Origin of the sequence: Streptomyces macrolidinus, assembly GCF_023887685.1 — a bacterium.
GTDB classification, from domain to species: domain Bacteria; phylum Actinomycetota; class Actinomycetes; order Streptomycetales; family Streptomycetaceae; genus Streptomyces; species Streptomyces macrolidinus.
In genome coordinates, this window is sequence record NZ_JAMWMR010000037.1 from 1 (window position 1) to 48151 (window position 48151).

Consider the following 48151-nt stretch of genomic DNA (forward strand, 5'->3'; position numbering starts at 1 on the left):
AGCGTTGGCGGCGAGTTCACCGACGACCAGGGCGACCGCGCACGACACATCCGAATCCGCCGGGAACCCCCACTCCTCCATACGCCGCACGGCGAGACGCCGAGCGAGACTCGCGCCGCGCGGCGACGAGCTGAACTGCGCGGTGAGCAGCGCCGGTTCAGCGACTTCTGCCCTACGGGCATCCCAGTCCCCTCGGGGTTCCTCACCCGAGGTGGTCGTACCAGTCAGCACAGCGCGCCCGTCCTTGCCTGTCGAATCCGAAGACGTCCCACGATGTACGTAAGCCGTCACGTTCCGCACTCAAGAGTCGTCGTGCGCCCCTAGTCTCGGAAGGTGACGCAGTCTTACGTTCCGGTGCGTAAGGGACGGAAGTGACCCCGTGGCCCAGGCAATTGATCCCAGTACGTCAATGGCGGCGCTGTTCGGTTCGCGGGTACGCAAGCTCCGCATCGCAGCAGGACTGACCCAGACGGAACTCGCCCAGATGGTTCACGTGGTGAACAGCCGGATCACCCAGATCGAGCGGGCCTCCGGAGCGAAACCGTCACTGGAACTGGCACGGGCGCTGGACGTCGCACTCGTCGCGGACAACCTGCTCATCGACTTGTGGCCGTATGTGTACCGGGAGGCGTTCCCGGATTGGTCGCGGGCGTTCATGGCGCATTCGGAGCGGGCGGTTTCGATCAGGCAGTATGCGGCACACGTAGTGCCCGGCTTGCTCCAGACCGAGAGATACGCGCGAGGCGTTCTGAGCCTGGATGCACTGCTCGACGACGAGGAGCAGATTGACGAGCGCGTCACAGCACGAATGGGACGGCAGGAACGACTGAGTTCACCTGACCGACCAGAGCTTTGCGTGGTCCTCGACGAAGCCGTACTGAGAAGACCGATCGACGGTCACGCGGTGATGCGGGAGCAGTTGGAACGGTTGCTCCACGAAGCCGCAGAACGTCGCACCACCCTGCAAGTGCTGCCGTTCGACCAGGGCGGACACGAAGCGATGGGTGGGTCCCTGACGATCCTGAAGCTCCCAGACGGCTCGGAAACCGCCTACACGGAGGGCTCGGACTACGGACGCCTCATCGAGGAACCGGACAACGTCAGCCGGTACAAGGTGATTTACGATCGGCTACGGGCAGCAGCCCTGCCCCCGCTCATGTCGCTCGACATGATTCCGTCCACGATGGAGGGCAACTACCGTGGCGCGAGCATCCCTTCCCGATCTGCACGGCGCCGCGTGGCGCAAGAGCAGCTACAGCAATCAAGCGGGGGGCGACTGCGTGGAGGTAGCGGACGGATTCCCCGACGTCGTCCCCGTCCGTGACAGCAAGACCCCACACGGCCACGCACTGACCTTCCAGACCGCCTCATGGACAGCCTTCGTAGGCGAGCTGAAGACCACGCACCACCACACCTGAGTACAACCTGCTCTCTGAGCGCGCGCCGATCTCCCGGTGGCGGTCGGCGTAGCAGACCGAGCGGACCTCAACCACCCAAAGCGACCCATCGCCGAGACGGGGAACACCTGGGGGGAGCTGCTGAGCATGGCAAGGGAGATCCTCGTCGGCTCTTCGGCCCCCCGAAGGTCCAGGCTGTCCCCGAGGCCTGCCCCCGGAGCCCGCCCGCACAGCAAGCCGATCCCGTCACCCCGCCTGACCAGCACAGACACCCGACCACCCGCAACCAACCTGCCCCCACCAGCCCACCCGCTACACTGTCCGCGGTGGCGCAGTCCTCGCGGACTGCATCACCACCACCCTGTCGGGAATCACGTGCTTCTCGACAGATCCTCCGCCTTCGTGGGGCTTGCACGAAATTCCTCCGCCGCAGATCAGAGCCGGTGCGCGCACCGCGGCCGAAACGCGCCGAGGGTGATCTGGGAACGCCCAACGCATCTGCGCAGGCCAGGGCCTGTTGCACCGTCAGGGGTTCGGGTATGGAGACGGCTGGAGGCCTCCCCTTCTCCTGAAGGTGCAGCCCCCCTCGCACAGAGACTGCTCACCCGAGCCAACAGGCATGATGCATGGCCAAGAGCGATGCACTGCGAGTCTCTCCTTGTCGCCTCGCTTCAGTGAATCGGCTTCTTGCTGTCGACTTCCTTCGCTTGCTACTCAGCGGAGGCGTGCATGTCGGTTCTGGCGGAAGCTCAACACATGAGATGCGCCTCCCAAAGAAAATCGTCATCTACCGTGCTGGCCGTGATTGACCGCCAGGAACGCGTACTACTATGCCGAATTCACGGCGAATCTTCTTGGCGGCCCATCAAGGCAAGAGTGATCCCTGGCTGGCCTTCCAGGTTCTCCGTCATTCACGTTCTGGACCCACTCTTCTCCCACTGGCTCCTCGCTGCCACTCCGGTAGTCGGCAAGTTCGATCCTTTTTCGAATCGAGGCGATCAGGCCGGATCGACGCGCATCTTCGTCGTCCGTCACGGCAAAATGAGTCGGATCAGTCTTCGTGGGCGCTCCCATCCCATTCCAGATGCCGACTACGCCTGGCATCCGCTGCCCGACGTCGAAGGCGAGGATTTTGGTGTGTACCCACGCGAGCTCGGCTCATTTCTACGTGGATACCTGGAGGGTTGGATTCCCGACGGTGTCATCACTCTCGCCGAGTAACCATGCCTTCCACACGTCGAGAACGCATCGAAACCCTGATATGCGCGTTGCGGCACCTTCAAGCCGCTGATCCACACCCGAGAGAGGCACAACGCGCCCGAGACCTGATAACACAACACGACCGGACCCCATCCCCTACAGTGGTGTGTACTTGCACCAGTAGAGGCGCGCGCCGCCTCGCACGGCAGGGAGGGACGGGACCCATGGGGACGTGGGATCATCTCGGCATGCCCCGGAGCAACAACGATCAACTGCCGGCGACTTATGTCGCGTCCGGCAATTGGCCGCATGCCCGGCTCACCGAGGATGCTCCTGTCAGCGCGCACTACGGCCAAGCGTTCGCGCGGAATCTAGCTCAGGCGATGGCGTCCGCTGACATCGGGTTGAGAGCTCTGGGCGACAAAGCCGGGGTCTCGCACGCGACCATCAGCAGACTGCTGCGCGGGATGGTTCTGCCCGACATGGGAACTCTTGCCCGCCTCGAAGTAGCACTGAGTACCGGTTTGTGGCCCGGCTTGGCGGCCTGGACCGAGCGCGGCAACGACTGAGGACTGACACGGGCCATCCCTCTTGGTGTCACCACCGGACGGACCTCGGCGCCGTCGATGGCGCGCCGATCACTGACTTCGCAACTCGTCTGCGAGCACCGTGCTGTGCATCTGCCACGTCGCATACGCCGTCATACGAGACCAGAACCTGAGAGAAGTAGAGATCTTCACCCTCTGCTCCAGTACCATCACCATCGGGCGGGGGTTACGCACTATCGATCCACTGGACCAGCAGGCGAGTACTCCCGAACTCAGGGTGTACGCCTGCTCGGTGCCTCTGACTCCGGGACAGCCGCGCGCATCTGACGCGTCCGGAACGGGGAAGCAGGGCTGATACCAGGCATGACCTACGACATCGCTCCGCCCGCGCCGGTCGGGATGGTGGCGTCCCTCAGTGCACTGGGGTACTCGCTCCCGGACGCCTTGGCAGATCTGGTCGACAACAGCGTCTCGGCCAGGGCCGAGAACATCGACATCGAGTTCACGTGGGCCGGTCCGGAGTCCTGGGTGGCGGTCGTGGACGACGGGTGCGGCATGCCCGAGAAGTCCCTCGTCACAGCAATGACAGTCGCAGCGCGCGGACCTGCGACCGACAGATCCTCCACAGACCTCGGACGCTACGGGGTCGGGCTCAAGTCCGCATCCTTCTCCCAGTGCCGTCTGCTCACAGTGTGCACGGCGACTGACGGTGTCTGGCTCACTAGAACCTGGGACCTCGACGTCGTCGAAAGGACCGGCGAATGGCGCCTGCTGCACACGCCAGCTCCTGGCACGTCGGAGATCCTCGACCAGATCACCAAGGGGCGGAGCCGCGGCACCGTGGTCCTGTGGCAGAGACTCTCCGGCTACCAGGAAGCGGCTGCGGGCGACAAGCGGATGCAACAGCAGTTCTACGACGAGACCGAGAAGGTGAAGACCCACCTCGGGCTCGTCTTCGCTCGCTTCCTCACTGGCGCATCCACCTTGGCGCTTCGGGTGTCCAGCTGCCAAGTCACTCCCTGGGACCCTTTCCTCACGTCGCACCCGTCAGTACGGCGCCTGCCGCCCGAGCCCCTGCCTCTGGACGGCCGAACAGTCCTGGTCGAGCCGTTCGTACTGCCAAGCCCTCAGCGCCTGACGGAATCCACGTTCGCGGCTGCGGGCGGCCCTCAGGGCTGGCTGAGACATCAGGGCTTCTACGTCTACCGGCGAAACCGCCTCATCCTCGCCGGGAGTTGGCTCGGACTGCGCGGCCTGCGCCGTGAAGAGCGCTACAACCTCGCCCGCATCGCCATCGACATCCCTACCGAGATGGACGCCGAGTGGCGCGTCGACGTACGGAAAGCCACCGTCGTCGCCCCGGTGGCCCTGCGCCGGCACCTCACCCGGGTCGCTCAGATGACCCGAAGGGAGGCCGCCGAGACGGTACGGCATCGCGGACGGATCGCCGCACGCCAGCACAGCGGACCGCTGTCCTTCCCCTGGAACGTGCGCAGAGACGGCGGAAAAGTCAGCTGCAAGATCAACCGGCGTCACCCACTCGTACAGGCGGTTCTCCAAGACGACGGCGCAGACCCGGCCCGTGTCCGGGCCCTTCTTCGCCTTCTGGAGGAGACCGTGCCCGTGCCCGCCCTGCGTGTCCTGCATGAGTCGGACACGGCAGACGATCCCGAGCCCTTCGGCGGCCCGGGCCCCGCCGACCAGCACGCGATCGAAGTGGCACAGCAGATGTTCAAGGTCTTCCTGTCCCAGGGAAAAGCCGCCGAGGAGGCGCGATCTCTGATCAGAACGACCCAGCCGTTCGACCAGCTAGACGGATTCTGGAGCAGCTAACCCCTGGCAGCGCCACCATCCGCCCCCCTCGCCACACTGACAGACCAGAAAGCCTGGAGGTTCCCGTGAGTTCCACCGCCGATGAGGCACTCGCCCATGCCGTGACGGCGGCGCTCATGTTCCTGCCTGACGATCGTCAGGCCACACCCCAAGAGGTCGAGCAGGCAGTGGCCATGGCCATGACCGTGGTCAGCCTGAAGGGGATGACCGTCGACCGCGTACGGCTCACCAAGGCTCTCGAAGCCAAAACGAGCATCTACCAGGAGGAGTCGTCGGCCCTGCACAACCTCGATGGTCACATCCCCTGGCTCGCGGACGCCAAGAACGACCGCACGTGGGCCTTCTGGGAACGCTACTACCGGTACCTGAAGACCGTCCGGGACCTGCCTCCGCAGGTGGCACGGGGTATCGACCGCAGCACCGAGGAAATCCTCGGCGAGCTCGAGGACCCACGTCGTCCCGGCGCGTGGCAACGCACCGGTCTCGTGATCGGTCAGGTGCAGTCGGGCAAGACCGGGCAGTACATCGGGCTCGCGACGAAGGCCGCAGACGCCGGCTACCGACTGATCGTCGTTTTCGCGGGCATCCACAACGACCTCCGGAGCCAGACGCAGCTCCGCATCGACGAGGGTCTCCTTGGATTCGACACCCAGTACCAGGTGAGGTCCGACCAGGAAGGCGCCAACTGGAAGATCGGTGTGGGCGCCATGTCCCACGTGGAACAGCTGCCGGTCGCGTCACTGACCAACAGTGCGGAGAAGGGCGACTTCGACCGCCGCACAGCCGCCAAGGCCAACCTGCCCATCGCCAGCTTCCCCGTCGTCCTCGTGGTGAAGAAACACCGTCGGATCATCGACTACCTGCGCACCTGGGTAACCGAGGTACACGGTGAGGAGGACCCGGCGACGGGCCGAAAGACCGTCCGGGACATCCCCCTCTTCGTGATCGACGACGAGGCCGACAACGCATCCATCAACACCTCGGACCCCGACAACGAGCCCTCGAAGATCAACGAAGCGATCCGTCTACTGGTCAGGAGCTTCGCCAAAGCTTCGTACGTCGGATACACGGCGACACCGTTCGCGAATATCTACGTCGATCCCGACGCCGACCACGACACCCTCGGCGGCGATCTCTTCCCCGACAGCTTCATCCGCACGCTGCGCGCCCCGTCCAACTACCTTGGTCCGGAGCGTCTGTTCGGCCTGCGAGTGGACAACGAGGAAGAAGACGACATCGAGCCGCTGCCCCTGATCCGGCCCGTGGACGACACCTCCGCGTGGATCCCTGAGAAGCACAAGTCAGGTCACATCCCAGCCGGCGACCTGCCTCCCTCGCTCCAGCGGGCGATCCACTCCTTCGTCCTCACCTGTGCCGCTCGCCGTGCTCGGGGGCAGGTACACAAGCACAACTCCATGCTGGTGCATGTCACCCGGTTCACCGCGGTTCAGGGACGTGTACGTGATCAGGTAGACGACTTTGTACGACTCCTCACAGACAGTCTCCGTGACCGCTACGGCAGCGCTTCAGCAACCTGCCTGACCGAGCTCCGAAACATCTGGGAGAAGGACTTCGTCTCCACCACGGGCTTCTTTCCGGCAGACGAGGCCGAGCGTCTTACCTGGGACGAGGTGGCCGAGGAGATCCTCCCCGCCATCCTGAAGTTCAGGGTCAAGGCCGTGAACGGTGCCGCGAAGGATGTCCTCGACTACTACGACAACCGCGACAAGGGCCTCTCAGTCATCGCGATCGGCGGCGAGAAACTCTCCCGGGGCCTCACACTCGAGGGACTCTCGGTCAGTTACTACCTGCGCTTCTCGAAGACGTACGACACACTCCTCCAGATGGGCCGCTGGTTCGGTTACCGACCTGGCTACGAGGACCTGTGTCGCCTGTACACGACACGTGCGCTCAAGTCGGCGTACGCGGAGATCACCGCGGCGACCGACGAACTGCGCCGCGACGTGGAGGAGATGGCAGTTCTGGGCCTCACCCCTCGGGAGTTCGGCCTCAAAGTCAGGACCTCGTCGCTCGGTCTGGCCATCACCGCCGCGAACAAGATGCGTCAGGGGACACGCGTGCGGCTCAGCTACTCCGGCGAGCTGGCGGAGACCACCATCTTCAACCTCAGTGACGGTGTGCCAGAGAAGAATCTCGACACGCTCCGCACCTTCACCAAGAGGTTGACCGAGCTCTCCGCCCCGGTGGTCGACGAGGCCAGTGGCAGCCTCGTCTGGCAGGGTGTCTCACCCGAGACAGTGGCTGGTAACTTCTTCGACACGTACCAGACCGCGAAGGAAGCCCATCGGGTACGCCCCCAGTTCATCGCCGGTTACATCCGCCAGTGTGCGAAGTACGGGGAGCTGAGCAACTGGACGGTGCGTGTCGTCGGCAAGAAGCCCTTCACTCGATCCGTGGATGTCCCCGGGCACTCCGTGGGTCTGGTCACCCGGGCCGCCTCCGGCAAGACCTCGGAGAGTCGCTACACGATCAAGCGGGTACTGAGTCCCAGAGATGAGAGCACCGATCTTGACGAGACGCAGTACGACAGAGCCCTGGCCGCGACGAAGAAGGCTGCCGAAGGCAAGCTCAAGCGCGACGGCAAGCCCCGGAACCCAACCACTCCCACCGGCACGCCGCTCCGCGCCCAGCGCCGTCCCGACCAGCCACTGCTGCTGATCTACCCAATCGAATCGCCAGTCTCGGACAGCCCGGACTCCTCGACCCCCCTGATCGGCTTCGCGGTGAGCTTTCCGTTCTCGAAGCACCAGAGCAAGACCGAGTACGTGGTCAACGGGGTCTGGTGGAAGCAGGGTTCGGACATTGACGACTTCGACGGCGAGGACGAAAGCGAGGGTGCCGAGTGATCGACGAGAGTCTCTGGCGGGAGTTGGAATCCCCGCAGCCCGGAACGGGGCGCTCCACTCGACGGCTGTTCCCCGAGTCCCCTCATGACATTCACCTCTCGGTGTCGCATCCCGGTCACCGAAGGATGCTGCTGTTGCGCACCGATGCCCGGGCTGCCGACAAGATGCGACGCCTCCTTGTGGACCTGCCACAGACCAACGGGCTGTCCCTGTCGTTCAGCTCGGTCTCCCCTCGCGAGTTCGAGCTCCAGGTCTCCCTGACCGCCGACGAACTGCGTGAGGTCTTCTCGCCGTTGGTGGAGGACATAGCGAGCGTGGTGAAGGACACCGAAACAGGCGAGACCGCTCTGGAGGCTGCTGTGCGCCGCTTCCTCCACTGGCAGCAGCTGATGCGGAGCATTGGTACCGAGGGCCTCCGGGGCGAAGCCCGACGCGGCCTCTTCGGCGAGCTCTACGTCCTGCGGGAGTTCGTGCTGCCTGCGCAGTCGCAGAGCACCACTCTGTCATCGTGGACTGGCCCGGAGGGCACGAACCAGGACTTCCAGCTCCCGAACTCAGCGGTCGAGGTCAAGACGACCACGGTCAAGAGCCCTCGTTTCGTGCGGATATCGAACGAGCGCCAGCTCGACGACACCGGCGTCGAGACCATCCTGCTTGTCCAACTCGCCGTGGACGAACGTCGAGGCGGGTCAGGTGAGAGTCTGAACTCGCTCGTCGAGAGCATCCGGACCAGTCTGAGCAACCCGTCCGCACGTGCGCGTCTCGAGATCCAACTGGTCCGCGCAGGGTACTTCTCCAATCACCGCGACCTCTACGACGAGCCCAGGTTCACCCTCCGTCGTACGGACTTGTGGAAGGTCGACGAGAGTTTCCCCCGTCTCGTGGAGTCGAGCCTTCCCCCTGGTGTCGGGAACTGCACCTACGACATCAGCGTCTCTGCGCTCGAGCAGCACCGTGTCACGACCGACGAGGTCACCGACCTGATCAGAGGTACCGATGGCTGAGCTGGCCCTGCACGACTACGCCCGCACGCTCATGAACGACATCCAGTCGCTCGCCGAGAACGAGGCCGCCTCCATCCCGACGACGTTCACTCGCCGGGTTCTGGACCAGCTCGAAGAGGCCGGCGTCGTCACGAACACCACCGTCGCCTACCACCAGGAGCACGGCCTCGTGGTCTACGGGTTCGGGGTGAGCGAGGACCGCTCCACTCTCGACCTGTACACCACCGAGTACGACCTCGCCCAAGGTCAGCCCGGTGCTGACAAGCTCACCAAGGGTGACTCCTCGAAGGCGTTCCGCAGGCTTCTGGCGTTCCTGCGGAAGTGCGGAACCATCCGCCACAACCACCCCGAGGCGAGTGAGGTCCACCAGCTGTGCGAGGGCGTCGAGAAGGCTCTCGCGGATGCGGTGAAGATCCGGTTGTTCTTGTTCAGCAACCAAGTGAGCACCGCGGGTGCTCTTCCGGAGACGACCGAGTTCAACGGGCTGCCTGTCAGCCACGAGCTCTGGGACCTGACCCGACTGCACCGGCACGAGACCTCGGGCTCGATCAGCGAGCCCATCGTGGTCGAGTTCGATCCGCCTCTGGCCTGCCTCTCGGCCGAGAGCACCGAGCCGAACCACTCGGTGACCCTCGCGGTCCTGCCTGGTGAGCGGCTTGCCCAGTTGTACGACGAGCACCGGACACGTCTGCTGGAGCTGAACGTCCGCGCCTTCCTCCAGACCCGTAGCGCGGTCAACCGCGGGATCCGGGACACCTTGCTGAACAGGCCAGCGCGCTTCCTCGCGTACAACAACGGGATCACGGCCACGGCGTCGGAGGCCGACTTCGTCACGGACGCGGATGGCCACCCGGTGGCCATCCGTAAGCTGACTGGCCTTCAGATCGTGAACGGCGGGCAGACCACCGCCACACTGCACCACGTCATGAAGCGTGACAAGAAGGACCTCACGCAGGTCCGGGTGCAGATGAAGCTGTCACTGGTCGCCCCAGACCACCTTGAGGACATCGTCCCTCTGATCTCCCGCTACTCGAACACCCAGAACAAGGTGACGCTGGTCGACTTCAGCTCGAACCACAAGTTCCACGTGGACTTCGAGCGGGTCAGCAGATCGCTGTGGGCCCCTGCAGTGGACGGAAGCGGGCAGGGGGAGACCCGCTGGTTCTACGAACGGGCACGCGGCCAGTACGCGGAGGAAGAGGCCAAGACTCCGTCCGCGGCCGCCAGACGGAAGTTCCGGGTACAGCATCCCACCAGGCAGCGGTTCAACAAGTCCGACCTCGCGAAATACGTGAACTCCTGGGACCAGCTGCCGCACCTCGTGAGCCGCGGCGCCCAGAAGAACTTCAACGAGTTCATGATCCTCATGAAGGGCGCCCCGCCGGCCGTCAACGTCGCCTACTGCCAGCGGGTCATCGCCATGGGCCTTCTCTTCAAGGCCGTGGACGCAGTGGCGAAGGAGCACGAGGCCGGAAGCCACAAGGCGCTCGTGACCACCTACACCATGGCTCGGTTGTGTGCCGCCACGGCCCAGAAGATAGACCTCGACCGCATCTGGCGCCGGCAGGGGGTCACTCCGGCGCTGCTTTCCGCTGTGGACGACCTCTGCCCGCTCGTGATGGAGAAAGTCATCGTGCAAGGCAAGCACGTCACGGAGTGGGCGAAGAGCAGCACCTGTTGGGACGAAGTCTCCCGACTGGAATGGGAGGTGCCGGATGCGCTCGCAGCCGAGCTCCTGGAGCGGCCTGTCGAGTTCGCGGTGGACACCTCGGAGACAGAGGGGGAGAACCTGGCCGAGGTACGGGGAATCGGCTCCGCCGAGTGGGAGTCGCTCGGCGAGTGGGCGCTCCAGACCCGGAATCTGGCACCCTCCGAGCGGCAACTGGCCACGGTCATCGCCACCAAGCTGCGAACCGAGGGCGATATCTCCCCCACCCAGGCCACCCAGGCACTACTGGTACACGAGAAGGCGATCGGCATCGGGTTCAGCCCGGCGGTCGTCTAGCCACGACGGCCACGCGGCGGGGGCCGGGCAGCACCGTCTGCCCGGCCCTGTCACAGGGTTCCGTTCCTCAGGAGGTCACGGACTGCGTCCTCAGCGCGCCGCAGGACGATGCGGCCGTCGCCGTCGCTGAAAGCGAGCAGTTCGGCGCCCGGCGACAGGCCCGCCTCCGCGAGCAGGCTCAGAGGAAGTTCGACCTGGCCGTGGTCGCCGATGCGAATTTCAGCGGGTTCTCGCAGCATGGGATGAGTGTGGCACGCTCTCTTCCCCGAGCAGCCGGAGAACTGGACCACTGATCATGGACCTCACCGTCGAGCAGCCGGACAGCGGCTGGGTACGAACCGGAAAAGGCGATCATCTGCGCGGGCGCCGGTCCCGTGACACCGACCCAGAGGTGAAACTCCGTCGAGCAGTCCACCGTCTCGGGCTCCGCTACCGGCTCCAGCGCATGGTCGCTCCGCGCTGCACTGCGGACTTCATCCTGCCTCGTCATCGGGTCGCCGTGTTCGTCGACGGATGTTTCTGGCACGGCTGCCCTGTCCACGGGGCAGTCCGAGTCCAGGGGCCGAACGCCAAACGGTGGGCAGACAAGATCGAGGCGAACAGGAGGCGCGACAGACGCAACACCCAGGCATCCGAGGCCGCCGGCTGGACCGTGATTCGCGTCTGGGAGTGCGAGGTCCGTTCGGACGCGGAGCAGGCCGCACTCAGGATTGCCGAGGCGTGCGGCCATCGCCCCGGTTGATCGGCCCCGAGCGGTGCTGCCCGCTACTTCGGCGACTGCTTTCTGTTCCGCTGCCCCTTGCCCTTCGGTTTGCTGTTCGCCTCCACCGCCGAAACGTCCGACGCATCGGACTTCCGAGGGCAGTGTTTGCTCAGCGGGCAATCGGAGCACAGCGGCCGTTGCGCACTGCAGACCGAGTTGCCGAGGAGGCGCAGCGCGGCCATACGGAGCGGCGCGCTTTCATCCCCTGCACCCACGAGTCTCACGAGGTTGACGCGGCCGTCGCTGAGCCTGTTCGTGCGGTCCGCATCGCTGTCGTTGAGGCGTGCGGCAACTCGCAAAGCACCCTGCCCTACCCAGAGAAGATCCTCGCCCACCAGCAGGCGGTAGAGCGACGCTTCGGCCGGCTTGAACGCGAGGCGTTCGGGAATCTCGAGACGCCTGCTCTTCTGCCAGGCCGCTTTGTCATCGACGAGGGGGGCGAGACGTTCCAGTCGGGTTCTGGCCCTCTCTGTGGGAGCGGTTTCCAGAAGGTTCTCGAAGGCCTTGGTGGTGAGGTACTTACGCGATCTCACGCCCGCCAGGACCTCGTCCGTCTGAGCCGCCGGCAGTTTAGTGCCGGAGAGAACCGCGACCACCGCCGCTGAAAGTGGCGACATCTGCTCTCCTGGGAGGTGCCACCAGTCGTCACCGTCCCGCCGCTTCTCGGCCCAGGCCGCCAGTTCCTCCCGGACCTGTCGCCAGTGCGGCTGCAGCCCTCCGAGTCGCGCCTGTACGTCCCCCACCGGCGCGAGGGCCTCGGCCGCTGCCTTGCCCAGCAGCGGTGGCACCGCGTTCCCGATCTGCCGGAAGGCGTCGCTGCGGGTACCGGCGAACCGGAACCAGTCAGGGAAGGTCTGCACCCGGGCCGCCTCACGCACAGTGAGCGTGCGCGGCTGGACCGGGTGGATGTACCAGTAGCCATCCTTGGCGATGTGCGCCGTAATCGACCGGCTGAGCTCGTTCCAGGCCAGCTTCTTGTACTTGTCCGTGAAGTGCTCGGCGCTGTAGCGACGGAGCTTCTCTGGGATTTCCGAGTACAGGGTCGTGGAGTCCATGTGCTTGGAGAAGATCTCATGGTCGTCTGCACGGACCCGTCGCGTCATGTGGTCCCAGATAAGTCCCTCTGGTGCGTCCTTGCGCATCATGCTCACGAAGGGGGAGGGGTCCTCCGGGGCGCGGTACGGCAGCTCTCGATCACCGACGGGCTTCCTCGGCTTCGGGTCGAGATTGGGAAGGTCGCCGATCGCGTCTTGGAGGCTGGTGAATCCCTCCTGCTTCGGCTGCCAGTCGAAGCGCTCGACATCGTTCCTGGCGAGCAGGATCAGCCGCTTCCGATGCTGAGGAACGCCGTAATGCCAAGCATCGACGAGGCGGACCTGCGTGGCGTACCCGAGATCCTCCAAGCGCTGCTCGATCGTACGCACGACAAAGAAGTCATCGCCAAGCCCCATGTCGGGCACGTTTTCCATGAGTACCGCGCGGGGCCGGACTTCCTCGACCACGTGCAGGTAGGAACGCCACAACTCCTTACGGAGGTCCTCTGGATCCCGATTGTGGTTGGCCACGAGATCCCGGATCTTGCTGCGTCCGGCACGACTGAAGGGCTGGCAGGGAGGGCCGCCGGCGATCAGGTCGATATCGACACCCTTCAGGAGTCCTATCAGACGGTCACGCTCGTCGGAGTTCCCGAGGTCCATCTTGAGGCTCATACCCGGAAAGTTCGCCGCGTGGGTCTCCAGCGCACGCTCGTCGAAGTCGACAGCGGCTGCGACTGTCCACCCCGCCTGTTTCACGCCGAAGCTCAGACCGCCAGCTCCGGAGAAGAGGTCGACCGCCAGTCGCTTACTCTTACCGTAGGTCTTCAGCCATTTCCGGAAGTTCTCCGGAGAGCAGCTCTCCTTGTGGGGTTCCAGCGGAAGGTAGTCGCTCCGCTCCAGGGGGTAGTCGTACTTCCCCTTCTCCACAGCACAGCCCTCCGTACACACGACATGAATGAGCACCAGGAGATCACGGACCCGCCTGCGGAGGCAATCATTCCGGCTCCCCTGAACCTCTGGATCACCTGGCGTTCACCTGACCTGACCCACCTGACGCCATATGGTCGGGGCGGCGCGCGACCCGGCATTCGAGGCGGTCTCCTGGTGCGTCCTGAGGCGATCGATGGTACGGGACGCCACCGACAGCCCTAGCAGTGGGCCGCACACACAGCCACCACACCCCACCCCTGCGTATCCGCCCCAACGAGGGCGCCTCCCAGAAGGCGCGTTCGGAACGGTTCTCCTTCACAAGCACGGCCGCTTGGGGCGACTTTCAGCCAATCTGACGTCGAGGCACCCGAGGTGTCACTACAGGCACTGTTCGCCGCTCGTGGCGCCTATAGGATTCTGCCCCGCCTACCACGCGAACTGGCAGGGCACATGGTGACTGGAAGCGGGGCTCAGGTGGACTCGGAGGACACAGAGGCGTACCTCCGGCCGCGCGCGCGACTGATGAGCACCCTGGGTGAGGAGCTGATCAGCAACGAGCGGGTCGCCCTCACCGAACTGGTGAAGAACGCATACGACGCCGACGCGAGCCTCGTCGTCATTCGGTTCAACGCTCCCCTCGAAGAGGGCGTCGGCTCCATCGAGGTCTGGGATGACGGGCACGGCATGTCGCCGGAAACCGTCCGCGGCAGCTGGATGGAAATCGCGACCCCTCATCGACACCGTCGCCCTCGCAGCGAAAAGCGCGGACGCCGAGTGCTCGGGGCCAAGGGCATTGGAAGGTTCTCCGCCGCCCGCCTGGGACTTGTGACCTCACTGGCGACGTGTCGTGGTGACGGCGAAGAGGTGACTCTGCGGCTCGACTGGGGCAGGTTCTCTGACGAGAACGCCTATCTGGACCAGGTTCCGGTCAACTGGTCTGTTCGGTCTCCGAAGGTCTTCTCCATCGGCGGCGAGGCGGAGCAGCTGTTCGACGACCTGACCGGAGAGTTCCGGACTGGCGTGGCCGCAGAACCGGGGCGGAGCCCGCACGGAACGGTCGTACGCCTCGAAGGTCTTCGCCAGCGGTGGAGTGCGGAGTCCATCGAGACCCTGAAACGGTCTCTCTCACGGCTGCTGCCACCCCCGCCCCCCGCGGAGCTGGCAGTACCGGACCAGCCAGAGTTCTCGATTTACATCGAGACTCCGCCCGGCGAGTTGCGGCACTACTCGGGTTTCGTGAGCGCAAGCGAGGCGCTGGCACACCCTCACTACCGACTTGTCGGCACCGTGGACGCCGATGGACAGGCACACCTCACCCTGACCGCCATGGGTGTCGAGGAGGAAGTCGTCATACACGACGACCTCCGGCAGGGCACAAATCTCCCCAGCTGCGGCCCCGTGAAGCTGGACATCCGAACCTGGGACCTGGACAGCGGTTCACTGCGTCAGCTCCTCAAGATCGATCTCGGCGCTCAGAACATCAGCGAGGTGAGAAGGCTCATCCGGGGCAACAGCGGCGTCGCCCTGTATCGCGATGGGTTCCGTATCCAGCCTTTCGGAGAAACCGGATACGACTGGCTGGAGTTCGACCAGCGCCGCGTGAACAACCCCACCATGCGATTCTCGAACAATCAGGTGGCGGGCTTCGTCTACGTCTCAGCCGACGGGAACCCTGGACTGCGGGACCGTTCGCACCGCGAAGGGCTGATCGACTCCCCGGAGTACGAGGAACTCAAGAGAGTCATGGTCCAAGCCGTGAGCAGGCTGGAGACGTGGCGATACAGACTCCGCCGGCCCGAGCCTCCTCGGCCTCTGGACAGCGAGCCTCTGCTGCCCGCAACGGAGGGCGGCGGCCACGGGGTCTTCCAGAACTTCACCCTCGACCCGCTCCGCGATGTGGTCAACCAGCGCTATCCGGACGACGCCGTACTCGGACGTGCTCTGGACGAGGCCACCGAGGCCATCAATGACAGCGTGCAGAAGGTCCAGGAGATCATCTCCCAGTTCTCCCGGCTAGCCACGCTCGGAACTTTGGTGGACGTGGTGCTACACGACGGCCGGGCCGCCCTGACACGTATCGCCTACGTGCTACGGAGGCTGAACAGGCTGACAAAGGGAACGAGCGAGCAGGATCCCGGCCTCTGCGAGGCTCTCGGCAAGGTCCACACCGACTTCGTCGCTCAGGAGAAAGCCCTCGACCGGTTGTTCACCCGTGTCGAGCCCCTCAGCGGGCGGCAACGAGGTCGTCCCAAGAAAATCTCACTGCATGAAGCCATCGACGAGGCGGTGTCCGTACACGAGGCGGACCTTGTCAAGCAGGGCATCACCGTCACCGTCGGTGGGGACGACGTGACCGTGACGGCAGAGCCGAGTGACATCGCCCAGGTGATCCTCAATCTCGTCGGCAACGCGATCTACTGGCTGTCCACTCTTCCAGAGGGCGCTGACCGCTCCATCCTCATCACGACCGAGCGAACCCCCGACGGTGAGGTCGACATTGATGTCAGCGACAACGGTCCAGGAGTGAGGGAGGAGATCAAGGACATGATCTTCGACACCTACTTCAGCGACAAGCCCGACGGGATCGGGCTGGGGCTGAGCATCGTCGGAAGCGTGGTCAAGGACTTCTACGACGGTGACTTGTACCTGGTCTCTCCAGGACCGCTCACCGGGGCATGTTTCAGAGCACGTCTTCGAAGGAGAGTTGGGTGACAGAGGGGGATGCGGTGTTCCGGGTACTCGTCGTCGACGACGAGGAGGACATCGCAGGGGAGCTCAAGAACATGTTGGAGGAGGAGCTCAACGACGTGGGCTCCATCTCCATCGAGACGGAGCAGGACTTCGGCGAGGCCGAACTGATTCTCGCGAGAGAACAGATCGACTTGGTCGTGCTCGACGTCAGGGATTCGTCTCAGGGACAGGGAATAGTCCCTGGTCTCGAACGGCGCGGTCGGGACCTGTACGACAGGATCGCGAAGACCCGCTGGGTTCCGGTGATCTTCTGTACCAACGTCCCTGGACAGGTGCAGGACTTGGAGGCGCCGCCGCTCGTCCAGGTCGTGACGAAGCACAGGCTGGACGAGGTGCTGGAGGCTGTGCGCATCGGACTGCAGTCCGGAGTCCCGTCACTGACCCGTCGGCTCGGCGATCTCGTGGACCGGGAGATCCGGGACTTCCTGCGGGACGTCATTGCTCCGAACTGGCCGGACATGGCCGAGGCCGACCAGCAGCAGATCGCTCCGCTCCTCGTACACCGTCTGGCTGCCTGGCTCAAGGAGAACGCGATCCGGGAGTTGGACGGTGCCCTCGTCGGCGCGGACGGCGCTGTGGTCGGCCACTCGTCAGCTGCCCGGACCTATCTCAAGCCGCCGGTGACCTTGCACCTCACTGCGGCCGACCTTCTTCGTGATCCGGAGGGATCCTGGTGGCTGGTCCTCACCCCGGCCTGCGACCTGTATGAGGACCCTCCAGTGCCCCAACCGGTTCGTCCGTTGCGGAAGGCGAAGGCCGAGTACGTTCGCGTCGCCAAGGCAGGCCCGCTGTTCGAGTCGGCACTCGTGGCCAAGTGGCGAGAGGACGGGACGAACAGGAACCGCGACGCTCTCCTGAGGGTGTTCCGGACGGACGACAACCGGTTCCAGCTTCTGCCGCAGTACCTGGACATCCCGCATCTGTTGTTGGACAGGGAGAACGTGAAGTCTGTTCCTCTGGCCGAGGCCAGAAGTTGGGACCGCGTCGCCACCCTCGACAGCCCGTTCGCCGAAGCCGCGCTGACTGCACACAGCCACGCCGTGGGGCGCATCGGAACTCCGGACCTGGTCTTCGAGCAGCTCAAAGTGGAGCTGGGCCTCGTCAAGGCAAAGAAGCAGGTGCCGCCTGCCCGCGCCGCAGGACGGGAGGACGTTCTACAGGAGTGACGCATGCCGTCACGCTCCGTGCCGCAGAAGCCCACCCTCGCGTCATCTTGTCCGGTACCGCACCAGCGGCGTTGGAGCAACGCATCCGGGTTCGTCCATCTGGTCACCCCGAGTTCCACGATCTGGCGCCGGGGAGCCATCACGCTATCCGCGTTGTTCACGGTGCCGACCCCCTGGGCCGTCACCGTGAGCCGGTCTGCGACGAGGCGGACCGTGCGTTCACGGAGGACTTCGAGGGTGACTGCTTGGGCGGCAGCCAGAGGCAAGGGCCGCCAAAGAGACCGCGCGGCTAGATTCTCGCCTGACGTCATCCCGTCAACGAGGCCTGGCACTCCTCGCACCGCCGAATCGCCCGCCGGGCGGTGTTGCCCTCCGTGGCCGCCGCCGGAGAACTGCTGCTCAAGCGGTCCCAGAGGCCGGGCGCGGGATCCCGAATCCACCCCCAGCGCGGTGGCTTCACCAGCTCTTCGGTGAGGTGTGTGCATGCCCCCGGTAGGTGCGCGTACTGCGTGGGCGAGATCAGGATTGTGTCCGCAGGGAAACGCCGCCATTCCTGTCGTAGCTGGGACGTAGAAGCCGGCTTCCGTACGAAGCCGCCAGGTGGGCAGCCACACCCCAGCCCGATGATGCACTCACACCGTTCGCAGCGTTCTTCCTTCACAGCGCCGCCGTCCGACGTACCTTCTCGTGCCTTCTCATGTCTTACTGATCTCGACTCTGTAGACGATCTTCCCGTCGAATTCTGCGAACCCGAGTGACTTGTAGAACGCACGCGCACCAGGATTGACACGGTCAGTCATCCACTCGACCCGGCTGCACCCAGGGCGCGCGGCAGCGATGGCGCGCAGCTCGTTCATGAGACGTTCGCCGACTCCCTGCCGACGGAGGGTGTCACGGACGTACAGCTCCTTGAGGAAGAGAGAGTGGGTGGACCCCGCCGACGGCCAGAGGAACGAGTACGCGGCGAGGCCGACGACGTCCCCGGCCTCGTCCTCGACCAGCAGGGCGGAGGCGAGCGGCGGTGAGCCGAAGAGGGCTCCCTCAATCTGGTCCTGGCGCTCATCGAAAGGCTGGATATCGGCGTCGGCCGTGCCGTAGAACCGCTCGATCTCCTCAATCAGTTCAGCCATTCCCCGGACGTCACTCTTCTCTGCGGGCCGGATCCTCACGGTCATCGGCGTACAACTCCTGTCGTTCGTACGGTCGTTCTTTTGCTACGAGGCCCCGGTGGGGGCATCCCCCAGGGCCCAGCCGTGCTGCTGCAAAGAACCCTGGACATGCCGGATGAGATACGCCAGGTCCGCACAGTAGACGGACGGGTTCCGATAGCCGCGTGCCGCGCTGAAACGGTGCGGCAGGTAGCCGCCCCCACATACGGCCACCAGCGGACAGCGTTGGCACTCCTCAGAGAGCGCGGCCGCCCCGTCCTCCTGCCGGTGCGAGAACTTGGGGTGACGGATGGCCGCGTCAAGGGAGTCGCTGAAGACGTCGAGCCCCAGCCAGGAGGCTCCCTCCTCCACAGAGCGCAGGGTGTCCACGCCCTCCACGGAGCCGTCGGACTCGATCACGACGCTGGCGGGAGGGGCCAGCCCGAGAGTCTCCACCGCGCCACGCGCGCCGGAGCTGAGCGCCACGATGTCCTCCAGCATGCGCACACTGTGTTGGTACTCGGGCCGGGCAAGCCATGCGTCGTAGACGCGGCTCATCCACACCCCGTACTCGGGAGCAGCCGGATCATTCCGATCTGGCGGCGCATCGTGGGTCCCGTGCGGCAGCCCGAAGTCGATCACCGGAGGCTCGAACGACGCAAGGTAGTCGTGCACCTCTGTGGGGTCGTTCGCCAGGTCCACCACGGCGAGCAGCCCCGCGAACAGCCCGGGCCGGGACCGCAGCAGTTCGATGCCCCGTACTGCCGAGGCCGCGCTCGACCTGGCCGCGTGTGAAAGCCGGTGCCGGTCGTTGGCGGCAGGCGGCCCATCAAGGCTGACGCCTACCGCCACTGCATACTGCTCGAAGAGGTCGAGCCATGCCTCCGACACAAGTGTCCCGTTGGTCTGCAGCTCAAAGCGCACCTCAACCTCGGACGGAATGCCGTCCTTGAGCACACGGAGAACTTCCCCCAGATGCCGGGGCCCGGCGAGCAGTGGCTCACCACCGTGCAGCACGACGTGGACGGTCCGCAGCCGGTACGTCGCCACATGCTCGGCGATCCTCCGAGCCGCTGCCCGGGCCACGTCCACGCTCATCCGCGCCGGCAGACTCCGCCACGCCTGGTCCTTGGAGTTGAAGACGTAGCAGTAGTCGCAATCAATGTTGCATCGGTTTGCGACTTTGAGGATGAAGGTGTGGAACGGCTTATGCGGAGGAGTCGGTGTCATCAAGCAGCAGCGCGACTACAGCGGCCACGGCCAGATCAGCGAGGCGGCATGGACGCCGTCCCCGATGCTGTTCGAGGCCGCCCGCTCAGCAGCCAGACGGCGCTGCACGCGGGCGGCTACACGGTCCAGGACTTCGAGGCTGGGCACGGGCTCCTTGGCGTCCAGGCCGGAAGCCGAAGGGCAGGGAACAGTCATGCTGGGCGGCATTCAACGCTCCTCAAGACGGTGCGCCGAGAGACTGGAACGCGGCGATGGCGGTTGAAGCTATAGATCGGCTCGCAACGTAGCAGCGTCGCCACTCACTGCGACATACAGAAACTCGTCACGTATTCCGCTCAGGCTCATCCCATCTGCGACGCCAAGAGCCGCTCGACGTCGTCGGCCGACGCGCCCACGCCCAGCTGCCGGTAGACGGCGAGCGCTTCACGCAGCATCGCCTCAGCCTGGTCGGGCCCGTCGATCACCCAATCGCAGCGGCCGATCCCCTCCAGCGCCCGTGCCTCCTCCAACGGACAGTGGATGTCCCGAGCCAGAACCAGCGCCTGTTCGAAGCGCCTGCGCCCGGCAATCGGTTCACCGAGCGTCCGCAGCAGCAGCTCTCCCCAGTGGTTGAGCACCTCCGTCTCACCACAGCGATCACCGAGATCGCGCAGGATCTCCAGGCTCTGCCGGAACGCCTCAACAGCACCGTCCTGCTCACCGACGATCCCGCGGGCAACCCCCATCTCGCTCAACGAAGCGGCTTCGCCCCCACGGCTACCGAGATCGCGATACACCCCCAGAGCCTCCTCGAGCGCCAGGATCGCCGTCGGCATGTCGCCAGACAGGCGGTCCAGCACCCCAAGGTGGCGGATGCTGTTCGCGCGGCCGAAGCGTTCACCAAGCTCCGTGTAGTGCTCCAAGGCCTGAACATGAGCACCACGAGCACCATCGAGATCACCGGTGAGCCGCTGCACCACACCCAACTCGTTCAGGGCGTAGGCCTGGTGGACCCGGTCGTCCAGCGCCTTGTAGATGTCGAACGCCTCGCGCTGGCACTGGGTGGCCAGGCCGTATTCGCCCATGAGGGAGTGCACGATGCCCAGGTCCCGCAGGGAGTTGGCCTCCCCGTACCGGTCGCCGAGCTCACGGTAGATCGCCAGTGCTTCGGACTGGGCCTCGACAGCCGCATCGAACTTACTGGTCTGTCGCCGCACCATGCCGAGGTCGGCCAGCGCGTTGGCCTGACCGAGCCGGTCCCCCAGCTCGCGGTAAAGGGCGAGTGCCTCAGTCTGGGCGCGGGCCGAAGCATCGTTGTCCGCGGTCAGGTACCAGACGATGCCCACCTGGTTCAGGGCGTCCGCCTTGCCACGCCGATCCCCAACCGCGTCGTAATGCGTCACCGCCTCGTTCAGGGCCTCGGTCGCTTCGGAATAGGACGCCATGAAGCGCCGCACGACGCCGAGTTCGGCCAGTGCGCCGGCCAGTGCCCGCTGGTCACCAGTGTGGCGGGCAGCCCCGGCAGCCGTCCGGTGGAGCCCGACGGCCTGGTCCCACGGACCGGCCTGCCGCAGGAAGGGCGCCATTGCCGCGGCCAGACGGATCACGAGGTCATACAGAGCGAACTCGTTGGCCTGCCGGATACAGGCCAGAATGTTCGGCCGCTCGTTCTCCAGCCAGCCCAGTGCCGCCGTACGCGACTCCATGACCGGAGTCTCAACGTACTCCAGGTCGTCCGCTGGAGGTGGAACCACGGAACCACCGCGAACAATGTGCTCATTCGCAACAGCCAGAGCGGCCAGGTAATAGGTGCACACACGCTGAACGGCCTGTACGTGGGCCATACTGTCCCCTCCGTCAGCGAGACCGCGGGCGTAGTCGCGCAGGAGATCGTGAAGCCGGTAACGGCTCCCTGGGTGCTCGTCGATCAGATGGGCGTCATAGAGCGCGTCCAGTTGCTGGCGGGCTACCGCCACCGAAACCGATCCGAGCGCGGCCCCCACGTACACGTCGAGTTCCGTGCCAGGGTGGAAGCCGAGGCGCTGGAAGAAGTACTGGCGTTCCGGTGTGAGGTCCCGATAGGACAGATCGAACGTCGCGGCGACCGCGCGCTCGCCGGCGCGCAGTTCTCCCAGCCGGTCCCGGGCCGCCACCAACCGTTCGTGCAGATCCCCGGCGCTCCAGGATGGATGGTGCCGTAGCCGCGCGGCGAGCAGTGACACACCCAACGGGAGGTATCCGCATAGGCGCACCAAGTCCTCGACCGTGTCCCTGTCGAGTGAGTCCGCTGCCCTCCCGCTGAGCCGTACGAACAGGTCCACCGCATGATCGGACGGCAGCGCCTCGACTGGCAGCACCACTTCCTCGTGGGCCGCCAGCCGCTTGCGGCTGGTCACCAGCACGAGGCAGCCCCTGCCGCCGGGAAGCAAAGGCTCCAACTGCTGATAGCTGGCCGCGTTGTCGAGGATGAGCAGCGCCTTCTTGCCCGCGAGCCTGCTCCGCCACATGGCGGCTCGCGCCTCCGTGATCGCGCCGACATCGTCACCAACGGGGATCTGCTGCGTCGGCACACCGGAGGCAGCAAGGAGCGACGCGAGAGCTTCGGCTGCCTGTACCGGGCTGCGCCCCGTTGTGTGCCCGTTCAGGTTGACGAAGAGCTGCCCGTCGGGGAACCGTTCGGAGAGCAGGTGTCCGGCATGCACCGCGAAGGTCGTCTTCCCTACTCCGGGCATCCCGTCGATGACATGGACCAGCAGGGCCTCTCCAGTCTCCTGCGCAGCACGTACCGAGCGGATCAGCGACTCCAGCTCCGCCGACCGATCGGTGAACGCCGTGGTATCGCGTGGCAACGACCGCAGAACCAAGGCGGCCCCTGGCGGATCTGAACCGTCATCCGGGCGCGCTGCCGGCCCAGGGCTCTGCCCCGGCTCCCGCTGATCACCTAACGCAGTAAGTAACGTCGTCAGCCCGGCCGTGACCACCCCCAAAATGACGAAAGACGACCAGGGATGCTTCTGCAACCAGCCAAACCATGAAGGCCAATGCGACTGCGCGGAGACGGCGTTCGTGACCAGACCCACGAGCATGGTGGTGATCGCACCCACGCCGGCGACGACGGCGATCATGGCGCCGCGTCTAACCCTCACGAGCGCGTCACGAGGTCGGCTGAGCAATACCCAATGAGTCCCACACCCCAGCCATCGGACTGGAAAAGCGGATGCAGAGCCGACTTGAACACGTGGGCAACCCCCAGAAAGACATCCCAACTAACCAAGCGGACCAGTCTCATAGAGCTTGGTCAAGGTCGTCTCTGCGCCATCGACCCTTTGACCTTTCAGAGGGCGAACGCTACTCGCCTGGACGGCAACACGGCTGTAAACCTGCGACCCCCCGGAAGCATGACCGCACCACCCACCTGCTGTTGTTCACGGTTCCGCTTCTGCTCCGGCGGGGAACCACAAGGGCGAGACCACGAAGTTTCTCTTGCGCTCGCAACCGGCAGGCAGCCCTGCACCACTTCACTGGCACGCTGCGAGATCCTCGACAGCACCTCCCTGGTGCACTCTGCGCGCGTCACACCCGGCAGCACATGGTGCATTCAGGCATGTGCGCACGCATCGTCGCTGCTCAAGACGTGTGCGCACACACCACCAAGAACACGGTGCACCCTCCGGTGAGCACTCATCCAACAGACTTGCGTACAGGGCGAGTTGTTGTTGTCTATGCTGTCGCCGGAGATCATGAACAGCGCAGCTTCACCCTGGAAGGGAAGGGGAGGTAGTGACCGACATTGACGCCTCCACGCTCGACTTCCTTGCGCAACTACGTGCTCAGACAGTGTCGTTGCGGCAAGGCGCCGAGGCAGCGCGCCGCGAGCGCGATGAAGCAGCGGTCCGGCTGGCCGACTTGGAGGCGAAGCTGGCGGACAGTTCCACAGCATTGCGTGCCCTGGAGGTCTACACAGGTGAAGCCACCGGGGACAGTGCAGCCACCGACAGTCCGACCGGCCCCCACGGCACGCAGGCCCAGTCGATCGAGGAAGCCATCTTCCAGGCACTGCGCGAGAAAGAAGCGCTGACTCCCCTGGAGATCGCACGGGCCGTCGAGGCGCTCGGCGTGAGCAGCTCCGCATCCAGCGTCCGCGCCCGACTGAGCAAGCTCGTCAAGTTGGGGACGCTCCAGCGTGACGGCAACGCCAGGTACTCCGTCAACAAGAAGGGATCGGGAGCCACCAAGGACTGACGCAGACTCACAGAACATAAGATCGGCCGCCGCAAGTCGCGAGCCCACGGCGGCCGTTGGCGCATGCCTTCCGATAAGGGCTCACGCACCGACGGCCAGCCTAGGCCATTCGGTCGGTTCACCGTGAGCCCTTTCCGAAACAGTCGCGATCTTCACGGCGACTCATTGGAGCAAGGATCAACGACGTGAACTCCCACTCCCCCGGCCCAACTCGACGTGCATCCAGTCGAGACGCGCTGCGTGACCGGCCCGCAAAGGCTGCCCCCTCCGCCAAGAGAACCTCCTACACCATGCCGCCCGTCGGCATCCAGGCCGACCGGCAGATGGATGTCCTGGCTGCCACCGTCACGACGTGCGCGACCGGGCGCTCGGCCGCCAAGGTCAATGACATCGTTCGGGAGACCGGCCTGGAACGCCACGGCATCCAGCCCACCCTGCGGTTCCTGACCGGGACGGGACTGCTGACATCGGGACCGGCCGGGTGGACACCCACTGTTCCCGGTGTGCGTGTCGGGCAGGCGTGGGCCACCAATCGCGATGCGGCCAGGACGATTTTCGGTGAGGTCTGGCGCGACTCCTGGGTGTACCACCTGCTGATCCGTTCCTCCGTACGCGCCGGAGTCGCACTCAGCGCAGAGGAAATAGCCAAGGCCATGAGGCCCTACCAGACGTCCAAGCTGACCCCTTGGATGCACCTGGTGGACTGGCTCGTGCTGGCACGGTACGTCGAGCGCGACAGTGACGGGGCTCTACGCCTGTCGAGGGCTCTCAACGACGACGGCGACGCGGCCGCCCCCGACTCGGAGCAGAGCGTACCGCCGGCGTCGGCGCCCGATCCGGTCGGACCACCCCTCGGGCTTGTCCTGCCGGTGAACATGGATCAACTCACGCACCTGAGTGCCGAGGACTACGGCGCGGTCATGCGATCTCTCGCAACAATCTACGAGGTGCTCTCCCGCCAGCGAGCCTGACACCTCGCCCCTGGCCTGCGACCGGCCTTTCCCCGCATCACCCTTTCGCGCGCGAGCGTTTGCGTGCTGGAAGCCACCCTTCAAGGCTGGTGTGAACTTGCACCAGCCTAGGAGGTCGCTGTTCCATGCCCGTCCCGCGTGCGCCCAGACCTGACCAAGTCTCGCCCGACAGCCCCAGCGCGCCCGCGACCGACTCCGCGGACGTGACGCTGGCGCGCGCCGTCGAGCAAACCGTCACCCTTTGGACCACCATGACTTCCCAGGGACAGATGTCCCCACAGACCAACCGCTCCTTCGGGCAGCTGTTGGAGCGCTGGCAGCGCTACACCCAGGCCCGTGGCGCCGTTCTCCTCAACGACGTCACCGTCGATTTCATCGAGGACTTCGTATTTGCCCATGGGCGCACCCGCCATGGACGGATTGGTGAATCAGCCACCGCGACCCAGCACCAACGCCGCGCCGTGCTGCGCTCGTTCTACCGCACACTGCGCGAGCTCGGCCTCACCGACACCGACCCCACCCGGGACGTCCTCCTGCCCGAGCGCACCAGAAGCCTGATCCGACCGCTGGACGAGGACGAGGCTGTCGCCCTCCGTCACGCTGCCGAGTACGTGACGCGGCCCAGCCGGCATGCAGCAGCAGCGGCCCTGGCCTTGTCAGGCGGACACACCGGCGAGATCGGCCACATCCGCATCAGCGACCTCGACCAGAGCGCCTCGGCCGTGTGGATGCACGGCTCCACTCGCACCGACGCACGGTGGTGCCCACTCGACCCGTGGGCCCTTCGCGTCCTTCTTGCCAGAGCCGCCTTCGTCACTCGTCAGCAAGGCAGCCCCGAAGCCGTGCCCAAGGCCCGGCTCGCCGTCTCCTCGGCCCCCGCGCCGGACGAACAGCTGCAGGCCCGGGCCTGCGTCGCCCTGTCCGACCTGATCCGCCGCATTGGCCTGGGCACAGACCCGCGAGTCAAACCAGCATCCCTGACCGCGTACGCCGCGGTGCGGATCTTCAGTGAATCCGGAAAGATCGAAGATGTCGCCCGCGGGCTCGGGCTGCGCTCCTTGGATCGGGCCGCCGACCTCATTGGCTACGACTGGACCCGCCCCGCGGCCGAAAGGCAGGCCGCCAGTGCCTGAGGACATCTTCGGAGACGCCGTCCCGCCGGCGCAGCGCACCCCGCGTAAGCGGACCTTCAGCGACAAGGACCGCCGCACCCTCCACGAGCGCCTCACTGACTGCGCGCACAACCCCGACCTCTACGAGTTGGCCGAGACACTCCCGCCACCAGGCAGGGTCGGAAGGCCCCGTCACTATCCTGACGTCGCGTTCCTCTTCTTCCTCGCTGCTCGTAGCGCGCTGGCCTCGGCACGCCGCACCGCAGCACACCTCGAAGACCCAGAGGTGTGGACCATCCTGAAGGCAGGGGCACGAGCGGAGCTCGGCGCAGCGGAAGCGGCCCGGCTCCCCGATGCCGGGCCGACGCGCGCGCAATGGCTCCGCGCCCAGCGACGGCTGCGCGATCATTCCCATGAGCTCTGGGAGTCATACCGCGTTCTCGCCCTTGAGCAGGCACTCGAGCAAGGAATCTTCCCCGAGCACGAGACCCGGTCATGGAGTAGTCCGCAACGGCACCAGCTGATAACCGCAGACGGCACAGTACTCAAATCCCCCACCCTGGCCCGAGCCAGCCAAAGCGTGGACCTGACGACCGGCGAGATCCGCTACCACCGAGTCGACCCCGCCTCCGTCTCCCAGATGGAAGGGGGCGGCACTGAGGTCTTCGGTCCGAAATATGTCTTCTTCTCTGCCAGGAAAGACGAGAACTACCTGTCCCGTGTTTTCCTCGACTCGCGATACGTACCCCACCTGCGCCCCGGCGGAGAAGCAGCCGTGGCCGTCGAGGGCGTCATCGACATCATGTCCGCGGCCCCCGGCTGCATGGGAATCCTGTACGACGGCGCTCTCCGGGGCGTGCACCGGGACGCCATCGCGCGCCACGGCGGCCTCGTCGTCAACAAACAGCACAAAGGTAACGAACCACAATTCTACGAATCTCTGCGGCCCGGTCGCTGCACCCACGAACTGTGGGCCGCCAACGGACGTGTCGCGGAGAAGGTCCACTTCGCGGACGGGACAGCAGAACTCATCCCCGTGCCGATCAAGAGACTGGAGCGGCGCGGGGTCCGGATGTTCCGCTGGTACCACGTGCTGGCCATCCGTTGCCGCCATGGCGTACACGAATACAGAGTCAGCGTCGGCACAACAAGCCGCAAAGGCGAACGGCCACCCGGTAAAAGCGACGAGGAGCGCGGCTTCCACCGCGCCGAGCACCTGCAACAGATCCCGGAGTTCACCCGCACCCACCAGCTCGTCTATCCCTACCGCAGCGACGCCGAGTCGGGCCACGCGCAACTCGACGCCTCCCTGTGGAACGGACGTCTCATCTCCTACGGTGTCGAGGCCCAGCAACTCCTGACCCTCGGGTTCGTCCTCGCACAGAACTCCACCAGTCGTGCGCTGCACAAGGAAGGAGCCTCCATACTCAGGCCCACGGCCTGACGTCGACACCCAGCCTGCAGACACCAGCGCCCGCCTGAGTCCCGATCCGGTACCCTGTGGATCGAGCGTTCCTGGCGGGCGCTGCAGCGTGTCACGCGGTCTACCGCGCGCCTCGTCATCGCAGCATCATGATCCAGACTGCTCAGGGCTTGACCGAGAGACCAGGGCACGATCTGTTCACGAGTTTCGTGCAAGGTTTCGCACAAGCCCCGCCTTCGTAGCTCAGGGGATAGAGCACCGCTCTCCTAAAGCGGGTGTCGCAGGTTCGAATCCTGCCGGGGGCACAACGCATTACCGCTCTGACCTGGGGTTTCTTCCCCAGGGAGGAGCCCTAATCGGCCTCGGACGTCTCGTCCGGGGCCGTTTGCGTGAGCGGTGCGTGAGCGGACGGGGAATTGACCTCCCGAACATCGCCCGAGGAATCAGCATCAACCAGCACGGACTCCGAGCCAGGCTTCTTCGCGTCGTCGGCCTCGGGCTCCGCTTCCGGAGCGGCCTCCTCGGAGGTGGAGCGGGCGCGCGGTACGAGCCGGGCCGCGGCCTCGGCGATGGCGAGGTCGGCCTCGGGTAGCAGGCTCGTGTACGTGTCGGCCGTGATGGTGATCGAGGAGTGGCCGAGCATCTCCTGGATGTCCTTGAGGTCGGCCCCGGCCGCGTGAGCCAGTGTCGCGGCACCGTGGCGGAGGTCGTGGAGCCGGACCGGCGGGAGGCCGATCTCCTCGTACAGCTCGACGAACCGCCGTGTGACGTTGGCGGGGTGGAGCATCTCGCCGTTCTCCTTGGTGAAGACGCGGCCCGTCTCCACCCAGGCGCTCTCCCACTCCTTACGGTCCTTGTCCTGCTGGGCGCGGTGCCGCTTGAGGGCCTGGACCGTGTCGGAGTCGAGAGCGATGGTCCGCGCGCCGGCGTCGGTCTTGGGGTCGTCCTCGTACACCTCCCAGCCGTCGACCACGAGTTGCTTGGCGACAGTGATGAGCCCGGCGTCCAAGTGGGTGTCGGTCCACTTCTGGCCGCATGCCTCACCACGTCGCAGCCCGCGGAAGGCGATCAGATGGAACATCGCGTACAGGCGGTCTTCGGCAACATGGTCGAGGAAGAGGCCGGTGTGCTCCGGCGTCCAGACCATCACCGGTGAGGGCTTCTCGCCGGTGCGCTTCCAGTGGAGGATGCGCTCCTCGGTCCACACCAGCGCCTTGGGCCGCTTGCCTGCCTCCAACTCGACGTGGGCCGCCGGGTTGAAGGTGATGAGCTGCTGGGCGATCGCGGCGTTCAGCGCGGCCCGCAGGGTGGATCGGACGCGCTGGCGGGTAGCCGGGCCCACGATGCGACGGTAGGGCTCCATCTCTTCGATGGTCGCCTTCATCACCTTGCGGCGGGCACGATGCTCGCGGCCCTTCCAGGGAATCTGGGCCAGGTCCTCGAACGCCTTGCGCCGTGCGGCATTACCTTCAGCGATTTCGACGTTGGCCTCGGCGATGGCCTCGAACATCTCTGACAGGTGGGTGACCCGGAGGCGGTCGAGCCGCAGGTGCCCGATCCGCGGTTTGAGGTGCACCCGGATGTTGCTCTCGTCGCGGCTGATGGCGCTCTGCCGCCCCTTCTTGCCCGCCAGCCACATGTCCAGCCATTCACCGATGGTGAGACGGCTGGTCAGGTCCAGGCCATGGCTGAGGCGCCTTCGGGTCGCCTCGACGTCCGGCAGCGGCGCCTTCTCCTCGGCCACCTTCTCCAGCAGTTCGGCGATCTGGGCGAGGCCCTCGGTGTCGTCGGAGTCGGCGAGACCGAGCACGGCGCGGACGTGGTCGAGGTCGGTCTGGGCGGCCTTGAGGCTGTCGTAGCCGGCACGACTGAAGGAGCGGCGGGTACCGTCCTCGCGGGGCGGGAGCTCCTGGCGTATGGAGTACGAGCCGTGCTTGCGGCTGGAGAGCTTCGGGCACTTCTTGCCGAGCGGCTTGCCGGTGTGGGGGTCGCGGCAGTAGCAGCGGCGGTGGGTGGAACCCTTCAAAGATCGTTCTCCTCGTTGGTGTTGTCGACGGGCAGGTCGACGTCGGCGAGTTCGGGGGGTAGGTCCGGTGGTGTGCCACCGTCTTCGCGAATGAAGGCGCGGGCGCTGCGGAGCCGGTACTTGGCTTCCAAGGCCCTCTCGGCGTAGTCGGCTTGGGCGAGTACGGCTTCCTCGCGTTCAGCGCGGTTGGGCGCCGTCTCGGCTTTCCAACGCTCGTGTTTCTCGCCCTTCAGGGCAGCCAGCGCGGCTCGCTGGTGGCGGACGTGGGCGCGGAAGTTGCGGAGCATGTCGTCTTCCAGACCGAAGTCCTCCCTGTCACCGGTGAACCAGCGCATGGCGTCCCAGCTCGGTTCGGAGTCCTGTAGGGGAAGGCGCTGGACCCTGTCGACGTAGCCGACGGGGTAGAGCAGGCAGACCGGGTAGGTCCGCAGGGCTTCGGCGAGGACGAGGACGTCGACCAGGGGCAGGGTGGCGCGGCGGCCGGACTCCATGTTGGCGATCACATTGCGCGGGATCGAATGGCCGATCTCCGCGCAGCGGTCGGCCAGGTCCTGGGCGCTCATGCGCAGCTCCTTCCTTCGTCTACGGACTTCGGCGGCCACCGTGGCCATCACCTGATCCACCCACTCGGGGACGTCGTCCTCGTCTCTTCTAGCTTCGAAACCGCGTTGTGTCATGGAGACACATTAGCTCGCTCATGATGGTTAGTGATCACCTGGAGTCGGACGTGATGCCGCGTTCACCGAGGGCTCACTCATGAATGGAGAACCTGATGCGCAACAGCGAGGCCGCCGAGCAGTCCAAGGGCATGACGCGAGAGGAGCTGCTGGCCCTTCCCGTCGCCGTTGACCTGGATACCGGCAACCGGGCACTGGGTTTGGGTCGGAGCAAGGGCTACGAGCTGGCCAAGCGTGGCGAGTACCCGTGCAAGGTCCTGCGTCTGGGCAAGGCGTACCGCGTGGTGACCGCCGACCTGTTGAACCTGCTCGGCCTGGCCGCATGACCGCTCGTGCCCATAGCAGCCGCTTCTGCGTTGAGCTGACACAGAAACGCTGGACTGTGGCCGGGCGTGGACGTACTGTCCGTGTTCCCTCGCCCCGGCCAAGGAAGCGAGAGAGCCCCCGGCGGGCCAACGCCGGAGGCTCAGCACACTCCACCGCCCGCATTCCAACGAACGACCTGTGTGACCCGGGCCTGCATGCCCGACGTCACCGGATAAGGAGCTGCTCGTGCAACCTACGACACCCGAGCCGTATTCCGCACCCGGCAAGGTGACATGGCCGACGGTCGCGGTGCCCGGCCAGCTGGGCCACGCACCCGAAGCCGCCCCTGCGGCAGATGACAGGGTGCTGCAGACGGCTCCGGAGGATCAGCCCGCCGAGGAGTCGGTGCCGGACCAGCAGCCGACGCACGGCTCCGAGCTGCTGGACGAACTGCGTGCCCAGATAGCCAAGTTCGTGATTCTGCCCTCGCCCGAGGCGCTGGACGCGGTCACGCTGTGGGTGGCGGCGACGCATCTGCAGCCTGCCTGGCAGCACGCGCCGCGACTGGCGGTGGTGGGGCCGGCGAAGCGGTGCGGCAAGTCGCGGCTGCTGGACGTACTGACCGAGACGGTCCACGAGCCGATGCTCACCATCAACACCACCCCGGCGGCGGTCTTCCGCTCCATCACCGAGGAGCCGCCCACGCTCCTGGTGGACGAGGCGGACACCATCTTCGGCACGCCGAAGCAGGCGGAGAAGAACGAGGAGATGCGCGGCCTGCTCAACGCCGGCCACCAGCGCAACCGCTACGTCACCCGTGTCGTCGGCAACGACCACACGCCCCACAAGTTCGCCACCTTCGCCATGGCCGCCCTGGCTGGGATCGGCGACCTGCCCGACACGATCATGGATCGGGCCGTGGTGATCCGTATGCGCCGCCGGGCCGAGGGCGAGAGCGTCAAGCCGTTCCGCTCCCGCCGCGACACCCCAGCCCTCCACGACCTGCGCGACCGCATCGCCGCATGGGCCAGGCCCCTGCTCGATGAAGCCGCCGACCTGGAACCGGAGATGCCGGTCGAGGACCGCGCCGCCGACACCTGGGAGCCCCTGGTGATCATCGCCGACCTCGCCGCAGGAGCCTGGCCCCGTCGCGCCCGCGAGGCGTGTGTGCGGATGGTGGCTGCGGAGATCGAGGTGGAGGAGGACCAGCCCGGTGGGGCACGGATCCTGGCCGACATCCGCAGGGTCTTCGTCGCCCAACGGGAGGTCGACAGCCTCTCCACGGACGAGCTGCTGCATCACCTGCGGCAGAACCCCGAGTGCCCGTGGGCGGAATGGGGACGCAACGGGCTGACCGCCCGCAACTTGGCAGACATGCTCCGCCAGTTCGACATCAAACCCGGCAACATCCGCCTCGCCGACGGAACCCAGCGCAAGGGCTATATGCGCAACAAGTTCTTGGACGCATGGCGGCGCTACTGCCCCACCGTCCACCCGGTGGACGCTGAATCCACCACCCCAGCCATGGGCTGAGCCCCGCACCCCCGAGCGGCCGTCCCTGCCGTCCCTACCGTGATCTCGCAGGTCAAACGGCATGCGGACAAGACGGCAACCGGGACCAAGACGGCACCGCGATCACGACGGCCGCGCTGACCTGCCAGGACGCTGCCCGGATCCGTCTTGTGCCGTCCCGGGCGTCCCCGCCGTATCACCGCAGGTCAGGCTCCGTCGGCCGGGACGGCACGACGCGACAGCGCCGTCCCGGCCGACACAGGGGCGCGAGTCCAGGACGGCGGGCCGAGGCTCTGCCGTACCTGCCCTGACCTGCGCTTGCAACGGCCAAGACGGCAAAGACGGATCACACCACCACCCCAGGAGCATCCCGCTTGACCCACCTCTCCACACCCACTCACCTGAGCCACCGCCTTGGCCATGGGCAGTCGGCGACGACCAAACAGGCCACCGAGCGGTACGTCCTCGCCGCTGCCGGAGTCGTCATCGTGGCCCTCACCGCTGGTGGATTCTGGCTGTCATACGCACACCTCGCCGAGGTCGCCGGACAACACGGGCTGGGCGGTTCTCCCGCCCGCCGATGGGCCTGGCCGGCGACCCTGGACGCATTCATCGTCGCGGGCGAACTGCTCATGCTCCGCGCGGGCCTGCGCCGGGCCACCGACGGGTGGGCTATTGCCCTTACCGCCACCGGATCGGTCGGCTCCATCGCACTCAACGTGGCCGGGGTCAGTGGATCCGGTCACTCCGGCGCCGTACCACTGCTCGACTACGTGGTCGCCGCTGTCCCCCCGACCGCTGCACTGCTGGCCTTCGGTGTCCTGATGCGGCAGATCCACCAACTCGTCGACCGACCGGTCGACCATCCGGACACCCCTTCCGAACAGCCTGCCGATCTGCTGCCTGCTACGTCCGTCCAGCCTCCGGAACCGCAGGGCCGGGTTTCGGAGAGCAGGCCGCGGGGTGGCCGTCCGGTCAGCGCAACGGTCGAGGAACTCGCCGAGATCGGTCGGATCGCCGCCGCCGAGCAGCAGAAACTCACCCGGGACATCGTCCGAAAGGCAGTGAAGGACAAGGGCCTGACGATCAGCAGCGAGCGGCTGACGGAGGTGATGGACATCCTCAAGCCCGAGTTCAAAGCCGACGCGGGCACTGGCCCGAACAACGGCTGACTGCCCGCTCAGCGGGTGACCGGAACTCTTCCGGTCACCCGGCAGCCGGTTGCCGCCCACTCCTGTCCACAGATGTGGACGAGGCGGTCATCGCCCTCACCGTCACCAGCCCTTCCACCGAAGGCTTCCTGCCCAGCCCGCCCCAACTGGAGAACCGCCCGTGACACACGACGCGCGCCGCCCTGGCTACACGCCCGACGAGCTGCCGCCTTCGCCGAAGTCCCCTACCCTGCTGGGACGTTTGCGGCAGGCGTTCGGACGGACGGCCCCTGGCGGAGCCAGTAGTACCCCGAGTCCGACTCAAGGCCGGTCTTCGGGGATCTCCGCCCCGGGGGTGGCGGAGACGGCCCAGCGCCAGGGAGCGCCGGACCGGGAGGTCGGGGCCGAGGGCGGACCCGACCCGGACGAACTCCACGCCGTCCAACAGCAGATCCTCCGCCCCGCACCCGCCGCCGAGCCGACGGCCGACGAGCGAGCGGTGCAGAGCGTCCAGCCGACGATCCGCCGTTTCACCGGCACCAAGCGGACCGCCCGCGTCGGCCCACTGCGGTTCACCGGCGACGAACACGCCGACCTCCAGGAGGCCGCCGCCGAGCACGGCTACAAGGGCGAATCCGGATTCGCCGCCGACATCGTCCTCGCCTTCATCACCGGCCGGTTCACCGCGAACCTGCCGCTGTCCGAGGACCGCCGCCGCACCCACATGTTCCGCGCCCAGGTGCTGCGCGAGCTCAACCGCATCGGCGTCAACATCAACCAGATCGCCCGCGCCCTCAACAGCGACCTCACCCCGCCCCACATCCGCCGACATCTCGACGAGCTGCACCGCCTGCTGGAGCTGATCGCCGAGGTCCTGCGCGAACCGGCAGACACGAGGAAGGACCAGGCCGCGTGATCGCCGCTATCAAACCGGCCGGGGCCAACACCCGTGGCCTGCTCGCCTACCTCTACGGCCCCGGCCGACACGACGAGCACACCGACCCGCACATCATCGCCGCCTTCGCCATGCTCGGCATGCCCGACCCCGGCCGCGACGAGAACGCCACCCTCACCCAGCTCGCCCGCCACCTCGACGAGCCCGTCCAGCTTCGGAACAGCGAGTTCGGCAAGAAGGTCACCGACCACGTCTGGCACTGCCCCGTCCGCACAGCCCCCGAGGACCGTCACCTCTCCGACGCCGAGTGGGCCGACGTCGCCCAGCGCATCGTTGAGGCCGCCGGCATCGCCCCGCCCGGAGACGACCTGGCCTGCCGATGGATCGCTGTACGCCACGCCGACGACCACATCCACATCCTCGCCACCACCGTCCGCGAAGACGGCCGTCGCCCGAGGCTCCACGACAGCGGCATCCGCGTCGGCGACGCCTGCCGCCAGATCGAGAAGGACTACGGCCTGCGCCGACTGAAGAAGGGCGACCGCACCGCCGGACGCCGACCCACCCAGGCCGAGATACACAAGGCCGAACGACTCGGCTGGGAGCAGACCAGCCGCGCATGGCTCCAGGACCGCATCCGCGCCGCCATCCCCCATGCCAGCAGTGCCGAGGAACTCCTCGCCTACCTCGAGGCTGACGGCATCGCGGTCAAACCCCGCCGTGGACCGTCCGGAGACCTTCTCGGCTACGCCATCGGCCGCCCCGGCGACCTCAACAAGGACGGCGAACAGATCTTCCACCCCGGCGGAAAGATCGCCCCCGACCTCACCCTGCCCAAGCTGAAGGCCCGCCTCGAAGCAGGCCGACCGGAGGAGCACCCCACCGCTCGCCGCAACTGCCCCACCACCCCTTGGCACCAGGCCACCAACGCCCTCGCCACCCTCCACGCCGACATGGCCGACGACACCCATGTCCAGGCCCACATCACCGCGCTCGGCGAACTGATCGAAGCCACCACCCAGAAGGCACCCGCCCACCTCCAGACCGAACTACGAGCGGCCTCCAAGGCGTTCGCCCGCGCCCAGCGCTCCCAGACCCGCGCCGAACATCAGGCCGCCCATGCCCTACGCGTCGCTGCCCGCGACATCGCCCACACCGCCACCGGTCCCGACGGCAGCGCCCTCGCCGCCCTGCTCGCGGCCCTCGTCTGGGCCACGATCGTCGCCGCCCGCTGGCACGAAGCGAAGAACCACGCCCACCAGGCCGAAGCCACCCGCCAGGCGCTCCGCCACCTCCAGAGCGCCGCCGACCAGGCCTTCACACCCGTCCTCGACGGCCTTGCCGCCCGTCAGCCGAAGGACCAGGCCCGCCGGACCCTGGCCCACGACGTGCGAGCCGCCATCCCCGATCACGCCGACCGCATCCTCACCGACCCCGCATGGCCGGCCCTCGCCACCGTCCTTGCCGACGCCGAGGCCGGCGGTCACAAACCCGACCAGCTCCTCAAGGAAGCCGCCGCTCAACGTGAACTGACCACAGCCCGCCAACCGGCCCGCGTCCTGATCACCCGCATCCAGCACACCGGCCGCAACCCCGTACCCAATCCCCGAGCCGAAGCCGCCCGGCGCCGCTCGACCATGACGTCCTCGCCCCACGCGCGCCAGACCCGGAACCCACAGCCCGCGACGGCACTCACGACGCCCGTCGAGCAACGGCAACGACAGCGCCGATAGGCCCACGCAGGCCAACAACCGCTGCTCTGCCCCACCTCGCAAGGTCACAGGACACCAGCAAAGCTCTACCAACACCCCGCACGAGAAGGAGAATTCGGCCCCCTGCGGAAGTACTCACTCGGCCTTGGCGAGACCGAGGGCGCCGTGCTGGGTGAGGCGCTGGCAGGCGGCCGCTGCCGTTCGCATGGCGTCCGCTCCGGTCAGGCGGACATTGATCGCTACTCCGCCGTCGGGGGAGAAAACGCGGGTACGCACCGTGTAGCTGACTGCGTTGCCGTCGTCAGTCGTGGTGCAGTACCCGGCGAGCGGTGCGTTGCAGAATCCGCCCATCCGCCGCAGGACGAGACGCTCCGCCTCGGCTTCGACCTCCGTCTCCGGGTGGTGGAGTTTCGAGATCAGCCTGCGGGTCTCCATGTCGTCCTCGCGTGTCTGGAGGGCGATGATCGCCGCGCCGAGCGGCGGGCAGATGATCTCCGGGCTGATCCGCTCGTTGATCCGGTGGCGCAGGCCGAGGCGTTCCATGGAGCAGGAGGCCACGATCAGCGCGTCCACGTCGTGCTGGGACAGCGCCTGGAGGCGGTCGCTGACCGGGCCGCGCAGGGGCACGACTTCGAGGTCCGGGCGGTAAGCCCGTAGGGAGGCCGTGCGGCGAAGGGAGGCGGTGCCGACGGTGGCGCCCGGGGGCAGTGTGTCGAGGCGGAGGTCCGGGTCGCAGGTGACGAGGCAGTCGCGGATGTCGTCGCGGCGCAGATACGCGGCCATGTTGAGGCCCGGCGTGTCCCGAGTCGGGACATCCTTGAGGCAGTGGACAGCGACGTCGATGTCGCCGGAGAGGAGTGCTGCCTCGATCTCCTGCGAGAACACACCGTCTTCCTCCAGCGGGGCCCGATCCTGTTCGCGGTCACCGCCCGCCGCGTAGAAGGGCTGCAGGAGGGTGGGAGTGGGGGCGAGGCGGGTGAGGATCGGCGCGGACTGGGACAGAGACATCAGCGAGGCGCGGGCGCCAATACGCAAGGGTGTCATCCGAGAGTTCTCCTTTGGTGACAATCTGTCGGAAAGTGCACGGTTCTTACGGACGTACGATGGGTCGCCAACAAGCCTTGTAAGGCGAGGAGTTGACCCGAATGGGCGATGTGGTGCGCATCGGTTCCCGAGCCAGCAAGCTGGCCCGGACACAGGTCACGGAATGGCTCACGCCGATCGCCGAGCAGTTCCCGGACGTGACGTTCAAGCGGGAGATCATCCTCGAAGGCGGCGACCAGGACCGCGTGACCCCGACCCTTGCCGAGGTCGCCAGAACGGCCGGCGGGAGCGCCTTCTCCACGAACCAGGAGGCGGCCCTCGTCACCGGGCAGGTCGACGTGATCGTCCACTCGCTCAAAGACCTCCCCACCTCCGTGCACGAAGGCACGCTCCTGCTGACGACCCCCGGACCACGCGAGGACGTACGCGACGTGCTGTGCGGATCGACACTTGAGGGCCTACGCAAGGGCGCCCGCGTCGGCACCGGAGCCCCGCGCCGGATCGCTCAGCTCCTCGCCCTGCGCCCGGACCTGGACGTGGTGCCGATCCGGGGGAACGTCCCCGGGCGGCTCGCCCGGACCACCAAGGGCGCACTCGAGGCCGTGGTGCTCGCGGCAGCGGGCCTGAACCGGCTCGGCCTGATGCCCGAGGTCCATGAGGTGCTCGACCTCGCTGTCTTCCCTCCATCTCCTGGGCAGGGAGCGCTGGGCATTCAGGTCCGAGTCGGCTCCCCGGCCGCCAGGCTCCTTGCGCAGACCGGGGATCGGCGGGTCGACGCGTGCGTGCGTGCCGAGCGCGCTCTCCTGGCCGAGCTTCACGGAGGCTGTTCCGTCCCGGTCGGTGCTTGGGGCCGGATCGCTCCTGACGGACTTCTGCATCTCTCCGCCGTCGTGACCTCCCTGGACGGTGGCCGGCAGGTCACAGCGACAGGAGAGGGGCCGGCCGACGCTCCCGAGAAGCTTGGCGCCTGTGTCGCGGCCGATCTCCTCGCGCAGGGTGCGTCCGGCATCCTGGCGTCGATCAGGAAGCCCTGAGTTCGCGGGCGATCTCCAGGGCGGCGTAGGTGATGACCCGGGTGGCGCCCGCGCGCTTGAGGACGGTGTACGCCTCGATCAGTCCCTTCACGTCCCGTCCGCCGTCGTCGCGGCGGTCGGTCAGGCGCAGGTACTCGCCCGACACGGAGAACGGGACCAGGGGAACGGGGATCTTGTCCTTGAGGTGGACGAGGGTGTCGACGGTGTGGAGGGCGGGCTCGGTGAGGATCATGTCCGCGCCCTCATCGACCATCTCGCGCGCCACATGGACGGCTTGCTCGGGCCGACCCGGGTTGATCTGGAACACGCGAGCCCCCGAGCGGGGAGTTGCCCCCATGGAGGCCCGGTAGCCCTCGTACAGGGACGACTCGAAGATCAGGTGGGGCATGATGCCCACAGCCTTGTGACCCGCCGCGTCCAGGGCCTCTCGGACGGCACGCACGGACCCGGGCATCATCGCCGCCGGGCCCACGATGTCCGCCCCGACATCGGCCTGCATCACGGCCTGGGCCGCCAAGACCTCCGTCGTCTCCTCCAGGTCCATCTCCCCACGCTCGTCGGCGAGCCAGCACTCGCCGGAGTCGTTGTGCGAGCAGACGCACGTCTCCGTCATCACGAGCACATCGGGGGCGGCCTTCTTCGCAGCGCCGATGGCGCGGGCCATCAGGCCGGTGGGTGAAAGGCCCTGGGAGGCTCGGGCATCCCTGACCCTGGACCCCGCGAAGATCTTCACCGACTTCACGCCGAGTGCCGCAAGAGCCTGAACGGCCCCGGGCACCTCCCTCATGGTCAGCGTGGGCATCGGACGCGGCTTCGTGTCGTCGTCCTCACGCATGAGGAAGACCATGGCCAGGTCCGTGGGGGTCAGTCCGGGGCCGTCGAGGAAGCTCCGGACGGCTGAGCGATGGACGGGCACTGCTCCTCCTCAGGGGCGAAGCGGGTGACTGGAATAGGTGGCTGCGGTCTGCGCTGTTCGTCGCCACGGAACAGGCCCCGCTCCGGCTGGACTGCCGGCCGCAATGGGCTACCGGCGCCCTGGGATGTCCCCACTGGAGCGGAAGTCATGGTGAGCGCGTCCGGCCGCCGACGATCAGCGCGACCGTGAACGCCCAGGTGATCGCCGCAGCGATCAGCAGGACCCTGCTCATGGGAGTCCGACGACGGTGACCTTGCGCAGTTCCCGAATGAGCTGGGAGGCCAGCACGCAGTGCAGACGGTCGTCCCCGTACTTGATCCACGGGATCGTGTCGTCGCTCCGCCAGCCGTCGTCGGTCCACTGGTAGGCGACCCCCGACACGCCCCAGAGACGAGGCAGCTTCACCCGGAGCGGGACGAAGCGGCCGGAGTGCGGGCACTGCTCGACAGCCACCCTCGCGCATTCCACGCACAGCGGTGGCATGTTGGTCAGCGAGCCTTCGGGCCACGTCGGCGGATCCTGCGGCATGACCCAGTCCAGGAAGAGCCAACCGTCCCCGGTGCGACTGGCTGGTTCCGCGCACACCTGGCAGAGCAGGTCGTACATGCAGTCGCGCTGGCGATCAGCATTCATCTGGCCGTAGATCGGCTTCCCCGTGCGCGAAGCGCGCTCCACCCGCGCCCAGAGGACGCCGCCGCGGTCACGGTCACCAGCTTGCGGAATCCGGTACGCGAGTCGCGGCTCAGGAGTGAACTGGATCGTCAGGTCGACTTCCGGGCCGCCCTGTTCGTCGCCGTACGCGACAACGAACGGCGTCACCGTCGGTCGGGAGATCGTCTTCCTGGACACTGAACGGTTCCTTCGGCTCTGCCAGTGAGTGGCCTCCCGGCCCTCACAGGTGAACAAGGTCAGCGGATCGCGCACCATCTGGGCAACGCCTCCAGCACCCACGCGGAATGGAGGGCATCACGCGCCAGCAACGGCCTGCGCTGCGCCCAAGTCGCCGTCTCCGCGTATCAGTCAGCACGCGTCGCACACGCGTCACGTTCGCCGACATGCTCGGACCAGACGCGCTTCCCCCAGGGGAGCAGGTCCGTTCCCCACCTGTCCGACACGGCTTCGACCAGGTACAGCCCACGGCCAGCCGTGTCGATCTCTGACTCCGAGGGCTTCACGAAGTACGGAGACTTCTTCGATCGATCCGACACGGCGACGCGCACGCGGTTCGGGCCCAGACGGGTCACCCGCACCACCATTCGTCGGCCCGAGCCGTGACGAACCGCGTTCGCCGCCAACTCCGACACGGCCAAGGTCGTGTCCTCAGCTATGCCGGCCAGGCCCCAGGTGTCCAAAGCCGAACGAACGAGACGGCGCGCATCGGAGACCGCCTCGGCCACGCGGGGGAGCTCCGAGGAGTATCCGGGATGGCCGACAGCAGCAGCTTGGGTCACGATCGGGGTCACAGCGCTTCCTCCGAGGTACGGAGTGCTTGGCCCTGCCAGGGGCGCGCAGAGCCAAGCACTCTCCTCCGAGCCGTCGCGTTGCGCGGGGGAGCGCAGGGATACGTGCCTTGCGACGACTGCGGCGTCAACACGGAGCCGGAACAAAGTCCGTGTGGATTCCGCGACTTGAATCTACGATCCGGCCGGATGCGTTAGGACTGACCGAGGGTACGTATTCGGTAGCTGACTGCATCGGGAGCGGTATGGCGCCTCAACGACGACGCGAGGTAGGCAGCACGATTGCCGGATTCGTTCTGCGCCTGGCCCGCGAAAGCATCCCCGCCACTCAGGCCGGCTTCGCCGAGAAGGTGGGCGTTGACCTGGCAACTGTTCAAGGCTGGGAGTCCGGTCGGCGTCCCCTGGCGAACATGAAGGCAGGCGCACTCCTCAACCTCCGTCGTCAGCTTCCGCTGCTGGGCGCGGACCCTGGCGTCCTCGCGTTTCTCGAAGCCGCGATGGACGCTGACCGGGTCCTTTCGGCGGCCCTGTACCCGCCCGAGGCAGGACAGCCGCACCCGCTCGCGGAATGGGTGCACACCCGCGAGACGGCCCACATGATCGCTTGGGCCCTCAACGGCACGACCCCACCCGCTCTGGCCCACCGAGTCAGGACACCGAGACGGGGCACAACCCCCTTGGCGCCGTTGCTTCCAGCCCAGACGCGCAGGGACTTCTTCGATCACCTGAGAGCCTCGGCTGAGTCCGCCGACCGTACGAGCGACCAGGGCGTCCTCCTCCACCGACAAGCCCTGTATCTCAGCTCGTACGACCGAAGCCCAGAAGCCACGCGTTGGACGGCACAGGCCCTGCACTCACGGCGAGACGTGCTCGCGGCGCGCGGATGGACCCCCCGCTGGGCCGAGGCACGTTCCACAGCCGCCGCCCTGGCCCGGCTTGGTGACCCGCAGCCTCTGCTCACGTTCATCGACCGGTCCATGGCCGAGGACGACGCAGCCGAGGCGGCCAATCTGAACTACTGGGCCTACTGGCTGGGAGCATTGCCACAGCTCCAGGTCAGCGACCACTTCATGGTCGACAGGAGCCTCTCCGCGATCGAACCGGTGGCGCTCTTCCGGCGCCTCGTGCAGGGAATCCACCAGGCCCCGGGCTATGTCGACCTGTATGTGCACAGCCTGTGGGCGCTACTCGCCGTCTGGGGGTGGCTTCCGCTCGCCGTCCCGGACGCGGCTCGAACTCTCGGCCAAGAGGTCGAGCAACTCCTCAGCAGTGATCGGATCTCTCCTCGCGCCCAGCGCGAACTCAGCACTGTGCACTACGTTTTACGCCAGAATCGCAAGGGATAGGACCGGAGGCACCACATGGCGGACGAGACGGCAAAGGGCACCGCAGGCTTCCTGCTGGAGATGGGGATGCTGAAGAGGGCCAAGCGCTCCGGCTGGTGGATCGCGGGGGTCAAGGACCCCGAGACGATCGCCGAGCACAGTTTCCGCGTGGCCCTGATCGCCTCGGTGCTCGCCATGATGGAGGGAGCCGACCCGGCCAAGGCCGCCCTCCTCGGCCTGTGGCACGACACCCAGGAGACGCGGGTCAGCGACATCCCGCACATCGGCAGGCGGTACCTGGACGCGGCCTCCAACGAGAAGGTCACCGCGGACCAGGTGTCGGCAGCGCACCCCACCGTGAAGGCCGGCGCGCAAAAGATCGTCGAGGAGTACGAGCAGGGCGACTCCCTCGAGGTGATCTGCGCGCATGACGCCGACAAACTGGAGTGCCTGATCCAGGCTGTCGAGTACCGCGAGCAGGGCTGCTCGAACGTGCAAGGCTGGATCGACAGCAGCCTCTCGAAGCTCAAGACGGCCTCCGCACAGGAGCTGGCGGAGGCGGCGCTGACGATGACCTCGGTGGAGTGGCAGAAGGTCTATCTGCCGTAAAGCCCGGCCGCAGCCAAGCGCCCATCGGAGCAGACCAACGGCATGTGAACCGCCCCGGTTCTGATGGAGGCTCTGATGTGCTTCGTGCTGATGCCCGGCCAGGCCGGTAGGACGGCGGGCGGAAGCCCCGGCTGCGGGACGCTGGCCATGGCCCGTGCGTCGCGGTACCGGTCCGGGCGGACGCTAATCGCGCCCGGACTTTCACAGGGCGGAGACCAGAAGGGTTCAGGCACCCGGACGCGAACCGTCCTTGTCTCGCCCCCGCCTCTCGGTGTGCCGTCTTACCATGGGGCGGTGCTCCACCGGAGGTCTGGAGCAAGCGGTGTGGGTCGGTCGGGCGGGGTGCGGTCGGGGTGAGCAGGGCGGGGCAGGCTGGGGAGGTCGGCAGTGTCTTCCGGTGCGAGCTGGCCGCGCACTTGGCCGTACACGGGCTCCGTGGCCGCCCGGTGTCGGGGCTGGACGTTCCCGCAGGCGTGTGGCCCGTCCGGCTGGACTTCGAGACCAGCGACCCGACCGACGACATCCGTGTCACCTTCTCCGACGGGCGCCGCGCCTACGTGTCCGCGAAGCGGAAGATCGACCGAGGGCGTCCGCTGGAAGAGACGCTGACGGGGTGGGTGGGACAGGCTCCGACGCTCGGTCCCGACGATCTTCTGGTCATCGCCGGCGAGGAACTCGTCGGGCCGGTAAAGAACCTCGACCAGGCTCTGCGACGCCACCGTGCGGGCCTGCGCATGGAGACTGGTGACGAGTCCAGGGCCCTCGCTCTCCTCACCGACCGGCTTCCGGCGCGGGTCCGCGGGCTCGTCCTCGACCGGGCGCGTGTCCTCCACCTACCCGGCTCGACCGGACCGGCACCGCACCGTGACCTCCTGGCTGCCCTGATGGACCTCGTCGTGGCGGACGCGCAGGGACACCGTGCCGTGAGCGCGCTGGCCGACTTCTTCCATCGGCAGGCAGGCGAGGCGCTCGGGAGTTCCGCCGAAAACTGGGTCGCCGCCCTGACCGCCTCGGGGGTGACCGTGCTACCGGACCAGGGGGGTCCGATGGCGATGCGTCTGGCCTCCCGTCGGAACGCCGTCGATACATACCGCAGCCGGCTCACAGCGGAGGCCGGACGGATCGACCTCAGTCTGCTCGCCGATGACCTCTCGCCCCTCGTCGTCGACGACCTCGTCGGCGGCCTCCGGATCGACGGGGAGGGTGAGCGCACCTCTTCCCCTCTCCTCCGCCGCCTGAGGCGCTGGCGCCGCATGCTCATTGTGGGGCAGCCGGGCTCAGGGAAGTCGGTGGCGGTGCGGGAGATCGCGGCTCACTGCGCCAGCCACGCCGACGCCCCCGTCCCGATCCCCGTCTCGCTGCCGCGTCTGCTGAAAGGGCAGCCGGGACGCCTGACCATCGATGGCCTGGTCGACGACGCCGTGGCGGGCACAGTGCCGGACGCGGACCGGGCGCCGCTCGCCTCGTACCTCATGGAGGAGGTCGACCGGGGATGCGCGCTTGTCCTCTGCGACGGGCTCGACGAATGCGGGGCGCGCGCCCCTTGGGTCGCGCAGCAGCTCGAAGAGATCCTCACGTCCCTGCATCCCTCCTGCGGGTTCGTGGCGACGACCCGGGCGAACGCGCAAGGGGCCGCGGCCCGGCTCGGCCTGCCCCGCGTGAAGCTCGCGCCTCCTCGAGATCTAGGCCCGACGGTCGACAGTGTCCTCGTCGCCTGCGCCGAGGCACGGATTCCCAGGCCGGACCGAGCGGCCTTCCTGGCAAAGCGACGCGCCTGGATCGAGGTTGCGAAGGAGGAGCACGCGCATCTGCTCGAGGTGCCGCTACTCGCCACCCTGCTCGCTCTCGTCTGCGCGAATGCGCCGGACGCCGACCTCCCCAAGGGGCGTGCAGCGCTGTTGCACCGCGCGGTGGAACAGTCCGTACACCGGTGGGAGCAGGCGCGGCTGCGGGGGACGCTCGCCCCGGCCCGGCCCTGGGCACCCTCGCTGACGACGGGCATGCTCCTCGACGGGTTCGTAACGCTCGGACGGCTCCTCAACGGCGAGGCGACCCCTCCGGCGGGACGCGCCCTCGAGTCACTGACCGGCATGCTGAGGGACCCCCTGCGATGGGCCATGCCGCCCGCCGCGGCCAGCGAGGTGGCGGAACACGTGCTCCGCTTCTGGGACGAGCACGTCGCCGTGTTCGTGGTGAACAGCGCGGGCGAACTCACCACTCGCAGCAAGGTCTTCACCGAGATCGCAACGGCCATGTGGGCACGGTCGTGCGGTGCCGAGGAACTGCGGGACTGGCTGCACCATGCCCTCGCCCACACGGACTCCGACGGGGTGATCGCACTCGCCGCCGGACTCGATCCCCGTATGACCGAGGCGCTGCTCGATGTCGGTGAGACACAGCGGGAGGCCACCCTGATGGTGGCTGATCTCGCGGCGCGCGGTGTCGTGACTCTTTCCGACAACGAGATGGAACGGGTCTTGGGCCAGTTGACGGACGGAGTCCTCGGCGCGCTAGCGGGCGAGCCGGTACTCCCGCGCGGCCCCGGCAAGCCCCCGAAGTTCTTCCCGGCGTTGTGGGACAAGACACGCAACACGGGGCCTTGGCCCTTCGTGGAGGCCGCGTGTCTGCTAGCCCTGCCGTCGGCGTCTCGGCGACAGCGAGCGGACCTCGTGGAACTGTCCGAGCTTGACGGCACCGCCGAGGCGATCGCCCGGACCCTGTGCGCGCTGACGGACGCACGCACGGACGTGTCCCCCTTGAGCGAGGCGGAGATCGACGCGCTCCGCGCGGTGCTGGCGCTTCCCATGCCACAGGACCCCGAGATGGTGCAGAAAGGGCGGCGCAGATGGGAGATGGTCCGTGGAGGCCCCCTCACACCGGGACTGGAGCAGGTCGCCCTAGGCGCGGCCGAACATCTCGGTGAGCTTCCCGACAACGCGGGTGAGCGCGTGTTCGCCCTTGCGAGGCACACGCCGGGGCGCGTCGCAGAGAGGATCTACGCCGCACTCGCGCGCGCGGGATTCGATACGCGTCGGCGTTGGGGGAACATCGCCGCCGGGCTGCGGGACTGGGCATCCAGCTCGCTGGACGACAGGACGGCCCTCCTCTCCGACCTCGCGTCGCTCTATGGCCCGTGCTCGGAGTCCATGGACGGCGGCTTCTGGTCGCTCACCGCCCTCGGTGACCTTCTCTCGGCGACCGGATACTCCGATTCTCCGGCGAGCGAGATCGGCCGCGCCTTCGCCCACGACAGCGCCGACGAGCGCCGGGCATGGCTCGACGCGACGGCAGACGCCTACGGCATCGACAAGGCGGCTGTGGCCGCCCAGGCGCGTCACCTCCAGCGAATCACCGTGCCCGATTCCCTGCTGGACGAATGGCTCGTCGCGAGCACACCGCCCCTGGTCGAGCCGTCGCCGCTCCCCGATCTCGGGCAGGTCCTCACGGACGCCCAGCAAACGGCGTTGCTGACGTGCCTGGAAGCGGACTCCTCATGGATAGCGTGGTCGGCGGCGAACGTGCTGATCAACCTGGAGAGAGGTCGCGTTCCGTGGGACGGTCAGGAGCTGTTCGAAAGGGACATGATCCATTGGCCTCGCCACCGGGCAGCCCTCTTCTACGCCGTCGCCGTCATGACCTCAAGCGATCGGCGCCCTTCGCTCCTGGCACGGGCCGCTTCCTCGGAGTCGGCGGACCACCGATTGGCGGCGAGAATGTTGATCTCTGCCGAACCTAGTCTCGACTCCAGCGGTTCAATCGTGGAGGCTCTGCGCCGGGACGCCGACCTATCGGTCCGTCCGAAGGACGCGCATCAGGCCACGCCCGCCCCGACGCACTGGAGTTGCGACCACTGCCGGACGATCCAGGCCCTCGACACCGAGGACTGTCCAGGGTGTGACGAGGGTGTGCGCCCTCGGCCTGAGGGATGAGTCAGGAGCAACACCACGCGCGACGCGCCGGGCGGAGGCAGCCACGGCCGAAAATGGAGCGGGCGGTCGCGCAGAGTTCACCAATCATGATCCTTACCGCGCCGCGTGGAGAAATCCGACGTGTGCGTCACGATTGGGCTGCGGCGACACCTGCCGGTCTTCCCCGGGAAGCGTTACCTGTACGGGAGGCCTGTGCATCATCCAGGCCAAGCGCACCAAGAACACCGTCCCGGCGGAAGCCGTCCGCGCGCTGGCCGGCGTCATGCACGACAAGGCCGCTGCGAAAGGCATCCTCGTCACCACCGCATGGTTCGGAAAGACCAGCCTGGACTTCGCGCATCGGACCGGCCGCATGCAACTCATCGACGGCTGCGGGCTCAAAGCCCTGCTCCAGGAACAGCTCGGTATCGACGCCCTGATCGGACTTCCGAAGGTTCCGCCCGGCTGGGTTCCGGAAGACCTCAAGTGAGGAGCGCTCCGTCGAACCGGACGAGGTCCGTCACCTGAGCGGTGTCGGATGCGCACACGAACAGTTGGAAGGCGTGTTGGCGTCAAAGACTCGACGTCATCTGCCGCTTCTGTGGCCTTGCCGCAGCAGCGCCATCGCCTTCCAGGACGCGGGCTCGATGCGTGAGCGAACGAAAGGGGAAGGGCGGCACTTGGAGCTACCTCAACTCAGAGTGTCCACACAATGACTCATTGTCAGCGGCTGGGGCTAGCCTCTCCTCACTCAAAACGCCGGAGGTTGGAGATCCCTATGACACTGGTAGATGAAGGCGTTCAGCGGGGCAAGCGCTCAAAGCAGCCGACATGGGTGTGGCTGATGGCGCTGACGTCGAACGAAGGCTGTTGCGCCTACTGCGCCGTCAGCCCGTCGACAACGCTCGACCACGAGGAACCCATCGCCGACAACGGTGCGGACACCTGGTGGAACTTTCTGCCCGCGTGTAAGCCCTGCAACGACTGGAAGGGTAAGCGCACGGCGATGGAATGGTTGATCGACCAGAAGCTCCATCGCGAGCAACCGAAGGTGGGGTTCGACACCCGTCGTATGCCACTAAGGATGTTCCACGGCTTCGAGGGACGCCTCAGCCGCATCCAGGGCGAGATCCGAGAGGCAAGCCGTCGGGATTGGTTTCGCCACCACTACGGCGACGCCCGACACAGGAACAAGGCAGAGATGTTGGAACACTTGGAGACCTGCAGAGAGGAACTGTCCAGCTATCCGCATCTCCCGTGGACGACGCCCAACGTCTACACATCCACCGGCGCTGTGTGCACGAGGCACATGTGCTGCGGTTACTGGCACCCCCAGGCAAGGAGCCTGGACGCGGTAATCCTGTCGGATGATCAGTACAGGGCCTTCTCGAAGGCTGCCTTCGTCGAAGGAATGTCGGAAGGGGATCTCGCGGCCAAGCTGATCGCGGGATACCTGCTGGCAGGCAGGAGGGCCACAGCGTCAGCCGGCTAACGCTCCAGACGCTATGCCAGCCCAGCCTGCGGTAGTTGCGTGCGCGATGCGTGAGCGGACGGTCCGGCACGGGGTGTCACGAGCGGGATCGGTCGGGAAGTCACGCGGCGCCGACCTGGAGAAACAACACAGCGTGGCCGTCTGCGGCACCACCCGGCAAGGATCCGATCCCACTCCTAAAGCGGGTGTCGCAGGTTCGAATCCTGCCGGGGGCACAACGCATTACCGCTCTGACCTGGGGCCCAGGAAGGGGTCCTACTCGGCCTCGGACATCTCGTCCGAGGCCGTTTGCGTGAGTGGACAGGATCCTGGGCTCCAAGATCTCGCCCGACGGATCAGCACCGTTCGGCACGGACACCGGGCCGACGTTCTCCCCGTCGCCGAGCCGAGGACCCGCTCCGGGAGCGATGTTCTCCGCGGTAGCACGAGCAGGCGGTACGAGCCGGGCAGTAGCCTCAGCAATCGCCAGGTCGGCCTT

At 66.8% G+C, this 48151-nt stretch carries 38 protein-coding genes, 1 tRNA gene and 1 pseudogene; 27 read left to right on the plus strand and 13 right to left on the minus strand.

Annotated elements, in window-relative coordinates; all coding sequences use genetic code 11:
- Window positions 1-231 (minus strand): annotated as a pseudogene (locus NGF19_RS27470) (ATP-binding protein); the annotation flags it as partial.
- Between the two features lie 178 nt (window positions 232-409).
- Here NGF19_RS27470 and NGF19_RS27475 point away from each other — a divergent pair.
- The 8 genes from NGF19_RS27475 to NGF19_RS27510 all read left to right on the plus strand — a co-directional run bounded on the left by NGF19_RS27475 (window position 410) and on the right by NGF19_RS27510 (window position 10854).
- The gene (locus NGF19_RS27475; protein WP_252428303.1) at window positions 410-1324 is read left to right on the plus strand and encodes a helix-turn-helix domain-containing protein; all 915 of its coding nucleotides are present in this window, start codon (window positions 410-412) and stop codon (window positions 1322-1324) included.
- Window positions 1281-1418, plus strand: coding sequence for a DUF397 domain-containing protein (locus NGF19_RS27480; RefSeq protein WP_252428267.1), 138 nt, complete (start codon window positions 1281-1283; stop codon window positions 1416-1418). Before NGF19_RS27475 ends, NGF19_RS27480 begins: the two co-directional genes overlap by 44 nt.
- A gap of 780 nt (window positions 1419-2198) precedes the next feature.
- Window positions 2199-2618: a hypothetical protein gene (locus tag NGF19_RS27485; RefSeq protein ID WP_252428268.1), complete on the plus strand. Its 420-nt coding sequence runs from the start codon at window positions 2199-2201 to the stop codon at window positions 2616-2618.
- A 227-nt stretch (window positions 2619-2845) separates the two neighbouring features.
- Window positions 2846-3166 (plus strand): helix-turn-helix domain-containing protein, encoded by a 321-nt coding sequence (locus NGF19_RS27490; protein WP_252428269.1) that lies wholly within the window; start codon window positions 2846-2848, stop codon window positions 3164-3166.
- A 342-nt stretch (window positions 3167-3508) separates the two neighbouring features.
- Entirely contained in the window at window positions 3509-4978 is a 1470-nt protein-coding gene (locus NGF19_RS27495; RefSeq protein WP_252428270.1) for an ATP-binding protein, read from the plus strand.
- A 65-nt stretch (window positions 4979-5043) separates the two neighbouring features.
- Complete coding sequence (locus NGF19_RS27500) at window positions 5044-7845, plus strand: Z1 domain-containing protein (protein WP_252428271.1); 2802 nt, start codon at window positions 5044-5046, stop codon at window positions 7843-7845.
- Entirely contained in the window at window positions 7842-8849 is a 1008-nt protein-coding gene (locus NGF19_RS27505) for a PD-(D/E)XK motif protein (protein WP_252428272.1), read from the plus strand. The genes NGF19_RS27500 and NGF19_RS27505 overlap by 4 nt, the downstream gene beginning before the upstream one ends.
- Window positions 8842-10854: an AIPR family protein gene (locus tag NGF19_RS27510; RefSeq protein ID WP_252428273.1), complete on the plus strand. Its 2013-nt coding sequence runs from the start codon at window positions 8842-8844 to the stop codon at window positions 10852-10854. The genes NGF19_RS27505 and NGF19_RS27510 overlap by 8 nt, the downstream gene beginning before the upstream one ends.
- Window positions 10855-10904: 50 nt before the next feature.
- Here NGF19_RS27510 and NGF19_RS27515 read toward each other — a convergent pair whose 3' ends face one another.
- Window positions 10905-11093: an AbrB/MazE/SpoVT family DNA-binding domain-containing protein gene (locus NGF19_RS27515; protein ID WP_252428274.1), complete on the minus strand. Its 189-nt coding sequence runs from the start codon at window positions 11091-11093 to the stop codon at window positions 10905-10907.
- 56 nt (window positions 11094-11149) lie between these two features.
- Between NGF19_RS27515 and NGF19_RS27520 the strand changes: the two genes are divergently transcribed.
- Complete coding sequence (locus NGF19_RS27520; protein WP_252428275.1) at window positions 11150-11596, plus strand: very short patch repair endonuclease; 447 nt, start codon at window positions 11150-11152, stop codon at window positions 11594-11596.
- 23 nt (window positions 11597-11619) lie between these two features.
- On the opposite strand, the gene dcm is transcribed toward NGF19_RS27520, so the two are convergent.
- Entirely contained in the window at window positions 11620-13581 is a 1962-nt protein-coding gene (dcm, locus tag NGF19_RS27525) for a DNA (cytosine-5-)-methyltransferase (RefSeq protein WP_252428276.1), read from the minus strand.
- Between the two features lie 477 nt (window positions 13582-14058).
- Here dcm and NGF19_RS27530 point away from each other — a divergent pair, with 477 nt between their 5' ends.
- Both NGF19_RS27530 and NGF19_RS27535 read left to right on the plus strand, forming a co-directional pair.
- Window positions 14059-16296: a sensor histidine kinase gene (locus NGF19_RS27530; RefSeq protein WP_252428277.1), complete on the plus strand. Its 2238-nt coding sequence runs from the start codon at window positions 14059-14061 to the stop codon at window positions 16294-16296.
- Window positions 16293-17501: a response regulator gene (locus NGF19_RS27535; RefSeq protein WP_252428278.1), complete on the plus strand. Its 1209-nt coding sequence runs from the start codon at window positions 16293-16295 to the stop codon at window positions 17499-17501. Before NGF19_RS27530 ends, NGF19_RS27535 begins: the two co-directional genes overlap by 4 nt.
- 695 nt (window positions 17502-18196) lie before the next feature.
- On the opposite strand, the gene haaN is transcribed toward NGF19_RS27535, so the two are convergent.
- From haaN to haaT, 4 genes are all read right to left on the minus strand, one after another.
- Window positions 18197-18676, minus strand: coding sequence for a cyclophane-containing RiPP N-acetyltransferase HaaN (haaN, locus tag NGF19_RS27540; RefSeq protein ID WP_252428279.1), 480 nt, complete (start codon window positions 18674-18676; stop codon window positions 18197-18199).
- A gap of 39 nt (window positions 18677-18715) precedes the next feature.
- The gene (locus NGF19_RS27545; protein ID WP_252428280.1) at window positions 18716-19879 is read right to left on the minus strand and encodes an FxsB family cyclophane-forming radical SAM/SPASM peptide maturase; all 1164 of its coding nucleotides are present in this window, start codon (window positions 19877-19879) and stop codon (window positions 18716-18718) included.
- Window positions 19880-19894: 15 nt separating this feature from the next.
- Complete coding sequence (gene haaA, locus NGF19_RS30815) at window positions 19895-20086, minus strand: HaaA family cyclophane-containing RiPP peptide (protein ID WP_308288564.1); 192 nt, start codon at window positions 20084-20086, stop codon at window positions 19895-19897.
- A gap of 134 nt (window positions 20087-20220) precedes the next feature.
- Window positions 20221-22983 (minus strand): cyclophane-containing RiPP biosynthesis TPR protein HaaT, encoded by a 2763-nt coding sequence (gene haaT, locus NGF19_RS27550; RefSeq protein WP_252428281.1) that lies wholly within the window; start codon window positions 22981-22983, stop codon window positions 20221-20223.
- Between the two features lie 655 nt (window positions 22984-23638).
- Between haaT and NGF19_RS27555 the strand changes: the two genes are divergently transcribed.
- From NGF19_RS27555 to NGF19_RS27575, 5 genes are all read left to right on the plus strand, one after another.
- Window positions 23639-24100: a hypothetical protein gene (locus NGF19_RS27555; protein ID WP_252428282.1), complete on the plus strand. Its 462-nt coding sequence runs from the start codon at window positions 23639-23641 to the stop codon at window positions 24098-24100.
- 290 nt (window positions 24101-24390) lie between these two features.
- A complete protein-coding gene (locus NGF19_RS27560) occupies window positions 24391-25071 on the plus strand; it encodes a hypothetical protein (protein ID WP_252428283.1) in 681 nt (226 codons plus the stop codon).
- Window positions 25072-25274: 203 nt separating this feature from the next.
- Entirely contained in the window at window positions 25275-26204 is a 930-nt protein-coding gene (locus tag NGF19_RS27565) for a site-specific integrase (protein WP_252428284.1), read from the plus strand.
- On the plus strand, window positions 26197-27627 hold the full coding sequence (locus NGF19_RS27570; protein WP_252428285.1) for a hypothetical protein: 1431 nt from the start codon (window positions 26197-26199) through the stop codon (window positions 27625-27627). Before NGF19_RS27565 ends, NGF19_RS27570 begins: the two co-directional genes overlap by 8 nt.
- Window positions 27628-27838: 211 nt before the next feature.
- A tRNA-Arg gene (locus tag NGF19_RS27575) sits at window positions 27839-27911 on the plus strand.
- A 47-nt stretch (window positions 27912-27958) separates the two neighbouring features.
- On the opposite strand, the gene NGF19_RS27580 is transcribed toward NGF19_RS27575, so the two are convergent.
- Both NGF19_RS27580 and NGF19_RS27585 read right to left on the minus strand, forming a co-directional pair.
- A complete protein-coding gene (locus NGF19_RS27580) occupies window positions 27959-29632 on the minus strand; it encodes a site-specific integrase (RefSeq protein WP_252428286.1) in 1674 nt (557 codons plus the stop codon).
- Window positions 29629-30309, minus strand: coding sequence for a helix-turn-helix domain-containing protein (locus NGF19_RS27585; RefSeq protein ID WP_252428287.1), 681 nt, complete (start codon window positions 30307-30309; stop codon window positions 29629-29631). The genes NGF19_RS27580 and NGF19_RS27585 overlap by 4 nt, the downstream gene beginning before the upstream one ends.
- Before the next feature lie 95 nt (window positions 30310-30404).
- On the opposite strand from NGF19_RS27585, the gene NGF19_RS27590 reads away from it, so the two are divergent.
- The 5 genes from NGF19_RS27590 to NGF19_RS27610 all read left to right on the plus strand — a co-directional run bounded on the left by NGF19_RS27590 (window position 30405) and on the right by NGF19_RS27610 (window position 35906).
- Window positions 30405-30635, plus strand: a complete 231-nt coding sequence (locus tag NGF19_RS27590) for a hypothetical protein (RefSeq protein WP_252428288.1) — start codon at window positions 30405-30407, stop codon at window positions 30633-30635.
- Window positions 30636-30861: 226 nt separating this feature from the next.
- On the plus strand, window positions 30862-32148 hold the full coding sequence (locus NGF19_RS27595) for a DUF3631 domain-containing protein (protein WP_252428289.1): 1287 nt from the start codon (window positions 30862-30864) through the stop codon (window positions 32146-32148).
- A 353-nt stretch (window positions 32149-32501) separates the two neighbouring features.
- Window positions 32502-33299 carry a DUF2637 domain-containing protein gene (locus NGF19_RS27600; protein ID WP_252428290.1) on the plus strand — a complete coding sequence of 266 codons (798 nt, stop codon included), beginning with the start codon at window positions 32502-32504 and terminating at the stop codon, window positions 33297-33299.
- Window positions 33300-33633: 334 nt separating this feature from the next.
- Window positions 33634-34194: a MobC family plasmid mobilization relaxosome protein gene (locus tag NGF19_RS31050; RefSeq protein WP_252428291.1), complete on the plus strand. Its 561-nt coding sequence runs from the start codon at window positions 33634-33636 to the stop codon at window positions 34192-34194.
- On the plus strand, window positions 34191-35906 hold the full coding sequence (locus NGF19_RS27610) for a relaxase/mobilization nuclease domain-containing protein (RefSeq protein WP_252428292.1): 1716 nt from the start codon (window positions 34191-34193) through the stop codon (window positions 35904-35906). The genes NGF19_RS31050 and NGF19_RS27610 overlap by 4 nt, the downstream gene beginning before the upstream one ends.
- 114 nt (window positions 35907-36020) lie before the next feature.
- On the opposite strand, the gene hemC (NGF19_RS27615) is transcribed toward NGF19_RS27610, so the two are convergent.
- Window positions 36021-36929 carry a hydroxymethylbilane synthase gene (hemC, locus tag NGF19_RS27615; RefSeq protein ID WP_252428293.1) on the minus strand — a complete coding sequence of 303 codons (909 nt, stop codon included), beginning with the start codon at window positions 36927-36929 and terminating at the stop codon, window positions 36021-36023.
- Between the two features lie 101 nt (window positions 36930-37030).
- Between hemC (NGF19_RS27615) and hemC (NGF19_RS27620) the strand changes: the two genes are divergently transcribed.
- Window positions 37031-37963 (plus strand): hydroxymethylbilane synthase, encoded by a 933-nt coding sequence (hemC, locus tag NGF19_RS27620; protein WP_252428294.1) that lies wholly within the window; start codon window positions 37031-37033, stop codon window positions 37961-37963.
- Here hemC (NGF19_RS27620) and NGF19_RS27625 read toward each other — a convergent pair.
- The 3 genes from NGF19_RS27625 to NGF19_RS27635 form a co-directional block, all read right to left on the minus strand.
- The gene (locus tag NGF19_RS27625) at window positions 37950-38879 is read right to left on the minus strand and encodes a porphobilinogen synthase (protein WP_252428295.1); all 930 of its coding nucleotides are present in this window, start codon (window positions 38877-38879) and stop codon (window positions 37950-37952) included. The two genes, hemC (NGF19_RS27620) and NGF19_RS27625, sit on opposite strands and share 14 nt — an antisense overlap.
- 228 nt (window positions 38880-39107) lie before the next feature.
- Window positions 39108-39728: a hypothetical protein gene (locus NGF19_RS27630; protein ID WP_252428296.1), complete on the minus strand. Its 621-nt coding sequence runs from the start codon at window positions 39726-39728 to the stop codon at window positions 39108-39110.
- A 167-nt stretch (window positions 39729-39895) separates the two neighbouring features.
- Entirely contained in the window at window positions 39896-40342 is a 447-nt protein-coding gene (locus tag NGF19_RS27635; protein WP_252428297.1) for an ATP-binding protein, read from the minus strand.
- A 407-nt stretch (window positions 40343-40749) separates the two neighbouring features.
- Here NGF19_RS27635 and NGF19_RS27640 point away from each other — a divergent pair, with 407 nt between their 5' ends.
- From NGF19_RS27640 to NGF19_RS27660, 5 genes are all read left to right on the plus strand, one after another.
- A complete protein-coding gene (locus NGF19_RS27640; RefSeq protein ID WP_252428298.1) occupies window positions 40750-41685 on the plus strand; it encodes an XRE family transcriptional regulator in 936 nt (311 codons plus the stop codon).
- Between the two features lie 15 nt (window positions 41686-41700).
- Window positions 41701-42273: an HD domain-containing protein gene (locus tag NGF19_RS27645; protein ID WP_252428299.1), complete on the plus strand. Its 573-nt coding sequence runs from the start codon at window positions 41701-41703 to the stop codon at window positions 42271-42273.
- A gap of 353 nt (window positions 42274-42626) precedes the next feature.
- Window positions 42627-46202: an NACHT domain-containing protein gene (locus NGF19_RS27650; protein WP_252428300.1), complete on the plus strand. Its 3576-nt coding sequence runs from the start codon at window positions 42627-42629 to the stop codon at window positions 46200-46202.
- A gap of 133 nt (window positions 46203-46335) precedes the next feature.
- The gene (locus NGF19_RS27655; RefSeq protein WP_252428301.1) at window positions 46336-46671 is read left to right on the plus strand and encodes a restriction endonuclease; all 336 of its coding nucleotides are present in this window, start codon (window positions 46336-46338) and stop codon (window positions 46669-46671) included.
- Window positions 46672-46959: 288 nt separating this feature from the next.
- Entirely contained in the window at window positions 46960-47673 is a 714-nt protein-coding gene (locus NGF19_RS27660) for an HNH endonuclease (RefSeq protein ID WP_252428302.1), read from the plus strand.
- Window positions 47674-48151 lie beyond the last annotated feature (478 nt).

Excerpts from the sequence above, each read along its gene's own strand:
- NGF19_RS27475 (WP_252428303.1), top strand. The coding sequence starts at position 410 with ATGGCGGCGCTGTTCGGTTCGCGGGTACGCAAGCTCCGCATCGCAGCA.
- NGF19_RS27490 (WP_252428269.1), top strand. The coding sequence starts at position 2,846 with ATGCCCCGGAGCAACAACGATCAACTGCCGGCGACTTATGTCGCGTCC.
- NGF19_RS27495 (WP_252428270.1), top strand. The coding sequence starts at position 3,509 with ATGACCTACGACATCGCTCCGCCCGCGCCGGTCGGGATGGTGGCGTCC.
- NGF19_RS27510 (WP_252428273.1), top strand. The coding sequence starts at position 8,842 with ATGGCTGAGCTGGCCCTGCACGACTACGCCCGCACGCTCATGAACGAC.
- NGF19_RS27515 (WP_252428274.1), bottom strand. The coding sequence starts at position 11,093 with ATGCTGCGAGAACCCGCTGAAATTCGCATCGGCGACCACGGCCAGGTC.
- NGF19_RS27520 (WP_252428275.1), top strand. The coding sequence starts at position 11,150 with ATGGACCTCACCGTCGAGCAGCCGGACAGCGGCTGGGTACGAACCGGA.
- haaN (WP_252428279.1), bottom strand. The coding sequence starts at position 18,676 with ATGACCGTGAGGATCCGGCCCGCAGAGAAGAGTGACGTCCGGGGAATG.
- NGF19_RS27545 (WP_252428280.1), bottom strand. The coding sequence starts at position 19,879 with ATGACACCGACTCCTCCGCATAAGCCGTTCCACACCTTCATCCTCAAA.
- haaA (WP_308288564.1), bottom strand. The coding sequence starts at position 20,086 with ATGCCGCCCAGCATGACTGTTCCCTGCCCTTCGGCTTCCGGCCTGGAC.
- haaT (WP_252428281.1), bottom strand. The coding sequence starts at position 22,983 with ATGATCGCCGTCGTCGCCGGCGTGGGTGCGATCACCACCATGCTCGTG.
- NGF19_RS27560 (WP_252428283.1), top strand. The coding sequence starts at position 24,391 with ATGCCGCCCGTCGGCATCCAGGCCGACCGGCAGATGGATGTCCTGGCT.
- NGF19_RS27585 (WP_252428287.1), bottom strand. The coding sequence starts at position 30,309 with ATGACACAACGCGGTTTCGAAGCTAGAAGAGACGAGGACGACGTCCCC.
- NGF19_RS27590 (WP_252428288.1), top strand. The coding sequence starts at position 30,405 with ATGCGCAACAGCGAGGCCGCCGAGCAGTCCAAGGGCATGACGCGAGAG.
- hemC (WP_252428293.1), bottom strand. The coding sequence starts at position 36,929 with ATGACACCCTTGCGTATTGGCGCCCGCGCCTCGCTGATGTCTCTGTCC.
- hemC (WP_252428294.1), top strand. The coding sequence starts at position 37,031 with ATGGGCGATGTGGTGCGCATCGGTTCCCGAGCCAGCAAGCTGGCCCGG.
- NGF19_RS27640 (WP_252428298.1), top strand. The coding sequence starts at position 40,750 with ATGAAGGCAGGCGCACTCCTCAACCTCCGTCGTCAGCTTCCGCTGCTG.
- NGF19_RS27645 (WP_252428299.1), top strand. The coding sequence starts at position 41,701 with ATGGCGGACGAGACGGCAAAGGGCACCGCAGGCTTCCTGCTGGAGATG.
- NGF19_RS27660 (WP_252428302.1), top strand. The coding sequence starts at position 46,960 with ATGACACTGGTAGATGAAGGCGTTCAGCGGGGCAAGCGCTCAAAGCAG.